This is a genomic window from Affinundibacterium flavidum (genome assembly GCF_014284175.1).
Taxonomy (GTDB): domain Bacteria; phylum Pseudomonadota; class Gammaproteobacteria; order Burkholderiales; family Burkholderiaceae_D; genus Undibacterium; species Undibacterium flavidum.
The window spans coordinates 1-57671 of sequence record NZ_JACOGA010000014.1 but is presented as its reverse complement, the minus strand read 5'-3'; the positions used below and the strand labels follow the sequence as shown (position 1 = coordinate 57671).

Here is a 57671-nt window from a genome sequence, read left to right as displayed (position 1 = left end):
TCGCCGTACCACGTGACTGCACCGCGTATAGTCCAATCAAAATGATGAGAGTTAAAGGCACAACGAAGGGCTTAAGTGCGGGCGTCGCCACCTTGATGCCTTCAATCGCAGACAAGACTGTCATCGCAGGGGTCACAACCCCATCTCCATAAAAAAGAGAGGCGCCGACAACACCTAGTATCACCAGAGGGAAATGCAGTTTTGAGCTCTTACCCACCGACTCCAAAGTCAATGCAGCGAGCGCCATAATCCCACCTTCGCCGCGATTACTAGCCCGCAAAACCAAAGTCACGTATTTGAGGGAAACGATAATAATTAAACCCCAAACAATAAGAGAAACAATTCCGAGAATATTTTCAGGGTTTAAAGCAAGACCATGCTTATGATCAAAAACTTCTTGCATGGTATAGAGAGGACTAGTGCCGATATCGCCATAAACAATACCGATTGCAGCTAATGTCAATGCAGACAAGCTGCTCTTAGTGTGATCGTGAGCCAATTGCATTCCTTGTTATTATTGGTGCATTGCACAATAGACGAAGCTCAAATGAATTTCAAGACACATTTACTGAAAAAAGACAGCCTACACGCAAAATAATTTTTATGTAAGGCTATTAGACGAGTTGTCCAATTGCTTACAGGCAAGGAAACAGATGAGTACGGCAAATAGCTCAGGCAATCTCCGACGCACGAACAGCCCGACTCGCCGTCATGTAATGCCGCCAAAACAGTCTCCGTTTTCTGCCATCGTAAGGCACCAGACTGTTACGCCTACAGCTCTACCTCCCAAAAAAATCTGTCCATTCCATTTTCTTCCACAATGAACAGGCTTAATTTACGGCACCAGCTAAACTTTGATGTCTAATTGCCAAATTTTTGCAAGACTCTTCTTTTGATCCCAAGATTACAGTCTTTACCAAAGCCATATCCCATGCCTGATAGTACTGATCTCTTAAGAAATGTTGCCTAACTGCTTTCGCTTCTCTTGGATTGATTTTTAAACTCCATGAAACATCGTTCCCTGCACCAAAAATACAAGCTCCCATAGCTATTCGCTGATAACGAATAAACATCAATGCTTCAGCAATTGTTGGCTCAAATTGTTGTAAGTCTATGGAATCCGCTAAAGCTGCGTGATCATCAATATCTTTGCGTGAATTTATTCGCGCGAAATAGATGGCTAGATTTTCGTGCGCTGTCGATTCATCATCACTGTCGTACAACCGCGCATTTAGATTGTCGCGAACTTTTTTCGAATATATATCACTCAATCTTCTGAGATTTTCATTCCACGGCATTCGAACTAGGAGATTAAGTAATTGAAGTTGCGAAATACTTGAATACTTTGGAAATGAATTATGATTTTTTTCCTCTACGTCCTGAAACATTTTAAGGGCAACTCCACCATTCGACATCATGGCAACATATTCATTCTCTTTTTGATGAAGTATGTGATAAGCGAGTATTAAATCCAATTCAGTTCGATCCACAATCGCAAATGAAAAAGGTAAATACTTCAAAGCCTTGGCAATCAAAATATCCACATGCTTAGCCGTAATGTGCTGTTTCCCAGCGTCTATTAATCTATAACTACTAAAAGCAAATGCGCCATATGTAGTACATACGACTAGCACTAAGAAACTAAATTTCCGCAAAGAAGAAGGCGCCAATAGCCTATTACTTTTCAAGATTTTCAACGCATTTAACCTCACTCGACACCTCCAAAGTAAGCCGATCTAAGACCTAATTAGCTCAGTTTTACCAAAAGCAAAAAAGCCATCAAAAAAATGGCGTCAGTTTTATATTCCAATAATCTCAATGCCAGGCTACGCTTATGCGCGATCGACAGCTCTCGCAAATTGCTATCTTGGAGTGTCGCTTGATGTTGTTTGATGAAATCCTCATCACATAACAATAGTTGATGTTTAGTTGCAAGCAAAGGTGAAGCCCGCCCTTGCAAAACAAATTCTTTAAAAGCCAGCCGTGCAGAATTACGTTGCGATCCAAACTACCCTAGCAACCAATCGGTATCAAGTCATTCTGGTGCAATAATATCCGCGATCACAAAAGGATAATTACTCCAAAGCCACTCCTCGGCCAAGTTGACCATCTTCGTTCGTACCGGGTTAAGTACCTCACAACGCGATAACTGCCGTGCCGACGATTAAAGCGTTGCGTATACAAACCGTTTCACTGTCGCATCCGCGTCGACAAATTTCCTTCGACGGTCTCGACTAACAAGTGACAATGATTCGTCATCTGATAATATGCATGCACCACCCAGTTAAAGCGGTCACACACCGAAGCCAACGCCGCCGACCACGGACACCTATCCCCACGCAAGGTCACGTGATACATCGCACTAGAAAATTCGAATCGTAAAAGTCTCACCGCTTCAAAAAATTAAGGTAAATTTTGAGAAAAATGTATGAATGCTAGCTCCCGCCTTTCACTGTTTTCCTCGCCTTGATGCCCCCACGCTGATGGTCTTTAAACTATGACGAACATCTTATTCGCTTAACTGAATAACTGAACGGCAATAAGCTCTAACTACCTCATAAATAATTCACATTAATTCGATAATTGCTGCTTACGCCAAGTGGGCTCTTCATTTGCACGAAGATGTGGCCTGTGCCCGCTGGGCAATTTGCAACCGGCATTAAGGTTAAGGTATGCATTGTGCCCTGCTTGACTGGCAAAAATGGTGCTATAGCAAAAGGTGCCATAACACTGGCTTCAAAAATGGAACCCGTTACGGTTATTGGATCTTGTAAAGTTAACGTTGTGCCAGTCGGCATGACATAGCCGTTTCTGTCACTCACCGTCAAATCAAAAGTCTGCGGCACGCAATTTGCCGCTGAAAAATTCACGCTCGCAGGAACACCGGAAATATTACCGCTCGAAGCACTATTAATAAACCAGGCAGATGTACTCAAGGAGGAACTGCCATCGGTGGTAGTCGCTACTATGGTGACGACTGGCTTAGCAGGTGTCTGGCTGCGCCACACTACTTGGCACTGACCATTTTGCGTCAGGCATCGGGCATTATCTGAGCTTCCATTGTCACCAATGATTGCACCACTATCCGTCGTAAACACCACCGGTGTACCATTCGCTACTACGCCGCCATTCGCATCAGCTAGCATGACTGAAATCACGTTACGCGTGCCTCCAAAATCAAAACCTTCGACAACATAGTTTTCCACATGAATACCAAAATGGGTTTGTGTCGGCAATCCGGTGGTGACTGTCACAGTATCGGATATGGCACTGATCGGCATGCCATCCACTGTGCCTACGATCCGTAACGTTGTTGGTTTGCTGCCAGAATGCACCACGGCGGTCACCATACCGGCACCATCCGTGATGCCAGAAGTGGCAACTAGGCTCACAGTCTCAGTACTTTGAATTGAGAAATTAAGCTTGGTATTAGCGATACCAACATTAGAGCTATCAACTACCTGAAACTTTAATAAAGCGATTTCAGTACGTCCATTCCCACCCGCCCCTTGAATCACAATGGAGTTATTTGATGGTGTTGCCACGATAAAATTGACCGCTGCAGGGATGGCGGATGCCGGAGCCCCAACCTGAAAACTCGCCTTGGCGCTAATAGGCTGAGAACCCACAATAGTTGCTGTAGCAGTAATTGACCCCGCACCACTACCTACTCCGGGTTTTAAACTAATCTGCGCGACTCCATTCGCGTCTGTGAGCGCAGTTCCTGATGTCGGAAGCAAACTGGCGATGCCAGAATCCAGTGTATAAGTGACTACGACGTTCGCAGCTGGAACACCCAATTGATTCACTAAGCTGGCACGTGCACTCAAACTATTAGTCGCAGAAATCAGATTAGATGGAGCACCGTTCAGATCAAGCAAACTTAGCTGAATTTTCCCTTCTGGCGAATTGTTATTGGTGTTAGGACTAACCGCAAAAGTGGCTTTTGTGCTGATTGAGACATTGCCAGTCACGTTTGCTGTTGCAAACAAGGTGCCCGCCCCTGGCCCCGTTCCTGCCGCTAAATTAACAATTGCTACGCCCTCCGCATTTGTCAATGCTGTAGCACTTGCGGGTTGTAAACTGACAATCGCTGTATCAACACTAAAATAGACAACCACATTAGGTGCAGGTAATCCTTTGTTATTTAATACCGTGGCGCGTGCGACTAGGGTATTCGTCCCTGAAAGTACATTCGTCTTGATACCATCTTTGTCGCTCAAAGCTAGTTGAATTTGCCCGTCGGTTAAAACCACACCTGTACCAGCAATCACGGCAAATGGCACTTCTGCCTTCACGGACTCGGCGGCGTTGGCAAGCTTAGCCTGTACGGCCAAGGTAGTTGCACCGACCTGACTTCCTGCCGTTAGTGTTATCTGCGCCTGGCCTGCTGCATCGGTTAATGCCGTGCCGCTCGCGGGATTGAATGTGGCAAAAGAATTTCGCAGAGCAAAGCTCACGACCACATTAGGCGCGGGCTTACCGTCCGTACCCGTCACTACCACTTTCGCGACGAAATTTTTGCCAATCTCAAAACTATTCCCGCTGCCGCCGTCGGCTCTCACCAAATTCAAACTAATGGCACCATTCGGGAGTTGCGTAGTGTCATTTTGCACTGCTGGCACACCGACGCCACCACCTCCACACGCTGTCAACAAAATCAACTGTAAGAGCAAGCATAAACGGCGAATTATTTGACTCACAGGTATTTTCCTTTTTATTTATTTCCAAAGCGATCAGGACTATCACGATACAAGACTTTTCTATCTTGTTAGTACCGACGACCTATCTAGGATTGATTATTCTCGATAAGGGAATGTCTTCTATACACAAAGTATCACACAGGCAAGGCTGTTTAATCAACCATTCCTAGTCAGGCCATTAATACAATCGTACGAAGAAAATCAGAAGAAACATTGATAGAAAAATAGAGAATGGCGTCAAAGGAAAATAGCGTCAGTTTTAACTTTCCAATTTCGACTATTCAATACCGATTGCCATTGCAAACAACGATCAAAGCGATTCGCAATTTAATTACTTTTGATGCAATCAAGTACGGGGACACAAGTACGGGATCCAACTATCACATTTCAACATTTGCAAATGGTGTGATCCAAGTTTCACCTACGGCAATGACATCCTCCACAGGTTGGCACAAAACACCAGAGGACTGCCTTAGCAATCGACTGATGCCGGGATTCTAAACAGTCCTAAAATACAGACCTAAAAAATAGTCCTAAAAAGTAGTCCTAATAAATAGCTCGATTAAGCAGGCTAATAATCCACTTTTTTGATTTTGTTTTATTTCACTACCAATTCCTTATTCTGCGCATCCAACCAGGCTTTCAATGGCGCAAAATAATCCAGCATGGCAGTCGCATCCAATTTATCCTCTCCTGCAACAGCATTCAAGGCTTCGTTCCAAGGCCGGCTTGTACCCATTTCTAACATTGCTTGAAATTTCTTGCCGGCAGCCTTGTTTTCATAGATAGAACAACGATTTAGAGGACCACTATAACCCGCTTCACGACACAATGCACGATGCAATTGGAACTGCAAAATCGTCGCTAAGAAATAACGTGAATAAGGAGTATCAGATGCCACGTGATATTTGGCACCCGCATCAAAACCATCGCCATTGCTGGCTGCAGGGCGTTTTACGCCTTGATATTTTTCGCGCAACTCCCACCATACTTTATCGTAATCTTGAGGTTTCACTTGCCCACTATAGACTTTCCAACGCCATTGATCGACCAGATAGGCAAACGGCAAGAATGCGACTTTTTGTAGTGCTCTGTCCATCAATACGCCAATGTCTTGTGAGGCATCAGGAACTTCACTCAACAGCCCCAATTTATTCAAATAGTTGGGAGTGACGGACAAAGCCACCGTATCACCAATCGCTTCATGGAATCCGTCATTTGCACCACCTTTAAACAAGGAAGACTGCTTGCGATACGCCAGGTCGTAATAGATATGGCCAAGTTCGTGGTGTATCACCAGAAAATCTTCAGCTGTCTGGTTAATACACATTTTAATGCGCACATCCTGATCACCATCGACATCCCAAGCAGAAGCGTGACACACCACCTCCCTATCACGTGGCTTGGTCAATTGTGACCGCTGATAAAATGAAGCAGGTAAAGCTTCCATTCCTAACGAAGTGTAGAAGCCTTCGGCAAATTTGGTCATGCCTTTGGCATCGATATTTTTTTGTTTGAGCGTATCGGAAATATCTAGGTTCGCAGAAAGACCTTGTGGCTTCACTATAGGGTACAAATTTTCCCAGGATTGACTCCACATATTGCCAAACAAGTGAGCAGGAATTGGGCCTTCTGTCGGCACCTCATTTTTACCGTAAGCTTGCTGCAACTTCAAACGTACATACTGATGCAAGGAATCGTATAAAGGCTTCACTTGTTGCCATAAACGCTCAGTCTCCGCCGCAAAAGCATCTGCTGGCATATCGTATTGTGAACGCCATAAAGCACCAGTATCAGCAAAGCCCATTTCACGTGCGCCCTTGTTCGATACTTCAACATATTGTGCATAACTGTCTTTATAGCTGCTAGCTTGTTGGTGCCAGCCTAACCAAGCTTCTTTCATTTCAGCCGGATTACGACTCTTTGCAAGCACCGCTTCCAACTGACCGAGATTCATGCAACTGCTTTCATCCCCGGGCGTCTTGCAGAATTTACCTTTACCATAGGCACCGCTCATTTGCGCCGACAAACGTGTGTAATCTGCGCGGTCTTGATCATCGCTCAAGCTTAAACTCAGTTGCAGCAATTTCAGCTTTCGTTTGTTGTCGACCGACAAAGCTAAATCATTATAACGACGCGCCTGAATTGCAATTTCACCGACTGCCGCAAGCGCCACTTCATTCGCTTGAGCAGCAATTGTTTCAGTATCATCCGTGATATTCGTCTCATACACCCAGACTGCACGCTGTGCCGCAATGCCCAGCTTATCCAAACGCGCTTCAGCATCTTTTAAAAACTTTTCAGCTTCAGCAACACTAGGTACACTTCGTTTTGGTGCTACTGATATTGCTGACGCTGTTGATGCAAGCTTTGGTGTTACTTTCAATACCGTGTTCGGCGCGGCATTTAGCGACGTCGCCGTACTCAATATCACTAACATCGACAAAGCGGTCGCGATTTTTGTTTTATGGAACATATTTCCCTCTATTTCTTCTAGTTAGCTAGTTTGCGCAAAAAAGACCGGAGTTTACACCCTAATCATCAAATTGATAATCAATTTACTATCAAAGTCGTGATGACGCTACAACATTTATTTGTAAAGTGCGGGGTGGGGAATATTATGTAATTAGAAGGGCGAATGAATACGCGAGAGTTCAGTTACGCTGAACTACAAAACACATCAAATACTAGCAAAGACGCAAAAAAGAAAAATGCCCGCTTAATTTTCATTAAGCGGGCACCAATTCTTTGGCGGAGACGGTGTCTGCTTAAAAACAATCTATTCTAAGCCAATCAATATATAAATACAAATATAAATCAATGACTTAAATAAAATCCACTTCCAAACCAGTTCAACCAAAGCTATTAAGAACCAATAAATAATGGCATACTACATGGCATACTGAATCCTCAATGTTTTTCCTAATTACCCAATAATGGCTACATTACCTGACGTCAAAGCACGCACAATTACCCTAGAATCAGGCACTCTTCCTCATGGTGGAGTAACTGGATTAGCACTACACCCCTCCAACACAAAAGGGTCAGGAAAGTGGGTCTTACGATTCGTCAGCCCAATTACGCATAAGCGCCGCAATGCTGGATTGGGCAGCTACCCCGAAGTTAGTATTGCTCAAGCAGCAAGAGTTGCGTTAGACATGCGATCCAAAATAGAGCGAGGTATTGACCCGTTAGAAGAAAAAGAGAAAGAAGCTAAAGTATTAGAAGTTCCCACATTCCAAGAAGCATCTAAACTACTTCACGCTGAACTACTACCAAGCTGGAAAAACGATAAGCACGGACAACAATGGATCAATACCCTTGAACAGTACGTGTTTCCATTAATCGGAAAATTACTGCTCAATCAAATCCAACCAAGACATATTGCCGATACTTTACGGCCTATTTGGCTTGAAATTCCAGAAACAGCTGGTAGGATCAAGCAACGTATTCATTCTGTCATGGCTTGGGGTTGGGCGCATGAATATTGTCCATCAAATCCTGTAGATGTTGTACAGCACCTACTCCCACCACAACCTAGTAAATCAATACGAACAAAACATCAACCAGCTATGCCTTGGGCGGACATTCCTCAGTTCATTAACACTCATTTCAAAAACGGCAACAAGTATGACGTCACACGAACAATGCTAGAATTTTTAATACTGACCTCTGCGCGCTCAGGCGAAGTCAGGGGTATGACATGGCCAGAAGTTGACTTTACAGAAGCCGTCTGGATAGTGCCTGCAAAACGCATGAAAGCAAAATTACTTCACCGTGTACCTCTTTCAAAACGTGCCATTGAAATTTTGCGGTCACAACAAGGTTTGCATAAAGAACTTGTATTTCCATCACCTCGCAAACAAAAAGAACTATCCGACATGGTGCTTACCTCGTTTTTAAGGCGGGTGAAGGCAAAAAGCGACACCCCTGGTCGGGTCGCGACGGCGCATGGCTTTCGATCTAGCTTCCGTGATTGGTGCAGCGAAAATGGTCATTCTCGTGATCTAGCAGAACGCTCGTTGGCACACCAAGTAGAAAATAAAGTTGAGGCAGCTTATCATAGGACTGACCTACTAGAGCAGCGCCGTCCTCTAATGCAAACTTGGGCAGACTTTCTTCAAAACTAAACCGCCTAGGGGCATTATGTAAACATCGCGCAGCGATTTCCCCCGGAGCGGCTGTGCCTTTGACTTTGCGTGGCTCTTGCCTGACTCACGGCATAGCGCGGTTGTGAGCGACTTGGGAGCGAACTTTGTTTTATCTGATTAGGCTTTGCTGCTTATCGAAGCCGCGAACATCGATCACGGTTAGCGCTAGCTTGGCGTACGCCTTGCCCCGTGCGCCTATCCAATATTCTGCGCGGCTTGCAAGGCGTGTGACAAGCGGATTAATACGTTTAGCTTCTTCTTTATCTGCCGAGTAACTCAACGGCTGGAATGGTGCAATAGATGAAGCCCATTGCACCTTACAAATTGCTTACGCCTGCCCCTAAGGACCTATAAAGACAACAGTACATTCGCAACGTTCTAGGCGTTGCGATCGATCAAATTCAAGAGTAATCTTTTCTTTTCGTCCCGTTAAAGACCACATATCCTTTTTCTCAAGAGTAATTGAAACTTCGAGCCGCCCCGTAGTGCCGGGTTCATCAACATCGATCACGTCCATTCCATCGGCCCATACGACATACTTCATGTTTGCTTCTCGAATCTTCACCAAAACCGAGCTATAAGCTTCGCCAAGTAAGAAATTGTTCATGACACTCTTCGCTTCTGGATCGCACAAGAGCGAATCGTTGACATTTTTTCTGCTCATGACAAATCCTAAAATGACAATTCCACTTACTAGAAACAAACCGAAGAAAATGAATTTCTTCTTCATTTGTTCTCTCCTTTTTCAGATTCGGTACGAACCGGTAGTTTCGTTTGACTCCCGACAGCAGTGGCAGCTGGAACGGGTCGTGGCAAGCCTAAAGTAGTAATTGCCTGTGCCGCAAAAGCATTACTATTCTGACTTGTTGGAATATACGGGATATTTGAAGCGTTCACTTGATTACTAAAATTCGTCAAGATAGTCGCTGCCTCGGTCACGCTCATCTTTATATCACCCACATACTGCTGAAATTTTTGATCCCCGGCGTCGGCACGTTTAGCTGCGTCTCCTACATCAGCTCTAAGATTTCCATATCCAGCTTGTTTATTTCGATCGGCAGTTCCAGTAGCATCACTAGAAACCCGAGTTGAAGACGGGGAATCTTTAGCACTTGGAGAAGGGCCTGCCCGCACATAAAACGGTTTCGCGCCGTCTCCAACCACTTTTATGAACATGTGATAGCCAAAAGTAGTCTTTCCTTCTGCAAGCGGTGTAAAAACCAAAAAAACTTGCGTCGGCTCACGCCCATCTGGATCCATATACTTATACGGATTGTTAAGCGCGTAGGTGTATCGATTGAAACTAGCCCCTGTGTTGTAGTCAGTGAGCACAGGATCTGTACTCAAGAACCGCCCCGCGACAGGATCATAGTAGCGCTGCTGCATATACGTCAAACCGGTATCAGCATCATTGACATGACCCGTGAATCCTATCGTCGGTGTCGCCGTTCCAGCCACTGCCATCCCATACGGTTCATACCTTGTCCGACTACCTGCAATTAAATTCCCATTCGCATCACTCTTCGCAACAGGACTACCTAGTCCATCCGTGTGAATGTAGGTCACACCAGCTACTGGCGCTGCCACAGTTTTCATGATATCTGTGCGACTAGCTAGAATAGTGCCAGCTGCGTTGACAACTGTCCAAGTACAGGTCGAGTCTTTCCAAACCCAGTTTGGATCCGCCGTGCCGCTCGCGCTACCTGACACACTCAAACTGGCACTTCCCGCAAATCCACCGGCCGGTGAAACACAGCTATATTTGGTGGCAACCGCCGTTGGCTCGGTACTGCTCCACACGACAGTAAAGGGTTGACCAGCAATCATCGTGCTCGGTGTGCGCGTGATGGTCAGAGAGCCAGTCTGTGCGTGACTGCTCATGCCTAAACTCATGGTCAACAGCAGCACTAGTAGCTGTAACATCGTCAGGATAGATTTGATGGATCGCTTGGTCTTCAACACCATAGTTTGCTTCATCGTATTAGTTCTCTTCAATTCGTTGATCGGTGTGAAATTGATTGGCGCTCTCAATTTTTCACCTCAGCGATTTGATGACGATCTAAATAGATATAACTCGTCTTGCCTGGGTTGGTACCACCGGTCTTTTGTGTGAACAAGATTTGTCCTGCTGGCGTATAGACGCTCACTTGTGTACTGCCATCTGTATTCGTCGTTTTAACACGGTGTCCCAAGCCATCGTAACTGTAGGTCGCTTTGCCCGTCGCACTGGTGAGGCGATTGCCTTTGTCGAACGCGTAAACTTGTGTGCCACGTTGGATGATGTTGCCTTGCGTGTCGTAGCTGTACACGAAGTTAAAGTTGCTATCATTGCTGCTGATGCTACTCAGAAGGTTCGTTGTCGCATTGTAGGTGTGAATGTTGCTGCGACTACCGACACTGCTGATTCTGAGGTTGTCTAAACCGTCGTAGATGTAGTTGGCATTGCCAAAGTAACCTGTGGCGGTTTTTAGACGATCTAAATTGTCATACGTTAAGTTGCGCGTATTGAGTCCTTCTTGATCATCCCTGATGCTTTCCACATTGGCGTTTTTATCGTAGATATAGAAGTCATTCAGAATGCCTGCATCGATCGATTTTTTCGGTAGTCCACGGATGTATTGTTCCATGGTGTGCACGATGCCATTGCCGTAAGTGAAACCAGAAACCGCACCGTTCGGGTAGTACTTGACGTTGCTGGCGTAGCTGCCGATCTTACTCGCTTCCCCCAAGGCATTCGGTGCAAAGTCGACACTGGCGATTGCGCTTTGTGCCGGGTAAGTCAGCGTCGATAAACTACCATTGGCGTCATAGGTTCTGACGATGTTGTAGGTGCCACCTTCAAAACTGAGGCTTTCTTTTTCGAGTAAGCGGCGGTTTTTGTAGGTGCTGGTCCACGTAGGCGTACCTGCACTATTACTGGATACCGTCAATGGCAGTCCATCATTGGTATAGGTGCGGGTGATATTGGGACTGCCATCGGCATAGCTGGTGGTGAACAGACGATTCAAGCTGTCGTACGTAAAACTGACTTTCGCTGCTGCAATAGCCGCATTGGCTTGATCACAGGCGGTGGTACTCGGTGAGCTGATACCTGTAGCACGCCATGTGACATTATTGGCTGCATCGTAGCTTTGGATGGTGGCATTGACTTCGGGTTCAATGGTTTTACATAGTCGCTGGTTGCTGTCGTAGACGTAAGAACGGGTGGCGGTCACGGTGCCTGCTCCACCGTCATTGCCACTGCGGGTGATGCTCTTGGTTTTACCAAATACATCACGCGTGATTTGGACCGTGATGCCTTCTGGTGCTGTGATCTTCGTCGGGGCAGATTCTACTGGTTCGTCAAACGTCTGGAATTCCGTTATCGTTGAGTGCCCCCTCGGATTGGTCACTTGTTTGCCGAAACCAGGTAAGTACGCAGTCGACGTGGTGAGTACGCCTAGTTCACTATTGGCTTCCGACTTTGTCTCGCGTCCCAGTGCATCGTAGGTCGTGGTGACGCCATTGACGACGCTGGCAACCGACGCGATATTGCGTTGCGGATAGGATTGGAACAGCGTTTTACCGTTGTGATCAAACTTACTCAGAACAGACTTTTCTGTATTCGCTTGATCTGCTGTATCGTAGGTTGAGGTGAGTACCGGGCGCCATAAGGCATCCAAATAAGTAATGCTTTGCCCATTACCTGTGCTCACAGTTTGACGCCAGTGACCTGCAGCGATGCCTTTTTCAGCGGATGCCACTGGTACAAAACTAATGGTCGTGTTGTTCCAAGTAATACCAGCATCTGTTGGGTAGGTAATGCTACTTAGACGCCCCATAGCATCGTAGCCTAAGGTCGTTGTGGTGCCCGCGCCATTAGTTAAGGAAGTGACTAAGCCTATGTTATTGACGATGGCACTTTCAGTACTGTTATTGGCATAGGTGACTAGTTGGGGAATGCCGCGTTTGTAGTTGCCAAACGTTGTCGTTTGATTGAGGCCATCTTTCTTCGTTGCCAGGGTGCCATCGGTATTGTAGGTCCGTGTTTCTTGGAGTAAGCCAAAGCGGCTGACAGTGAGTAAATTGGCATTCACCGGGTCATAGGTATTGTCTTGCATCACCAATCCAGTGTCATCATTGGTCACCAGACGGAGTTGACCTACCACCGTTTTATTGGTGTTATTAAAATAAACGCTCGTTTCACTGCGGCTACCACTTGGACCACTCTTCGTGACCTTCGTTGGTCGAGCATAGTCGTCGAATTGTGTTGCTGTCCAAGTGAAGGTTTGCTCTTGCTGAGTCGTGCGCTTTTGATTCACGGGCGTATAGCGCGTATTGATTTCTTGATCACCCCGACTTTGATCGCTGTAACCGGCAGGATCAGGATGCGTCCCCACACTAGGATTGAGATATTGCGTCACTACAGACCGTAATATGCTACCGTTCTGGGCGATCGTTTCTTCCTTTTGTACCTTCCCTTCATTCTCCTTAAAACGGTTACCAAATGTGTAACGTATGATGTCCCCTTTGGGATCCGTCACCTTCACCGTTTTGGTATCTAGACAGTTACCCGTACAGTCATCCCAGTTACCACTCCAATCAACGTTTTCGACACCATAGTTATATGTCCACGTCAGTGCAGAGGGTAGCCCTGGCCCCGTGATGTCCTTTTTGATCAATGAATACGTGGCGAAATACTTGGGGTATTGCGCATAAGTCTCTCCCATTTCTCCACCTATTAACACCGGCATGCAACTACGCGTCACATGTGCGCGGCCATGGGTCGTTGGTTTAATCGTGAATGTCCCGACGGCACCACTTGGGTGGGTCATCGTGCCATTGAGCGGCAAATCTGTCAGTGCCGCGGCTGTTTCGCAATCAAGCGACCCTGTGCTTGGTACATTGTAAGAGGCCAGGGCATCTACGCCAGCCAGTTGCCATGCCCTGCCATCCGGTAAGCTCACCTGATTTAAGCCTGCCGATGCCGTATAGGTATAGGTCCAGGTGCGGACACCATCCGTCACCGTTTGAACGTTACTGGTACCAGGCACGTAGGTCAACTCAATTTGCCGATCATCGCTGGCAAGAATTTTTGTCAACTTCCATTTATCCGTCGTGTCATAGGTATATTTCACCCAATTGCCATAGCGATCTGTGACTTGTGTTGGTAAAATCCATACCTCGCTTCTGACCAGGGAGTTCGTCGATGGAACGACACTTAGCTCTGGGGCATTTTTTAACGTCATATTCGACGTGAGTGCTGGTTTCTTCACCGCAGCCGCAGCCGGGCCCGATGACCCCTTCGACAACTCGCTTGACAATCGGCTGACCAACCAGTCAAACCGATACTGCGTACCATCGGGCGAAATCGCCAAAAACCCTTCCCCATTTTCAATATTCTTACTACTAACGCTTTGTAGCGTAATACAACTAAATGACCATAAGTCCCGTGTCACGATCGGATAATTGCCATTGGTAGGAACATTATTATTGGGTCGGCCAGGCGATGCCGTGGTATTACGCTTGAGCATTTCCTGATCCCCGAGACCAGGGACATACAAAAAATTACCATGCCAGAATTCAGACGCATGCCACGCGGAAAATCCACCAACACCAGATGCACTGGACGGAGCCCCAAAATTTGTACATCGTTGATTACTCTTGTCCAGTTTTGCATTCCAGCCATCTTTATACGAAAAGACACCATGCAAGTGCGGTATCTCCAAATCCCACCGACCAAACAGACCACCAGGATGACTGGAACCTGCAACAAGTCGTCGCCCAACGGAGACGGGCAGACCATGATTCCCTTTTAAACTGAGATCGGTCTGTGTGAACTCCAAACTACCGTTGTACAAATTGGCTTTATCCCCAAATAGATCTGCTCCCAACGTAGCAAATGCATGCGGTGACTTAATTAACTTTTGTTGTTCCGCATAAATATTGGTAGCATTTTGTGCCTGTGTCGCTTGGGCTAAGGTCAGTACACTTAACGCACACAAAAAATTCGCTACCACTACTTTAAATTTTGGCCTTTCGGATAAATGCATGACGGGAGATTCCTTAATTTAATGGACGAATAAGATAGGGGAAATTAATTTAAAGTATTTATTTTAAAACGACACAAATGCATCTTGGCTAACTTCACGGCAGAATCGGAGTTTTGTTGTATTTAAAAATCAACAATGCAATTAATACAATGCCATAGCATTTACTTAAAAGCAAGGAATTATTTTGCAATTTAGACTACGAATAGCCACTCTTTATGCAGCAGCAGAATTGACGGGGATAATGAAGAACGCTCCCAAAACTGTCCGTCAGAGAGCTGATGGATAGCCAGCACACCAGCACATCGGCTCGGAATTTAAGCATGATGGCAACGCTGTCATGCTGATCTTGCTTACCACCTGACGACTGACAAGGCACAACAGTGTAGGAGAGTCAGACATAATGTCCGTTATGCATGAGATGCGATAGCGTAACGACTGGGCAATTTCGCATAGTGTGCATTATGTGAAATCGCGCAGCGATTTCCCCCGCAACGGCTGTGCCTTTGATCTTGACTTTGACATTGCGTGGCGCTTTTCTGACTGCCGACGCAGTGCGGTTGTGAACGACGAAGGAGCGAACTTTGTTTCATCTGACTAGGCTTTGCTGCTTGTCGAAGCCGCGAACTTCACGCACGATTAACGCTAGCTTGGCGCACGCCTTGCCCCGTGCGCCTGGTCAATCATTCTGCACGGCCTGCAAGGCGTGTGACAAGCGGATTGATGGTATTCCCAAAGCTTTATTTTATCTGGCGAAATTCATATTCAATATCACACCACTTTCAGAAACCAAGTAATGTACTTCATCGCCAAACTGATTACCACCACCCCGAACCGTTGGAGTTCCAATTGGGTCGCGAGGAAGAAAAACAATTTCGTAATTTTTATTCTTAGGAACAATGAAGACCCGATAATTCTTGAGTTTATATTTCATTTTTTTGAAATCTTTCAATGCAATTGAGACTGCATTCAGCTCCGATCCCGACAGCTCCACTGTTCCTTTAGGAAAAATTATATCTTTGTCGCCATTATACGTTTCAGCTGTGCAAACTGAGGCTGTAGTCACAAAAAAGAATAACACGAATATTAGATATTTATTCATTTAATCACCTTATCTTGTCCAGTAGAAGGATCAAATTCTCGTATTTTTCCACTTGGCGTGCCCAAGTACCCTTTATATTCTGAGTTATTTCCAGAATCATTCCAGATCCCTGCTTTATCTTTGTCCGAAAAATTATCAGAATCCCTATTATCTCGTTTCGGGTCAGCAGTAACCGTAACTTCGCCTGTTTTCTTATCTTTTATTGAATATTCACCATGTGTATGAAAGTCCCCAACAGCTTTTGCATCCTTGGGAACATTAACTGCACTTGGTTGAAAGCCACCCTCTGCATGCGTGACTGGCTTAGTTGCTTTATATGAACCGTCTTTGTCTTTGTAAATTTTCCCTCCATACTCTTTGTTTTCTTTTTTTGACTGCGGATTTATTGTCTTTATAACATCTATAGCAGCGGCCCTAGCTGTCTTGAAAGGATCACCTGCATCACGTCCATCAGGATCAATGTATTTGTATGGGTTATTTAATGCGTAGGTATATCTGTTAAAGCTCGCCGCAGTATTCACATCCGTTAGTACAGGATCAGTAGACAAGAACCTCCCTGCAACTGGGTCGTAATACCGCTGCTGCATATATGTCAAACCAGTATCAGCATCATTGACATGAACAGCGATTTCCCCCGCAGCGGCTGTGCCTTTGATCTTGACTTTGCGTGACGCTTTTCTGAATCACGGCAACGCGCGGTGGTGAGCGACTTTGGAGCGAATTTTGTTTCACCTGATTAGGCTTCGCTGTTCGTCGAAGCCGCGAACATCGAGCACGTTTAGCACTAGCTTGGCGCATGCCTTGCCCCTTGCGCCTATCCAATATTCTGCGCGGCTTGCAAGGCGTGTGACAAGCGGATTGATACTTCTTTATCTGCTGAGTAACTCAACGGCTGGAATGGTGCAATAGATAAACCCCATTGCACCTTACCAATTACGCCCGACCGAATTATCTTGCATACTCCATTTTTATTATCACACCATTTTTAGAAACAAAATAATGTAACTCATCACCCAATTCAGTGCCCCCTCCAAACGAAGACTTCTCTCCCGGCCGCAAATTTGGCAAGAATATGATTTCATATTGATCTTTCTGACGAATAATAAAAATTCGATAGTTCTTTAAATCAAATTTGCTTTTCCTAAAATCCTCTAATGCTACTGAAACCACATTCAATTCGACGCCGGAAAGTTCAATAGAATTTTTGATGGAATATCTAGCTTTTTCATTCGCATTAGCCGTAACTGGAAAAATAAATACTAAAGCGCAAACGAACCTGATAAGAATTTGTAATTGTGTAGTCATATAATTACTTCTCCGTTTGGGGCGAATAAATTACCGTGTCTGGTTTCCCTTTGGATGGATCATATTCAAATATTTTCCCACCTGGCGTTCCCAGATAACCTATGAAATTAGGGTTCTGCTGACGTATAAAAACCTTGTCATTATCTAAAAATTTATCACTACCAACGTTGTCTCGTTTCGGGTCGGCTGTAGCGGTAATTTTGCCCGTGTCTTTATCTTTTAACGAATATTCTCCATGTGTATGGTAACCGCCGATAATAGTCGTATTTTTAGGAGCAGGACTTTTGAACGGATCTGAATGTTGTGTAGTACCCGCTTTTGGTTCAGTCGCCTTAAAACTCCCGTCTTTATCTTTATAAATAAGGCCAGCGTGTTCGATATTTTTCGACTTAGAAGTAGGATTAATTGACTTGATAACATCTATAGCAGCGGCTCTAGCTGTCTTAAAAGGATCGCCAGCATCCCTCCCATCTGGATCAATGTATTTGTAGGGATTGTTCAATGCGTAGGTGTACCGATTAAAACTCGCCGCAGTATTCACATCCGTTAAGACAGGATCGGTGCTGAGGAACCTCCCTGCAACTGGGTCGTAATACCGCTGCTGCATATACGTCAAACCCGTATCGGCATCATTGACATGCCCCGTGAACCCTATCGTCGGTGTCGCCGTTCCAGCTACCGCCATCCCATACGGTTCATACCTCGTCCGACTAGTCGCAATTAAATTCCCGTTTGCATCACTTTTGGCAACAGGACTACCCAAGCCATCGGTGTGAATATAGGTCACACCGTTCACAGGCGCTGGCACCGTTTTCATGATGTCTGTCCGACTAGCCAGAATAGTGCCAGCTGCGTTGACAACTGTCCAAGTACAGGTCGAGTCTTTCCAAACCCAGTTTGGATCTGCCGTACCGTTCGAACTACCTGACACACTTAAACTGGCACTTCCCGCAAATCCACCAGCCGGTGAAACACAGCTATACTTGGTGGCAACCGCCGTTGGCTCGGTACTGCTCCACGTGATAGTAAAGGGCTGACCAGCAATCATCGTACTCGGTGTACGCGTGATGGTCAGAGAGCCCGTTTGTGCGTGACTGCTCAAGCCTAAACTCACGGTTAACAGCAGCACCAGAAGCTGTAACATCGTCAGGATAGATTTGATGGATCGCTTGGTCTTCATCAACATAGATTGCTTCATCGTATTAGTCCTCGTCAATTCGTTGATCGGTGTGAAATTGAATAGCGTTCTCAATTTTTCACCTCAGCACCGTGGCTCTTTTCTGACTCGCGGCATGGCGCGATGGTGATCGATTTTGGAGCGAATTTTGTTTAACCTGATTAGGTTCTGCTGCTGGTCGAAGCCGCGAACACCAATCACGGTTGGCGCTAGCTTGGTGCACTCCTTGCCCCGTGCGCCTGATCAACTATTCTGCACGGCTTGCAAGGCGTGTGACAAGCGGATTACTACGCTTAGCTTCTTCTTTATCTGCCGAGTAATTCAACGGCTGGAATGGTCCAATAGATAAAACCCATTGCACCTTACAACTTCCTTACGCGTTACGGACTTCAAATGTGGCATGTCAAGACCCGACCCCATGTTTTCTACGGACTTATAACATTACGATTGATGCTTCACTAGTCTATACAGAATTACTGGATAAATAAGAACTATATAAACGCCATTGCAGATAGTAAGCCACTCCAAGATAGTCAAAGTTGCCGTACCGGAAAAGTATGCAATACCATACATCCCTAAAAACAAAATATTGAATCTCATCCAAAAGGAGAAGCTTGCTTTGGCATAAGTACGAAACAAATGATTCATTTTCATTTTCATTTTTTATCCTTCGGCTGTTGTTCTACATTGGTTGAGTTCGAAGCAATATCCCCCACACGATTGGCAACTGCTTGTCCTGCAGGAGCAGCGTAACTCAATGGTTTCCCTGTACTTGAGGTTGTAGTACGAATACCTTCAATTATATTGGCAGCCCCGACTTTAGTTGCTGTCCCAGGGATCGCACTTGTTTGCGCAAGACTCGGAACTCCGGTTGCTGCACCTGCCAAACCAGAGGCTGCTCCACCTTTCCAAGTAGCACTCAATACGTCACTAGTGGAAGCCTTATTTCCGTCAACCGCTGCACTGACATGAGCTCCTACAGCACTTATAGCAGCCCCTGAAACAACGTTCGCCCCCACCATTCCCGTCGTTGTAACAGCCGTTGATGATATCGCACCCGCGCCACCAGATAATGCACCAGCACCAGCAGCAACAAGGACTTGCTTAACGTTCACACGGCTCCAATCACCACCAGAACGAACCAACTGAGCGGTCAAATTAATACCCCCACCAATAGCTGCCCCCCAAGCCATTGGTGCCAAAAAGACAAGCCACCCATCAGGATCGATATACTTGTATGGATTGTTTTCTGCATACACATATCGATTGAAATGAGCTGCCGAGTTCTCATCCGTTAACACAGGATCAGTAGACAAGAACCTCCCTGCAACTGGGTCGTAATACCGCTGCTGCATATACGTCAAACCCGTATCGGCATCATTGACATACCCCGTGAACCCAATCGTCGGAGTCGCCGTGCCAGCCACCGCCATGCCATACGGCTCATATCTTGTCCGACTAGTCGCAATTAAATTCCCGTTCGCATCACTCTTGGCTACCGGACTACCCAATCCATCCGTGTGAATGTAGCTCACACCAGCTACTGGCGCTGGCACCGTTTTCATGATGTCTGTGCGACTAGCCAGAGTAGTGCCAGCTGCGTTGACAACTGTCCAAGTACAGGTCGAGTCTTTCCAAACCCAGTTTGGATCTGCCGTACCACTCGCACTACCTGACACACTCAAACTGGCACTTCCCGCAAATCCACCAGCCGGTGAAACACAGCTATACTTGGTGGCAACCGCCGTTGGCTCGGTACTGCTCCACACGACAGTAAAGGGTTGACCAGCAATCATCGTGCTCGGTGTGCGAGTGATTGTCAGATTGCCCGTTTGTGCGTGACTGCTCATGCCTAAACACATGGTCAACAGCAGCACTAGTAGCTGTAACATCGTCAAGACAAATTTGATGGATCGCTTGGTCTTCATCAACATAGTTTGCTTCATCGTATTAGTCCTCGTCAATTCGTTAATCGGTGTGAAATTGATTGGCGTTCTCAATTTTTCACCTCAGCGATTTGATGACGATCTAAATAGATATAACTAGTCTTACCCGGATTAGTTCCCCCTGTTTTGTTGGTGAAGAGGATCTGCCCTGCCGGTGTATAGATGCTGATCTGCGTACTGCCATCCGCATTCGTGGTTTTGACTCGGTGTCCCAATCCATCGTAACTATAGGTCGCTTTGCCCGTTGCACTGGTGAGGCGATTGCCTTTGTCGAACGCGTAAACTTGTGTGCCACGTTGGATGATGTTGCCTTGCGTGTCGTAGCTGTAAGCAAAGTTAAAATTGCTGTCGCTGCTGCTGATGTTACTCAGAAGGTTCGTTGTCGCATTGTAGGTGTGAATGTTGCTGCGGCTGCCGACAGTGCTCGCTTTAAGATTGTCTAAGCTGTCGTAGGTATAGCTGGCATTGCCAAAGTAACCCGTCGCTGTTTTTAGGCGATCTACATTGTCATACGTTAAGTTGCGCGTATTGAGTCCTTCTTGCACGTCCGTGATGCTTTGTACGTTAGCATTGGCGTCGTACACGTAGGCGTGATTGCACCACCAAGTGAAGCACAGTGTAACGACTGGGCAATTTCACATAGCGGGCATTATGTGAACATCGCGCAGCGACTTCCCCCGCAACGGCTGTGCCTTTGACCTTGCTCTTGCGTGGCTGTTTTCTGACTCACGGCAACGCGCGGTGGTGAGCAACTTTGGAGCGAACTTTGTTTCATCTGATTGGGCTTTGCTGCGTGTCGGAGCCGCGAACTTCACGCACGAATAGCACTAGCTTGGCGCACGCCTTGCCCCGTGCGCCTAGTCAATTACTCTGCGCGGCCTGCAAGGCGTGTGACAAGCGGATTGATGCATTTGCTCTTCCTCAGGGTGGCACAAGAGCGGTGCCCATCCTTGGCTTTCCGAATCACTGAAAGTCAATTATTTTTTTGAATGCCAAACTATCCCATTTTTTATATTCTCGCAAACTTCCTCAAGCACTGGATTCGCTGCTTGAATCGATTCTGCTCCTGCGAAAAATATATAGTTAATCTCACTATACAAAATTTTCCACTTCACATCTTCCCCTCCAGACATAATACTCAAACCGCATTTACTTTCGTTGGTTTTCATATTTTTTTTCAAATAGGATAAAAATTCTTCCTTTATTTTTCCTCCAACCAATATCTGACTATTTTTTCCACCAGGGAGCTGAATTTCTTCCTTACCATTTGGTACCAATAAATAATAATCCGAAGGAAGCTTAATTTTCGTATCAAAAATTAACACATTAAATTCCTCAATTTTTTTTGGCTCCCGAGCAGAAAAGTAGAATGTAATTGCACTAGTTAATCCAATGAGTATTACTAGCTTCGTAAGCTTCAAGAATAATTTTGTTTGTAGAATAGATTGAAGACGTTTATACATAATATTCCTCTTGTGACTTGTTACTTAAAAGCGGTTTCTAATTTCTTATTTTATCGGCTTTTCCGCTGCTTCAATAGCTTTCTTGGCTATTTCCTCTGCACCCTTTTTCGTTGATGGATCGGGTACCCCTGCAGCCGAAAGAACCTTTTCAACTACCACCATTCCGCTCAGTGTATTTGCTTTTTCATCTGCATGATTTTGACGAATTTGCCCAAGAATATATGGAGCACCCGTCTTGGGGTCAGTGCTAGTCACGGTTTCCCCCTTTGATTTATCAGGTTGATTATTCGCCTCTGCATAAGCACGACGATCCTCGACCTTTTGCATTTCCTGGCTGATTTCGCTTGTTTTATTTACTACGTTTTCAATTTTCTTAACTGGACTGAGTACTTTATTAACTTCTTTAGTAGCTTCGGACGCTGGTTTATAAATTTTATCTTTCACGTAGTTGTAGGTTTTTTTACACCATTCACACGGATCCCTCCCATCAGGATCGATGTACTTGTAAGGATTATTCAACGCATAGGTGTACCGATTAAAACTAGCCCCCGTGTTGTAGTCAGTGAGTACCGGATCAGTAGACAAGAACCGCCCCGCGACCGGATCATAGTACCGCTGCTGCATATACGTCAAACCCGTATCCGCATCATTGACATGACCCGTGAACCCTATCGTCGGTGTCGCCGTTCCAGCCACTGCCATCCCGTAAGGCTCATACCTTGTCCGACTACCTGCAATTAAATTCCCATTCGCATCACTCTTGGCAACAGGACTACCCAATCCATCCGTATGAATGTAGGTCACACCAGCTACTGGCGCTGGCACCGTTTTCATGATGTCTGTGCGACTAGCCAGAATAGTGCCAGCTGCGTTGACAACTGTCCAAGTACAGGTCGAGTCTTTCCAAACCCAGTTTGGATCTGCCGTACCGTTCGAATTACCTGACACACTCAAACTGGCACTTCCCGCAAATCCACCGGCCGGTGAAACACAGCTATACTTGGTGGCAACCGCCGTTGGCTCGGTACTGCTCCACGTGATAGTAAAGGGCTGACCAGCAATCATCGTACTCGGTGTACGCGTGATGGTCAGAGAGCCCGTTTGTGCGTGACTGCTCAAGCCTAAACTCACGGTTAACAGCAGCACCAGAAGCTGTAACATCGTCAGGATAGATTTGATGGATCGCTTGGTCTTCATCAACATAGATTGCTTCATCGTATTAGTCCTCGTCAATTCGTTGATCGGTGTGAAATTGAATAGCGTTCTCAATTTTTCACCTCAGCGATTTGATGACGATCTAAATAGATATAACTCGTCTTGCCCGGATTAGTTCCCCCTGTTTTGTTGGTGAAGAGGATTTGCCCTGCGGGCGTATAGACGCTCACTTGTGTACTGCCATCCGTGTTCGTCGTTTTAACACGGTGTCCCAATCCATCGTAACTATACGTCGCTTTGCCCGTCGCACTGGTGAGGCGATTGCCTTTGTCGAACGCGTAAACTTGTGTGCCACGTTGGATGATGTTGCCTTGCGTGTCGTAGCTGTAAGCAAAGTTAAAATTGCTGTCGCTGCTGCTGATGTTACTCAGAAGGTTCGTTGTCGTATTGTAGGTGTGAATGTTGCTGCGACTACCGACACTGCTGATTTTGAGGTTATCTAAACTGTCGTAGGTGTAGCTGGCATTGCCAAAGTAACCCGTGGCTGTTTTTAAGCGATCTACATTGTCATACGTTAAATTGCGCGTATTGAGTCCTTCTTGTACGTCCGTGATGCTTTGGACGTTAGCATTGGCGTCGTACACGTAGGTGTCATTCAGAATGCCGACATCGCGAGATTGTTGTGGCAAACCTCGGGTGTTTTGCGCCAGGGTATGCACGATACCATTGCCGTAAGTGAAACCGGAAACCGCACCATTTGGATAATACTTGACGTTGCTGGCGTAGCTGCCGATTTTGCTCGCTTCTCCTAAGGCATTGGGGGCATAGTCCACACTGGCAATCGCGCTTTGTGTTGGGTAGTTGAGGTTAGTTAATGCTCCATTACTGTTGTAGACACGTCCTACGTTGTAGGTATTACCTTCGAAGCTTAAACTTTCGTTGGTGAGCAGGCGACGGTTGTTGTAGGTGCTGGTCCACGTAGGCGTACCTGCATTATTACTGGATACCGTCAATGGCAGTCCATCATTGGTATAGGTGCGGGTGATATTGGGGCTGCCATCGGCATAGCTGGTAGTGAGCAGACGGTTCAAGCTGTCGTACGTAAAACTGACTTTCGCTGCTGCAATAGCAGCATTGGCTTGATCACAGGCGGTGGTACTCGGTGAGCTGATACCTGTAGCACGCCATGTGACATTATTGGCGGCGTCGTAACTTTGAATGGTGGCATTGACTTCGGGTTCAATAGTTTTGCATAGGCGCTGGTTGGCGTCGTACACATAGCTGCGCGTGGCGCTCACGGTACCTGTGCTGCCGTCATTGCCACTACGAGTAATGCTGATGGTCTTGCCGAACAGGTCGCGGTTAATTTGTACTGTTACCCCTTCTGGTGCTGTAATTGTCGTCGGGGCGGTTTCTACTGGTTCGTCAAAGGCTTGGAAAGCCGTTGTGGTTGATTGGTTTCGAGGATTGGTGACGCGCTTGGTAAATCCACTCAAATAGCTTGTCGTGGTGGTGAGTAAGCCTAATTCACTATTAGCATCCGACTGTGTCTCGCGCCCCAGCGCATCATAGGTAGTAGTGACGCCATTAACAACTGTGGCAACGGAGGCGATGCTGCGTTGTGGATAGGATTGAAAGGTCGTTTTTCCGTTGTGATCAAATTTGCTTAAGACAGACTTTTCTGTATTCGCTTGATCTGCTGTATCGTAGGTTGAGGTTAATACAGGTCGCCATAAAGCATCTAAATAGGTGATGCTTTGTCCATTACCCGTACTGACGGTTTGACGCCAGTGACCTGCAGCGATTCCTTTTTCAGCGGATGCCACTGGAACAAAATTAATGATCGTGTTGTTCCAAGTAATACCAGCGTCTGTTGGGTAAGTGACGCTACTCAGGCGACCCATGGCATCGTAACCCAAGGTCGTTGTGGTGCCTGCACCATTGGTGAATGACGTGACTAAACCGATGTTATCAACGACGGCGCTTTCGCTTGTGCTGTTGGCATAGGTGACTAACTGCGGTATGCCGCGTTTGTAGTTACTCAGCGTCGTGGTTTGATTTAAACCATCTTTCTTCGTCGCCAGCGTTCCGTCGCCGTTATACGTCATCGTTTCTTGTAGCAATCCAAATCGACTTGTTGTTAACAGAGTCGATGTCGTCGTATCGTAAGTATTTTGTTGCATCACCAAACCTGAGCCATCATCGGTAGCACTCTTGATTTGACCTAAAATCCATTTGCTAGTCAGATTGTCTTCATAGACCGTGGTTTCATTACGCGTACCGCTTGGGCCAGTCTTGGTAACTTTTTTCTGCCGCGCAAAATTGTCAAACTGATTTGCTGTCCAGCTAAATGTTTGCCCTTGTTGCGTTGTCACTCTTTGGTCTAACGGCTGATAACGGGCACCAATTTCCGCATCCCCGCGATCTTGATCGCTATATCCTGCAGGGTTGGGGTATTCTCCGGTGGAATAGCTTCGATAACGATTCGTCACTGTACGTAATGCACTTGCCCCATTCCAGCCAGACTCGACTTTGAGTAATTGCCCTTCTGAGGCACGGAAGCGGTTACCGAAGGTGTAGCGTGTAACGTCGCCTTTCGGATCTGTGACTTTAACAACTTTGGTATCTAGGCAGCTGGCTCCTGTGCAATCACTCCAAGAGGCGTTCCAGTCCGTGTTTTCTGTACCGTAATTGTAGAGCCACGACATATTGGTCAGACCTGGTCCGCTGATCGTTTTGTTCACTAACGAGAAGGACGCGAAATATTTGGGTTTGACGGCGTAGGTTCCGAGAAAGTTAAAACCATCATAAAGATTACGGCAGTTTTTTTCTACAAATGAACGCCCATGCACTGTCGGTCGAATAGTGAACGTCCCCACTGCACCAGAGGGATGTGTCATGCTGCCTACCATGTCATAGATACTCAACGTGCCTTTATTTTCACAATCTGGCTCGGAAACATACGAAATGTCCGTATACGCCAGCGTGTCGATACCACCTAACTGCCATGCGGAGCTGTCAGGTAAGGTAACTTGAGTTAAAGCATCGCCACCACTATAGGTATAAGTCCAGGTACGGGTGCCATCTGACGCGGTTTGAATTTTCCTGGTTCCGGCTACATAGGTAAACGTCACTTGGCGTCCGTCGCTCGCAGAAATACTTAATAACTTCCATTTGTCAGTGGTGTCGTAGACATAATCAACATAATTACCAAAGCGGTCTGTCACCCTCGTTGGTAAAATCCATACCTCATCCCGATACAGGGTATTACCATCTGCTGAGACCGCTACGATTGGTGGCAGTGAATTCACGCCCGGCGTTTTTGCAGCCGTGCGGCCAAACGTGGCGGGCGCCGCATTGCTTTTTGTCAGATTAGCCATCGGCCGTGTCGCTAGCCAGTCAAACCGGTATTGTGTCCCCTCGGGAGAAATGGCGAGAAAGCCTTCCCCATTTTCGTTGGCCTTGGCACTGACACTTTGTAAATTAATACAGGAGAAAGCCCAAGCGTCTTTCGTCACGATGTTATAGGTTCCTCCAGTTGGAACATTATTATTCACCGTACCGTTAAGGGTATTCCGGCGCAGCATTTCCTGATCACCGACACCAGGTATGTAAATAAAATTTCCACCCCAGAATTCTTTCGCTGCCCAGTCAGACTGTAAATTCGCACCGCGAGATTCTCTCGGCGCACCGAAATTGGTGCTACAACGCTGATTAGTGATAGCAGGGCTCGCACTTCCTGTAATGCTTGTCCAGCTATCTGCTCTAGCAAATACACCATGCAAATGGGGAATTTCCATATCCCATCGACCAAACAGCCCTGAGGGGCCACTACGGCCTATCGTTAATCGACGACCAACTGACACTGGTAAAGCGCTATTCCCTTTCAAATTGAAATCTGTCTGTGTAAATTCCAGTCCACCGTTATAGAGATTGACCTTATCGCCAAATAAATCTGCACCTAATCTGGAAACGGCATTTGGTGCCTTAATTAATTTTGATTGCTCACTGTAAATAGAGGGCGTCTGTGCTGAAGCGACATTGGCAGACATCAATAATGCGGTCAACACTAAGGTCAATCCACTGCTTCTTTTGGTTGCTATATTGAATGGCGAGGTGAATACTGAATTAAATGAAAGGGGCATAAAAATTTATCCTTTAAATTACTTAATTTTGAATATTTAATGCGTAATTTTTTAATAATTACTTTATTAAAAAAACATTATCTCAATAATACAATTATAATCACCAATAACGCACACAAGTCCACATATATTTTTATATGTAAGATTTTCACTTGATGTTTTTATTAATTTGTGATCTTTGACAACTTGGAATATCTAACAATCGTTATCAGAAATTCTTTAATCCAATATGCTGAAGATTTTGTGCACCGTATGGTATTCAGGGCGAAAAATAAATTCAAAGATACGAAGCAGTGTTCACACCTTTTATATACCTTCAAAAAGTTGCGCCAAACACCCAATCACGATAAGAACGTTTGTCTGCAAATTGAATAAACTCATCGTCAAAGTTACCGACCTTGATGGGTTGTGCATTGGATAGACTGTGTACCCCAATAATGCCGGTGCCATCAGGGCTTTTGATCAGTCCCCATGTATTGTCATCATTGATTGGATCGATATAGATTTTACGGAGATGGCGTTTCTTTTGCGTGTAGCGTGGATCAAGTAACAAGTCTTCCAGGCTTTTGGGATAACGATTGGCGCCGACGGGCGTTGCGATAGCATAGCTAATGAAAGCGTTTTTATATTCGCGACCTATCTCTAATAACTCTTGTTCAGCAGATCGACGTTGCATAATAAAACCTAAATGGATCGCTGCTACTGTTGTGATGCCCATTAATGCCAATAGGATGAGTAGGCCAATATACGTAAATCCGCCTGACGCCAAGTTTGTTGAAATGCGTCGTGTCATCCGGCGTTTTGCCATAGGTGATTGGGTTTCAGAAATTGGCATACTCTTTTCCCAAATGCGATTTTCCGCTCGCACTGGTTTTTACATCGTAGATATTGCCCTTGTAACCTTCTTGAGGCGCAATGACGATGAATGCCTTTTCTGTGACAGGGTCAATGGGTAATTCGCGTAAATATTTTCTTTCGACGAGCTCATTGAGTGAATCAGGATAACGTCCTGTATCACCATAAAACTTACTGATGACATCTCGTGTTATTTGAAGATTCTCTGCCAGAACACGGTCTTTGGCCATATCAATACTCTGGAAATACTTGGGTAAGGAAATCGATAAGAGCAGCGCGATAACAGCGAGGACGACCAGCAGCTCAATAAGAGTAAAACCGCTTGATTCCCGGTGGCGATGTGCACCGTAATTGGCTTTATGCATTACCATTTTTTATAAGCTTGTCCATTTAAACTGACTTTCTCTGAAGTCGAATAGATATCATAAACATCCACACCGTCTCGAGGATTTTGCGTATCGCTGTCATAACTCCGGAGCCCCCAGGTCGCCTGCTCTGATTGTTCGTTATCAAGCATGGGGTCGGCAGGGATTTTTCGTAGAAAATATAATTTGTGATGCAGGGGATCGCGCTGATTGGGCACACCATTGACTAAAATGTCCAGCGACGTGGGATAGCCTGAAAGAAGCGGCGAATTCATTATTTTCCCATCATCATAAGCGCGTTTGTAGGCGTCAATGGCGGTGCGAATTTCACGCAGCGCTAGTCGCAGCTCTTTCTCTTTGATACGTTGGTTCGCCACTTGCATGACCGGGACGCTGAGCGTTGCCAGCACACTGAGAATAGCCAGTGTGACGAGCAATTCGATTAGCGTGAATCCCGATAGTTTTACGTGCTTCAAGGCTTGCATCACTTTACAGAAATAGTAGATGCAGACGGCAACATAAGGGTCGCCACTTCACCGCTTTGTTTAATGCCAGTAGCTGAAATTATCGCAATTTTCGCATCGCTTATTTTTGTTAAGGCACGTAATGCAATAGTGGTGTTGATGCCTGCAGGTTTGATCGGGCTTTCATTGCTGCCCGACATAAATACATTAATCTGGCCATCCTTCTCTGCGACAAATCTCATGGTGGGCTGTTTAAGATTGGCGTTTGGTGCACGTCCGTCTTTGACTTCCACAATCTCAAACTGTTGCGGATCGATTTTCACGGAAAAAACCAACTGACTAAAATGGTCTTTTGCTTGCATGGCGATGTGGGCGTTGAAAACCTCTCCCGGAGTGACTTCTGCTGGTGCATAAATCTGTAACGGGCTATTTTGTGGTGTCGTCGGTTTAGCTGCTTCGGCATTATTGGACGAGGTGCCTTGTCCTGAAACTGCTGGTAAAGGATTCTTTTCAGGTCGAACACGGAAATTGGTATCGGTACCGGAAGTAAATTCGGCTAATTTCGCTTCCGGTGCTTTGATGTTGCGTATCAGTCTTGGCGTAATCGATAAAACAATTTCTGTTTTTTCAGTATTGTCCGCGGTATTGCCGAATAAGCGACCAATGACCGGAAAATCACCCAGCCCTGGCACCTTATTACCTGTACTGCGATCTTCATTATTAATGAGCCCCGCTAAAATTTGTGTTTCCCCATCTTTTAACCTGAGCGAGGTTGCAGCGTTACGGGTACCTAATTGATAAGTGGTCGCTCCATTTTTTGTTTGTGATTGACTCACCACATTGCTCACCTCCAATTTCACACGTATACCGACATCGTTATCGAGGAAGACACGAGGTTCGACTTCTAGTTTTAATCCCACGTCGGTATAAGTAGTTGATTCCGATACAAAGGTTGCTGTCGATGTTGTCGTTACATTTGGCACGCGCTCACCAATTTGTATCGTTGCAGTTTCATGATTACGTGCCCGTATGCGAGGATTGGCTAATATCTTGACGTCAGAATCTTGCGCCTTGGCGTTAATATTGACAGTTGGTATCGAAACCCCCGTTGTTCGACTATTCACGTTGTTGGTCAAATCTCTTAAAGTGAGCGGATTACCCGTTCCCGACGTGAGTGGTGTAAGAGACAGACTATCGGGCCACTTGATGCCAAGCTCTTGCAAGCGTGTCCGTTTAATTTCTAAGACTTCCACTTCAAGCATCACTTCTGGTTCAGGAATGTCGTATACCGCAATGAGTTTTTCGGCGATTCTGATCACATCGGGGCTATCACGTAAAGTGATGCCATTGCGTTTTTCATCGACCACCATATCTTTGGATTTAGTAATCGTCTGTAAAATCGTAATGATTTCTTTGGCGTTGGCGTTGGTCAGGAAAAAAGTCTTGACGACCATTTCCTGATACTCCTTGAGTTTGGTCTGCGTGTTCGGGAAGATCAGTACCGTATTCGTATCGATGACTTGTTGCGTTAATTGATTTGTTAATAGTGTCGTGTGCAGCGCTGATTCGACCGTACTATTTTTTAAAAAAATCGATGTGCGCTGATCTAGCCTCACTTCCCGATCAAACACAAAGTTTAAACCAGAAGTGCGTGAAATCACCTCAAAGACTTGTGTCAGGTTGGCGTCTTTGAATTCGATGGAAATCGGCTTTCTGAAACTTTCTGCGAGTGTTGGTTCCGAGACAGGTAAAGTGGATGTCACTGTGATGGAATCGAGTAGGGCTTTGGCTTCTTGATGACTTGGCATCTCGATGAGGATGGTGCGCAATGCATTGAGTGCAGCTTCCCGGTTATTTTGCGTCGCTGCCTGTTTGGCATTATTCATCAATTCTTGGAAACGCATTTCTTGATCGAGGGTTTGAATACCTTCGATTGCCTTGGGATGGTCGTGTTCGATTTTTAGTATTTGATTATATTGATCGCGAGCACCATTAACATTCTTTGCACGAAGTCGTCTTTCTGCCTCGTCGAGCATGGATCGCAATGCGACATCCTTCGTTTGCAAATATTTGCTACGATATGCTGCGTCGCCAGGTGCTGCCTCCACCGCATCATTAAGCCTTTTAAGTCCTTGTTCAATCTGTCCTTTTTCAATCAGGCTAACGCCGTCACGGTAGGCCATCTGCGCAGCGCAGCCTGCCAATGATAACAAAGCAAGGGTCGAAACCAGATAACTTGAAATCCGAAGAGATGGAAGCGCCAAAGCCTGCGTATTCATTTTAAAAATGTGCATGAAAATACCGTGATTAATTTGTGTTGCTAATTGTGTGTGCCAATTGCGTTGCCTATAATGAGCGTTTGAATTTCATTCAAAGGCAGGTAAATTAACTCCATCGTTGGTGGTTGAATTTTCCCGACTTTGTAATTGGCATCAATGGATTGACCTTCTTTAACAACTAGTGTTTTTTCTTGACGCGCTAAAAAAATGTTCAATTGGCCATCAATAATCGCTTTTCCAATAAACCGGAAGTCCAATGGTGGAGCGACGGCCTGTGGCGGTGCAATGGTAATGACAACTGGCGAGACTGGTGGCGGTGCTGGAATCCAGTTGGCGGCTTTAAACAAGTCGACTATGGTCTCTTTATTTGTTTGGCTCGCTATCAATTGACTGCGTGGAATGAGGTGGGGCAGTGCCATTGATCCGTTGATCTGGTCTGTCTTTTTTGCAGAAGTCTCGTCGTTCGACATTTTGATGTCGCTTGTATTGATCACTTTATTGGCCACTTTATCGGGAAAACTGGGTGTGGCAATAGCCGAAGGATTTTCGGTGACGAATGCGAACCAAGCAGTGATGGCCGTGATCGCTAATAATATTTTTAGGCGTAGTGTCATCGTCAATCGCCTTGGCGTGATTTCGCAACCGCATGCGTATTGAGATATAAGGTGAATTTCAATTTTGCATCGAGTTGCGGTGATTGGATGCTGTCGCGTTTGAGATTGATTTCAACTAAGGACGCAAAAGGGACTGCTGCTAAAAATTGTTCACAAAATTGACGAATTGCTAAATAAGTTCCTTTGACCGGAAACGTAATATCGTAGGCAATAAGGTTCGTTGCGGGAATAGAGCGATAGCGAAAACTACTTTGGGAAAGCGAGATACCTGTATCACGCCCTATGGATTGTAAAATTTTCAGCGGTTCTTCCAGGTGCGATACGTAACCCAGACCTTCATAAAAAAAACGCTTTTGATCCGTGTCTGAAATGCTTGATTTCGCCGAAGTCGGTACAGAAATTGGATTGCTTAATCGCGCAATAGTGGATAGTTGTGCTTGTTGGCGCTCGTTAAATTGACGAGCAAAAACCAGATAAATAATGAGTATAACGACGAGTAAGGATAGCCCCGCGAGTATCACTGGGTTGATACGACGTATGCCTTGCATTAACTTGAATAAAGAGATAGAGGTCATCATTTAGACGTCCCCACCCAGGTCACTTCAAAAGAAAAGCGTGTTGGCTTATTCGGATCTAATTCATTGACCTCATACTTACTTAGCACGGGATTTTTAAAGAGTGTGGATTTGTTTAAACTGCCCAGGTAATCGAGCATTTGTTCGGTAGTTTTACTTTCTGCCTGAATCCGGATCAGGTTCTTTTGAGTATTGGGATCGATAGAGAGGACGTGGATTCCTGAGGTGCCCGTTTCAAGCGCATCAAAAAAATCGGTCCATGGCGTATTCAGCTCCGTGATGATAGTACTTAATGTTTTCTGTTCGTCTGTTGACATGACGGCGACTGGTGGCAGTACTTTTTGATTGCTAGTCGCTTTTTGTTTTTGCTCCAGCACTTGTATTTTTGCAGCGTTACTATTTAAGAGTTTCTGCATGTGCACCAATTTAACAATTAATAAACCGCAGACGAACAAGCTACCGACTAAGAAGAGCCAAGTCATGACATCGATTTTGCGAATGACATGGATCGCAGAGTTGGGCGTAAAATCAATCAACATCGCCTGTTGCGCGCGCTGCTTCATACACTTTGCTCCGTAAGAATGGGTGTTGTACAGATATCCCTGCCTTTAATATTTTTTTTCTTCAGCTTGCCAGATTGGATAATCGCTGGTTGTTTGCAATCAATCCATTGCGCTTCCATGGCACCACAAAGTACTACCGTTTCAGGCAAGGGCAAGTCAAAACTGAGTGCCTCTCTTTTCAGGATTTCGGTTAGGTTTTCAGTGGGGGTGTTCGTTTGTACTTGTCTGGCGATGACTCTGACTGACACCAATCCAGTGTGATCTAACATCCCCAAAACCAAATGTGTTCCTTCATTGAGCAATAACCATTGTCGCGCGCTTAAATGGTGGTGCAGGCAATTCCAGGCAAAAACGAATTGCGGCGTTATCGCATCAATTTGAAATGAAGAATGTTGCGCACACTGTTGGAGTTGTTGTAGCAGCTTCTTTGGTACGGCACAGGCCAAGAAGCGTTGATCGATCGACCAATGTCCCTGAATATCCCATTCTTTTAGATCATCTTTACCATATAGTTGTTGAAACCGGTGCGTCGCGGCATCGATACTATCCTGCAGATGACGCGCATTACTAAATGGTTGAACTAAAAAATAGCGTACCAGATCAGCACCAAGTACGATGCTGGTACCCCGCTTTTGCCAAGACGGTTGGGAAAACAATTGCTGTAAAAACGCATCGACTTCTGCATAAAATAGCTCACTCTGTGCACCTGCGTGATGGGTAAAGTAGTGAACGGCAACGTGCGACTTGGACGACTTGGCGTGTTGTTGTGCGGTGATGGTGGAACCCGTCAGTGTGATCGTGACGGAGCTTGGCCAAAACAAACGACTAATGGCATTCAACTGATTTTTTAAACCTCCATTAAACATGCAAAATCACCTTACGAATTTCCTCTAGAGTGGTTTCGCCTTGCATGACCAAGGACAGTGCCGTATCTCTCAGCGAGAGCGTACCATGGTGTGCGGCAGCATCCTTAATGTGGCGTATCGAACTTCGATTAATAATCAGTTCGCGAATTTCGTCATTCAGGATCAAGATTTCGGCGATAGCTTTACGCCCTTTAAAGCCCGTCCCCCGGCAATCTCCACAGCCTTCGCCCTTCATAAATTTAAATTCCGGTACCTGATCTGGCGTGAGTGCAGCGAGTCGAATTTCTTGTGTAGTAGGTGTATAAGGTTTTGCGCAGTGGGTGCAATTTTTACGTATCAGTCGTTGTGCCACAATCCCATTTAAGGAAGAGACAAACGCATACAGATCAATGCCCATATGGGTAAAACGACCAAATACATCAAACACACTATTCGCGTGTACCGTGGTAAAGACTAAATGACCGGTTAAGGCAGATTGCACCGCAATTTCAGCCGTATCTTTATCGCGTATCTCACCCACCATGATGATGTCGGGGTCATGCCGCAAAATCGACCGTAAGCCTTTAGCAAAGGTCAGGCCTTTTCTTTCATTCACGGGAATTTGTAAGATGCCGGGCAGTTGGTACTCCACTGGATCTTCAATCGTGATGATCTTTTCTTTACCGGTATGAATTTCTGTCAGCGCCGCGTACAAAGTGGTAGTTTTTCCTGAACCGGTGGGGCCAGTGACCAATAACATCCCATAGGCCTGGCTGGCGAGCTGCCGAATCTGTTCAAGCGATCTTTCACTAAATCCCAGTGATGGCAAATTTAGCGCGCCATGCGCCGCGATCATGGCACGTTTATCCAGGATACGAATCACAATGTCTTCGCCATGAATGCTGGGCATCACAGAAATGCGCAAATCAATTTCTCTGTCATTCATCATCACACTCAGACTGCCATCCTGCGGGATGCGTCGTTCTGCAATATCCAATTCGGCCAGTACTTTGATGCGTGAAATAACTTGTTCCGCTAAGTCAGTCCCTTCCATCGCAGTGATTTGATCCAGCACACCGTCAATGCGATATTTGACATTCAGACCAGTGCCGGTCGTTTCAATATGGATATCGGAGGCGCTGCTTTTTAAAGCATCGTATAAGGTGGAATTAACGAATTTAACTGCCGCATTATTTTCATTGGTGATCGCTGCGTAAGAGAGGTCAATCACCACCTCTTTTTTTACGCTACCGTGTTGTTGCACAATCTGCTCGACCGTACGTGCCTTGGCTTCCTGACGTGAAATATACGCCATGATGTCAGAATGCAGCGCAAAGCACAGCGTCACGGGCTCTAAAATTTTGGCGCGCAAGCCATCGATCACATCTGAATTGAAGGGATCAGGCAGTGCCGCTAACAGATGACCGCCTTCATCGCGCAATAGCAAGACTTGTCGTTGTATGAGTTGTTCTAAATTGAGTACGTCAAAGGCAGGTTGCAACTGCTCAATGTCGCTCATACTCAAATAGCGAAGATGCGCAATTGTGGCCACAGCAGGTGCTAATTCGCGTTGATCGTGGCCTGTGCTTTCAGCTAGTACTTCGGTGAAGGGAATACGCGTCTGGGCGACTTGTTTGCGCGCGAGGCGAATGTCTTCTTCCGTTAAGGCTGGCATGAGTTTAGTCACCGTCATCATTGAATGCTACCTGCCAGATCAAAAATCGGCATATACAGCAACACCACAATCGTGCCCACCAATAAGCCAATAAATGCCATCAGGCAGGGTTCGAAGGCTTTGCTAAATCGTTCCATCCAAATGGTGATTTCAGATTCATGATATTTCCCTGCTTCAACCAGCATCGTGCCCAGTTGTCCTGACTTCTCTCCCGTACGTAAAAGTCGTAAGGAAACCGGTGTGGTGAGTCCATGTGCATCGAAAGCGGTTGACATGGCATTACCTTGCAAGATCAGAGTCGAGGCCAGCGCCAGCTTGGGCCTAGTGAAGTCAGACAAGGATTCTCCAATGATATTCAGTGCTTCAGTGATGACAATGCCGCCTTCTAAGAGCATGCCTAAAGTGAGATACAAGCGCGAGAGTTCCATCAAATGGAGCTTGGCTTGAATCATCGGAATTTTTCGAATCAATTGGACGAGCGGGGCGGTGCCTGAGCGCAGGAATAAGACAAGTAAAGCGATCAGTAAGGCACATACGGTGACGAGCATCAGCTTGGTGTTCTGTGAAAAAAATTGACCCCAGCTGAGTAAGACTTGGGATAACCAGGGCAGTGCCCGTCCGCTACCTTTGTAGACTTCTGAAAATCGGGGAACCACATAGGTCATCAGAAATAAAACAACCACCGACCCAACCACTAATAAGATACCCGGATAAATGATGGCGTTAATAATCTTGCGACGCAAGGTATCGCCACGTTCTGTATAAGCAGCATAACGGCTTAAGGCATTTTGCAAATGACTGGTTTCTTCCGAGGCTTTGATAATCCCAATATATAGCTTCGGAAAATAGTGTGGTTGCTCGGCAAGCGCAACAGAGAAGCGCTTGCCATGACGAATCGCCGTAATCAATTTAGTGAGCATGGTCAGGCGCGGCGCATGCGTTTCTTTTTCGATTAAGGTTTCAAGCGCTTCAATTAATGATAATCCCGCTTGTAGCAATGCCAGTAATTCAGTATTAAAGCCATTGAGCAGCTCACGATTGTGGACATTTCGCCCTGTGGCGCTTGTCCATGCCAGAGAAAAACGTTCAGCGTGAATACGTAAAAGGGTATGTCCCTCGCGCTCGACTTGAGCACGGGCATCCACTTCATTTTCTGCATCGATGCAAAGTTCAATGACTTGATGCTGGCTGTTAATTGCCCTAGCGCTAAACTTCATTGTTAATGGCTAACTTGAAAAGGAGATGATTCACAATGTGGCCGCTGGATTTGTCATTAATTCGTAATGTCAGCAGCTTCACCTTCGCCACCTACTTGGCCATCTTTTCCATAAGAGAGAATGTCAAAATCTCTATTTTGGCCCGGTGATCGATAAGCATAGGCATTTCCCCAAGGATCAAGTGGGATCTGTTTTTTTAGGTAGGGGCCATTCCATTTATTCATGCCATTCGGTTGGACGAGCATGGCATTGAGGCCCTCTTCAGTGGTCGGAAAACGACCAACATCCAGGCGCAAGGTATCTAAAGCTTTGTCAAAGGCCTCGATCTGTGTTTTTGCGACAGCAATTTCAGATTTCCCTAACTGTGAAAAGTACTTTGGACCAACGTACGCAGCCAACATTCCGATAATGACGATGACGATCAATAATTCTAGCAAGGTAAAACCGTGTGCTTGTTTTTTTTGTTCTGAAGTTAAAGTCATGACACAGCAGGAAAGGGAATTAAAATTTAGTGCATGCAAAACGACGCACATAAAAAATCAGTATAAAGTGATAAGTAGTATTAAGTCAATTTAACCTGCTCCCAGGTAATGCCTCAGCTTAAATTTATTATTATTTACACATGCAATTTGCTGCATAAAAGGAAATGCATCTTAACCCACATATTGAACTTCGGCTGAATAACGCCGAATAGCGTGGTATTAGCATTCTGTGCCGCAAACCTTTGGTACGTATCGAATATCATCAGGTCAACTAAGAAATTGTGTTCAAGTGATAAAATGTTGGCAATAGCATAATTCTGCAATTTCCTTACCGTATCTGCCAGTCAGCTTTTTTTTGATTTATTACCTATATAGCAAGTGCAATCTTATTGGGTAAAGTTGGCTTTCTCATTTCTTATCAAATTTGTTTGTGAAGCACGTAAAGCGGCACAGGCACGCATGCATTAACTCTATGTAGATATAGAAACGTGTTTTGATTGTACGTGGCAAATGTCTTTATTTTATTCGCTAGGTAATTAAAATGCTGTTGGTTTATGAATAAACCAAACAAATAGCAATAGTGCAAAGAGAATAAATTCTCTTTGCACTTACGCCCTACCTCACCACTCAAAATTATTTCAAACATATATCACTACTTTGGATTGGCAATTGAAATTCAATTGCCGTTCTTGGTTTGCATCAAGCGCAAACCAATTACACAAAAAATTCACCAAGGATTTGATATGCAAAACACAAACGACTCACCTTCGTTCGACAACAACAATGAACCAATAAGCTGTCCTTGTTGCAAATCGCGACGACTCAAGAAACTCAATTACGGAAAAAGAACTGGTGGAACTATCGGCACCATTGCTGGTGCAGTTGCCGGTGGTGCCAGCTTGATTGGCGGTGCTGAACTTGGTGCCACAGTTGGCCTAGTATCAGGCCCCTTCGGAATCGTCATCGGCGGTTTTGCTGGAGCACTCATGGGTGCTCTATTAGGTGGTGCGACAGGTTGCTCAGTTGGGTCAAAATTAGGCGCCGTCATTGATGATCGCATACTCGACAACTTTCAATGCTTAGACTGCAAATACACGTTTAGCCAGTAATCGTTTTCGTCTTGTTTCTAACTTCTCTCCGCACGCCCTCCTCCGCACTATTCATTTCACTAATCAATCGCAAGCAATGTCAAGCAGTCTATTGGCAGCGGCATTCTTACGTCTAAATTTAAAGGATTTCAAATGGCACACCTCGTAGAATCTATGGCATACACCAACCAAACTCCTTGGCATGGCCTAGGGAATCAACTCCCCAAGAAACAATCAATTGAAGTTTGGGCGCAACAAGCCGGTATGGCTTTTGACATTAAAGAGTCACCGGTACGTTTCATGACCGAAAGCGCTGGCAGTCTTGGCGCGATTATGACTTTCCCAGAACAAAAAGTTCTTTATCGTTCCGATACCAAAGCAGCATTGTCGGTGGTCTCTAACAAATATCAAGTAGTTCAGCCACGCGAAATATTGGAATTCTATCGCGATCTCTCAGAGGTATCAGGTTTTGAACTGGAAACAGCTGGTGTGCTCAAAGCGGGACGTAAAGTGTGGGCATTGGCTAAGACAAATCAGACCGCTACACTCAAAGGCAATGACGTCGTCAATGCCTATCTTTTACTAGCCACGGCATGTGATGGCAGTTTGGCGACGACCGCACAATTTACGAGCATTCGGGTCGTTTGTAACAACACACTTGCTGTGGCGCTCAACAATAGCAGCAACGCCGTTAAGGTACCGCACAACACCAACTTTGATGCCCAAGCCGTGAAGCGTCAGCTCGGCATTTCTGTCACCTCTTGGGATGCGTTTATGTATCGAATGAAGACCTTGTCTGAACGTAAGGTGAAATCCCATGAAGCCATGAATTATTTCTTACGTGTATTCACTGATCCAAGCACGACTGCCACCGGGCTATCCAACGAACGTGCGATGAAAAAAGTGCAGGAGTTATATGACGGTCGAGGCAAAGGTGCTGAACTCGCCTCATCGAAAGACACTGCATTTGGTTTGCTCAACTCTGTCACCGAATATGTCGATCACGAAAAGCGTGCGCGAACAGTCGATCATCGTTTGGAATCGGCATGGTTTGGTCAGGGTGCATCACTCAAGCAAAAAGCCTTAGATCAAGCTTTATTGATGATTGCTTAATCGCTGAATCAATCGGTCTGTCGTTCTATAACAATTCGTGTCTTTCGGCATTATGGGCACAAGAAACTGAAAATGCCATTTACCTGCCCGGTCGAGTTAACGCTCACCGGGCTTTTTATTTCTTCCAACAAAGGGGACGCACATGCATATCGTTCAAAACGTAGAGACACCCAAATCGACTCGCCCTGCATTACGGCTAGTTAGAACCAGAGAATTGAGTCGCGATGAATGGCTAGAAGTTCGTAAGCGTGGAATTGGTAGTAGTGATGCAGGTACTGCCGTTGGACTTAACCCTTATCAATCACAATTGGAGTTATGGCTAATCAAGACTGGGCGAGATGGCAACTTACCCAAAGTCGATCCGAATGATGAGACAAGTCCCATGTATTGGGGCAGCCTATTGGAGCCTATCGTAGCAGCGCATTACACACGTCGCACAGGCAATCGCGTTCGTAAAATCAATTCAGTGTTACAGCATCCTGACGCTGATAAATCATGGATGCTGGCAAACATTGACCGTGAGGTGACGGGTGCCCATGACGTCCAGATTCTTGAGTGTAAGACTGCTGGCGAGTTTGGTGCACGACTATGGCGCGATGGCGTCCCTGAATACATAGTCTGCCAAGTCCAACACCAACTAGCGGTAACAGGAAAAGCGGCGGCAGATGTCTGCGTTTTGATTTGTGGTCAGGAGATACGGATTTATCGTATCGAGCGTGATGATGAGTTAATTGCGCGCTTAATTGCATTAGAACGGCAATTTTGGCATTACGTGGAAACAGATACTCCTCCACCTGCAGATGGTTCAGAGTCAGCAGAATTGGCATTGCGTTGCTTGTATCCACAAGACAGCGGTAACACTCTGAATTTGGTCGATGATACAAAAATGTCTGCCACCTTCGCTGATCTGGTCAACCTACGTGCTGACATTGCCAATCGTACTGAGTTGGAATCCTTACTCAAGCAACAGATACAGCAGCGTATGGGCGATGCGACTACTGCACTATTTGAAACTGGCAAGGTGAGTTGGAAACGCGCTAAGGATAGTCATGCAATCGATATGACGACACTGCTCTGCGATCAACCTGATCTGACGGAACGCTATCCACTCATTAAGCCTGGAAGTCGACGGTTTCTAATCACCTCCAATTGAATACTGCAAAACACACTACATTGGAATCACTTGTTAAACATCAGCCGCCCTCATGATTGAAGGCGGCTTTCTTTTTTTGGAGCACAACATGATTAAAGGACTTGCGATCACACCACCAATCTTAGGGCGTATATCAATTGGCAGTATCGTAGAAAAAAATGGTAAGCGCCTGCCAATCAAAGAAGACTTTTTTACGATTACGTCTCAAGTACAAGGCAAAGATGGTTGGATTAAACACCCAATCTATGATGAATTACAGAAAGCATCTGGCACAGATAAATTGCGCTCAATTCCAGTGCGTTTGCTATTTAATGAGCCGGACTTAAATCTACGTGCCGAGTACAGTATGTTTGATCGCCAAACTGGGCGGCCTTTATGCGTAGGGAATGGTGAAACCTGCCGTCGCTATACTGAAGGTGGCGTACAAAGCTTGCCCTGTCCATCGCCTGATTTATGCGAACTGGCGAAAGGCGGTGCTTGCAAGCCATTTGGACGACTCAATGTGCAGATTGGTGGCGAGGATGAGTTGGGGACATTTATCTTTAGAACCACCGGCTTTAACTCGATCCGCAGTCTGGTAGCAAGGCTTTCTTACTATCAGGCTATTTCGAATAATTTATTGGCATGCTTACCGCTGGAATTGCGCTTGCGCGGAAAAAGCACAACCATGAGTCATCGTTCGGCAATTTACTATGTTGACCTAACGGTTCGCGACGGCATGTCTTTAGAAGATGCAATTACCCAAGCAATTGCAACTGATTTAAAACGTCAGTCTGCGGGTTATAACCAAGTGGCACTAGATACTGCTGCACGTGCTGGTTTCAAGAATGGTGCATTTGAAGAAGATGCAGAAGAAATCGCTGCTGTCGTTGAAGAGTTTTTCCCAAACAACGAGATGGAGGAAAAGAAAATTCTGGGAACAGATGATTTAGCTACTTCAATTTTTCCTGAACCTAGAGACAGTTTACTAGATAAATTGGATCAAAAGCTAAAGAATCAATCTTCTCAAAAATCGAAGTTATTAATTGTCGAATAGGTGATTTAAACTTCGTCTCATAGCACTTCAGAGAAAAACTTCTCAATCACTTTTCTTTCTTTTATGTTCAATTTTTCCATCGCGCTCGCAATCTTACCTATCAATTGCGTCAATATCAGCCGTTGATCTTCATTTAAATTCGCCATTCTCTTTGCCAATGAGCGCGCATGATCCGTCACTTGTGGTGGATCAACTTGAAGAAAGTCGCAAATTTCACAATCCAAAAATTTAGCGAATTGCGCCAACCGCACGAGCGTTGGAGAAATAACGCCTGTTTCTATACGACTGACTGTCTCTTTTTCTAAATTCATGTATTCAGCCAATTGCGCTTGCGTGATACCTCTGCTTTTTCTTTGTGCAGCGATAAGTAATCCAACCTCACGAGCTATATCGTTCTCCGCGCTGCCACCGTTCTTTGCCATAACACAATCCGTCATTCGCAATAAACGCAAAGTGTCATATTTTTACGTCAACCATGGAATGGCGCAATACGTTATCATTTAAAATGACTTATTACATCATTTTAAAAATTATTTGATGGTTACCTTAGTTTGTAAATCTGCAAAATTTAACCCTTTAACCATTGGAGGAAAATCAAACTTCACCTCAAAAAGAAAACTTCAATTCAATTGATCAGTGCCATAACGAATGAAGTGAAATACAGACTGTCTCTGAAAAGAGAATTTCAATACCACACAAATCTTTAGGAACATCATGAACGTAAAAAATTTACTCATTAAAAATGCTTTAATATGCTTCGCTATCTTTAGCGCAATTACTCTCCTCGTAGTGTTCTCGTCCAAGGTGCATCTAGGCTTTTTCGGTAATGTCGCACTATTACTTTCAGGAGCTTTTTTCACAACAGTCGGTGTCGTTATTGGCGATGCTATCCGCCATTTCGTTATGCCTGATGCATTCATCTCAAGTAGTGCGACGGAAACTTTCAAAACAAAAATATTTTGGATGATTGGTCCGCAGGTAATTGGTTGGATTATCGGATATATAGCAGCCAATGGTTTCATGAAAAACGTCTTGGGTTATGCACTTTAACGCTAATCAATTTACAACAATTATCATGGAAAAAATAATCAAAACGCCGTAGCTTGCTACCTTAGTGGACGATAGTATTATTACCGAATACTTCGTGGCGCTAAAGTAACAAATCTAGCTATTGGGTATCAAAAGTATGGACGATTATCCCGAATTCGATAATCGTCCTTTCAATTTAAATTTGAGTACTAATTTTTTTTGCATTAAAACTGCATGAGAGGCAAGCAAGATGATGCAAATTAAAATTTATAATTTAAAAAAATAAAAATATTAACGATGTATAATTATTATTTAAGTAGTATTAATGATAATGGAAACTACTGGCATAAAAAACTTCTCTCGTAAAAAAATCGATAAATTAGTCGAAGAAAAGAAAAAAGATTTTGATTTCGTGAAATGGATTTCACTCATTATAACGATGTCGGGAATTTTGTTTTGGATGGCTGGAACTGCCTACGAATCGGGATATTGGCACCTACTCGGCGCAGATGGATCGTTCATCCCACGAACATTCCAAAGAACTGCACTAAGTGGCTTTATTGGTCCATTTGAAGTATGGCTCTATGGTGCGGTGATTTTGCTTGGATATGCGCTACTGCTATTTTTTGCAGTACTAATTTCTTCTTCCATCCACCGCCCCAAAGTGCTTCCGAAAATTTTCATTCAAATCGAAAGCTGGTTTGATAAGAAAAAAACTGTCGATGCGGCCACACTTAAGTTTCCAATTATCTTGATTACCATTTTTATGGCAATTATCGTTGCTATTATTCCTTGTCTTGTTATCGTCGGCCTTGCATACAAGGAAGGTGCAACACAAATGAATCAGGAAATTTGCAATGCACGAACAGTTAAAGAGTTTGCAACTAGCATTAATCTTTTTGACGGAACAAAAGTTCAAGGCAAATTTATAGGTAGATCGGAAAAACTCAGTGTTCTTCTAAACAACAAAGCAATTTCTGTCATTACTATCAGTGACAAACCTCAAGTGATTGACACGACAAACGTTCTTGAGGTTTTGTGTAAAAGGAAAAAATGAAGCGATTATTTAGATAGTCGTCTATCAAATACGATTATTGAAGCCATTTAAATCCTCATATCACTTATGTCCGAATAACGCGGTCACAAAATAGCGAACTTTAAATTCTCACTAGCTTCTATTTTTAGGAAATAAATCCATGGTCAACGTTTTAGCAATTTCGGAATCAGACGATTTCAAATACGATCCAAGCAATTTACTCGATGCGCTAATTAAAATACTGTGCATCAAAAATGATGCCGCGCTTTCCCGTGTTTTAGAAGTTGCACCGCCAGTCATCAGTAAAATACGCCACAAAAATTTACCTATTGGACCTAATTTACTCATCAGGATGCATGAGGAATCTGGCCTAAGCATTCGAGAGATTCGGGCTTTGATGGGAGATCGTAGAAAGAAGTTCTAGATTGCAGATCAATCGACGTAACCTGGCGATAAGTTGAGTCATTTAACTTTTAAGTGAGTTTCAATGCGGTGCCCACTATACAGGTCGGCCGATTCAATCTCCCGCATTTGTTAAGATTGAACGAAAAATTGAAATCAGGCTTTCATTGAGCTGTCGCAAATCAAAGAAGTGGCAAACATCTATGCCAGGCGGTCTGCGATTTTGACGTTTTTGTCTGACGTCATTGCAACTGTGCGTATGAATATTACGATTGACGATAAACCTTGTTTACCAAAAAAACACTTTTAATCAAGTCAAACGAATATCAATTATATTCGTTTCGATTTGATCTAACAGTCATCTGGTCTAAAATGCTGAATTGTCAGGCCGCACCAAAATTGTTAGGCAAAACGGTAGAATTTATTCTGCACGACCGTACGATCTATATTTCCCACTACGACCATCAATAATAAACTGAAAATGTAAATCTTTTTCAAACAAGTAATATATTCCGCTTAAAAGGTTTTGTGTCTTTTCAGGTTCGTCTTTGCAAAGAATTCCAATACCACCCTTTCGTTCCTCTACGATGCCTTTCGCGCAGTCGAAATACTCACTTTGATTTTTGGTAATTTGCTCCACCCAATATTGACCGATCTTTTCAACCGAGATGCAATCATCAGTAACTTCAATAGTTGAAACAAAAAAAACACAATGAAAATAGAACCCTTTTAACGGTGAATATTCTAGTTTCCAAATATATCCAACGATAGATTCAAACAATTTATTGTGACGCCAATTCCTAAAGAACTTTCCCAGGTAAGACTGGGCTTGCTTCAAGACTGGCTTTGATTGACTGCCGATCTCTGACGCAAATAGATCAATACGAAATACTCTGACTGTGTCATGTGTCGCCAATATTTTTTTCACATAAGTCTCAGTACTCCTAAAGTTATTCGCCACTTTCCTCGTTCGTGCATAAAACAATGATCGAAATTCTTCTCCCTTTAACTCAGTACGAACTATTTCCACAAAATCGATGAAAAATTCAAAGTAATTATCAATGTTTTCACGATAGGGCTTTTGATCATGGACTGTCGAAAAACGATTAGCCTGAAGCTTAATCAGTCTAAAAAATAACTCAACTTGTTCGCTATAGTGAAAAGTCCTGTCATCAATTTTTCGAAGTGCAAACAAAAGCAGCTCATGCAACGAAATACTTAATTTGTTTGAATCGTATTTCAGCGGATATCCATCACGTTGAATTTTAATGAATCCAGGATCACTACACTGCGCGACATTTAAGACAAACTGATGAATCGAACAAATTACATTTAGATCACAATTTTTAGAAGGTTCATCTCGAAGTGCCCAAATACCGTCAACATCTGACAACCAAGAAAAAAGATCTTTTTCAATAGTTGAATAGATAGTCGAAGGTGTTTGAAATTTATTCGCACTTGATGATTTTTTTTTGACCATAACTAAAATATGTTTTCCTTTTCACAGCACTACCGACGATCCAATAATAGCGATACCTCAACACACCTATCACTCAAGAAGATATTTTTCGTGGTCGCCCTAGCTTAACATCACGCTTCTTGGGAAATAACATTTTACGAATCATTTTGCGATAGGGGTCAACTGGAGATTTCACCGACTGACGCTCTTTGCAGATATAGTGAACAACGATGCTCAGCAAATTTTCCCGAAGTCCCTTATCTGACCAATGTATTAAACCAAGTCCACAATTGCCTAAACGTTGGAAGTTCTTAATTTGGTCATTGCAATTCCAATAGACACCCTTCCCCATTGTTATCACATTCTTCCAATATTCACCGATCTGCTGTGTATGAAAAATATGACTAGCGCCTCTACGTTCAGATCCATTAAAGAAAAAAATAGCATGGATATGCATTCCTTTTTCCACACCATATTCAACCTTAAAGATATAGCCTGCCATATCATCAAAAATCGCATTATTTGTCATGTTCATGGTCAGATGATCCAAATCATTCAAAACACCAGTAAGACTTGAAAAGCTCGAATACGCCTTGGTATATGCTAGATCAACACGCAAAACAATTAAGCGATCATTGTTGCCAAACAAGGCATCTACGTAGTCACAGCAGGTTTTAAACCGTTCTCCTATTGCTCTCTTGGTCTGTGCTCTTAAGTAGCGATAGCGCTCTGAGCTTCCCGTCTCCACTAGCAGATCAACAAAACGCAAATAGTCTTTCCAATTTATTTCTGTTATCGAAACACGATATAACGATGGATTGCCATATTGATTGGCGTTGACTGAAGAGATCCCGCTCATCCAGCCTATCTGCGCACAGCATTCAATAAAGAGGTTAATACTATTGGTATATTGATACTGTACTGGCAATAACCCTATCGCATTAAGATAAGCACCCATTAAACAATAGTGATCATGAAAACTGATTGGCCTCTGATTATATAAAGATTCACAGTGCAATTCAGGTATTGAACGCTCATGCAATTTTCCACTTACGATTTCAGAAACAAAACATTCGAGACTCTTGATAGCGTCTGCTGGACTAAGTGATGCATGTTGCGCAATGTGGCTTGACCAGATTGGGTTAGCTTGACCAGCGTAAATCGATGACTGATTTAGCATCGGACTAGTCAATTGATTAGTTTGATTTGTGTTCATTAATTTTCCTTATTGCAAAATTATCCATGTCATTTCAAAGCAGACAAAGTGATTCCTCATCAAAGGCTAAGATGCGTTGATAGGAGATGCATTTAATTGATTTATTAAACAGAGATTGACACATACTGATACTTATATTAATAACTTATAATCTATTAAATTAAATAATATATTATTCCGTAAAGCATGTGATCTACATTCTCAAGGGAGAAGTACCAATATAGAAATAGAATGGCTTTATTGACAGCATTTACGACTCCAAAGCGTATATGGAGATGGCACATTACTACGTGTTGCAGCAATCCCTACCAGCAACAGAATAATTAGTTGTTATCAGCTCGTGCAACAACTCTCGACTCCATCCAAGCACTGATTTCACTAGCGAGCCATGCCACACTTCCCTTTCCAGTTGCAGATAAGGAAATCGATTTAGGAAAGCTAGGATCAAAATACTTTGATGATGGATTCAAACGATTGTAGACGCTACTACGTTTTAGACCAGTTATCTCTTCAAGTTCAGGAAGACGTAAAAACTTATTTTGTATAGATGGATTCATTTATTGACCTCTTAAGCGATTTAATTAACGAGTGCAGAGACGATGTTATTTCTGCACACAATAGCCCAAGGCAATAATTTTTTACTTACCTACTTCTGTAGATATTCGCTCCAAAACGCCTAAATTAAAATAGTGCAGATACCTATACTATCTAAAATTGGTCATTCAGAATTAGTTTACTAGATCAATAATTATCGCAGTACAATCTATAATAACCAATGAAATAATTCTCAAATAGTCTCTACGAATACTTCTTATTAGCATTAACTACGTACATAAATATTTTTAATAATTTACCAATAAAAAACCAATAAATTAATTAGTTTTTTATTGGAAAATAAAAAAAAATTTAGTGCAAATATTAGATTAAAATTAGATTTTTTATAGAGTTTTATAAGAATTTTATTGATATCTTATTGGAATAAAACCAATCAATAAATATCAATAAAAATATTTATTTTAATATTTTTTAGATTGTTATTTTAAGATGAAAAAAGAGCAAATTAATGATGAAGCCAAATTCCTCGAAATTGTCGATTCAGGAAAACCAAAAACTAGCCTAGGCAATGGACTTTATTTTTTGAAAACAAAGTTAAATGACCAGTTCTTTGAATTTCGAAAAACCATCGAAGGCCAAGAAATTACTAAGTTAATTGGAAAATACCCATCAATGCCGCTTAGAGAAGCAAGGGTAGAAGCTGATAAGCTTTTAGCTGAGGTAGGGGCCAGTAAAACCGAAAAGGATGATCGTGAATTTAGTGCAAAAATAAAAAAAATTTATTCAAGCATTAAAGCAATTAATCCTCGCAAAGAAAAGGAAAAAATACCTTGCTTTAGAGACATTGATGATGCGAACGAATTCATCAATGCATTAAACAGCAAAGTCCCATTCAAGGTCATTCGGGACGAACGGACTCCATCACTCCCCAATGGAATAGAAACTGAGATTTACGCAGCTATTTGGCTTCTTTTACTTACGCCTTTAAGCATTGAAGACTTTATTTCTGCGAATTGGGATAATGTGCGCCCAAGCAGGTTCAACAACACAGCGACTTGTCTCTGGACACTCTCATCACAAGACAACAAAATTCGCTACCTAACATTACCCAACAAAGCTTCGATAGCAGTTGAGTACTTAAACGACAACTTCTCAGGTCGTTTTACTGGAAAAGTCTTCCCACATCTAAGCACTTGCACGGAAAAGGAGATAAACACTAAATTGATTGCGACAATAAAAGAAATTTGGCCGCAATACAAAATTGACCCAACACAGTTCCGCCATTTTTTTATACATATAGCCAGCGAATATAGTGCCTTTAAGCCAGAGTTCATCAAGTCATATGCTCTGACAAACAACTTCCACAATTTATGTCACGTTTCACAACATGCACTCGCAGATTGGTGGGACTACCAACTCATTAATAACAACTGCGCATTCGAGTCCGTCTATGGCACTCTAGGTAGACTTTGAAGAAAACTGCACAGGAATATTGACAATCCAATGCCATCCATCTTGAGCCAAGCATAAATGGCATACTAGATGGCATACCACCGGAAGCAGAAAAAGAAAAAGCCCTTGAAAATCAAGGGCTTAATCAGTATTACTGGCGGAGACGGTGAGATTCGAACTCACGATCCAGGTTACCCCAGATGCTTCCTTAGCAGGGAAGTGCCTTCGGCCACTCGGCCACGTCTCCACACTTTCACAACGCGTTGCTTACGCAAGGCATTGCGAACAAGACCGTGATCATAGCGGGTAGTTCATCTTTGGTCAACTACCTGCCATGAAAATAATACTATGCAGCTTCCAAACCAAATGCTTTATGCAAAGCACGTACTGCCAATTCCATATATTTTTCATCAATCAAAACAGAAATTTTGATTTCAGAAGTGGAAATCATTTGGATATTAATGCCTTCATCCGACAGCGTACGGAACATCTGCGAAGCAATACCTACATGGCTACGCATGCCAACACCGACCACGGATACTTTTGACACCTTGGAATCACCAATGATATTGCCGGCACCAATATGCTCCTTGACACTCGCATTCAGTACATCCATGGCCTTGTTGTAGTCACCACGTGGTACAGTAAATGTGAAATCTGTCTTACCATCGACTGATTGATTTTGAATAATCATATCGACTTCAATATTCGCGTCAGCGATAGGGCCAAGAATTTGATATGCAATACCTGGCTTGTCTGGTACACCAAACACAGTGAGTTTTGCTTCGTCGCGATTAAATGCGATGCCAGTAATAGTGGCTTGTTCCATATTTGTATCTTCCTCAAACGAAATCAGGGTGCCGGAAATAATTTCTTCGGCTAAAGGCATTAATGGGTCCGTCAACGATGACAATACGCGGGTCGGCATGCGGTAATTGCCAGCGAATTCCACAGAACGTATCTGCAAAACTTTGGAGCCCAGCGATGCCATTTCCAACATCTCTTCAAAAGTCACGGTATTCAACTTGCGCGCTTCAGACACAACCCGGGGATCGGTCGTATATACACCATCAACGTCGGTGTATATCAAACATTCTTGCGCCTTCAATGCTGCAGCAATCGCTACCGCAGAAGTATCCGAACCACCGCGACCTAAAGTAGTGATATTTCCCAGCTCATCAACACCTTGGAAGCCGGTAATAATGACGATCTTACCCTCAGCCAGATCTGCCTTCACTTTCGCATCGTCGATCGAAGCGATACGCGCTTTTGTATGAGAAGAATCCGTCTTAATCGGCACTTGCCAACCAGCATAAGAGACCGCTTGCTTGCCTAAAGCTTGCAAAGCAATCGCTAACAAACCAACTGATACTTGCTCGCCCGTGGAGGCAATCATATCAAGCTCACGCGGATCTGGGTCGACCATGATTTCTTTAGCCAAGCCAATAATTCGATTCGTTTCGCCTGACATTGCAGACGGCACAACTACGATTTGATAACCTGCATCATGCCATTTGGCGACGCGCTTAGCGACGTTCTTGATGCGATCCGTAGACCCCATCGAAGTACCGCCGTATTTGTGGACAATTAAAGCCATAACATTTCAAAAAGAGTGACGAAAAAGGGAGTAAAGCGAGAAAAAGAACGCATGACTTTACATGCTGCTCTGCAAAATAACAAGGCGCACATGCCTGTTTTTTAGGCGCAAGAAGTCTAGGGAAAGTAGAAACAAAGGAAAATCTTAGAAAAACCGATGAAAACTTGCAATGGTTCTGTAAGAAAAGACAGGTTGCAAGAACTGGAAAAATCAAAGCTACTAAACAACAAGATCAAAGCATTGGTGAAATTTAATGACAATTGAATGACAGTAGCCCGATTTTATACTCACTCCATAATAAAACGAATATCAAACAAATTAAATTTCGATGCGATATTTATCAGCAGCCGAACTTCATTTCGAAGTGCATTCAATCGAAAAAAAGAAATTCACACATAACCAAAACAAATATCGATATAAGGAAAGAATCGCTGGCGTGCATCTTTAATAGTGTTTATGTGCTGCATCAATAAAAGCGGAGAAAGACACGATTGCCCTTCCCCTGCTTTCACGCACACAAATAGCTCAAATAAAAAGCTTCTTCCAGGCATCGTGACCCAATGCGCGCAGCGTCTGCATATTTTTTTCGTAAATCTGCTCTGCCTCAGGAAAAGCTTCAACGGCCTTATCAATACTCTCTTCGCGCAGCAAATGCAGCGTAGGAAATGGCGAACGATTCGTATAATTGTCGATATCGTCCGGTGCGGCATCTTCAAATTGATATTGCGGATGGAAACTCGCCACTTGCAAAATTCCGTCTAAATCCAACTCTTCCAAAGTCGCATCCGCTACCTCCAAGAAATCGTTATAGTCGAGAAACTCTTGCATCACGAAAGGATGAATCAGCAGCGTAGTATCGATTTTTTCTGGATTTGCTTCTGCCAACACTTCCAATTCCGCCATCAAATCTTTGATTAACTCTTCTGCGGTTGTCGCATGGCTGACGAAGTAGCGGATTTGATCTTTAATATGCACGCCTTTTGCAAACGGGCAAAGATTTAAGCCTATGACGGCTTTCTCTAACCACAACTTCGTTTGTGCGATGACTGCGTCATCTTTAATTTGTACATCGACCATCTGCTTACTCCTAAATTACTACCAAAACTATTAAAGTTACTAAATTTAAAACTGCAAAGTCTTGACGCCATCTTCAGTGCCGAGCAGACAAACATTCGCGCCTTGCGCAGCAAATAATCCAACAGTCACTACGCCAACGATATTATTAATCTGCGCCTCTAAAGCAATCGGATCAGCGATTTGCAGTCCATGAATATCGACAATAATATTGCCGTTATCAGTCAATAAGGCTGCCCCGTCTTTCATACGTAATTTGGCATCACCACCAATCGCATTCAATGCACGTATCACGGATTGACGCGCCATAGGAATGACTTCGACTGGCAAAGGGAACTTACCTAGTAAATTAACCAACTTAGATCCGTCGGCGATACAAACAAAGGATTTCGCCACCGATGCAACGATTTTTTCACGCGTCAAGGCAGCGCCGCCGCCCTTGATCATTGCACCACTTGCTGTGATCTCGTCAGCACCATCGATATAGACCGACATAGAACTAACATCATTCAAATCATATACCGCAATACCATGACCACGTAGGCGACTTGCCGTTGCTTCCGAGGACGCGACTGCGCCTTTGATTTTGTGCTTAATTTTCGCCAATTCATCGATAAAAAAATTCGCGGTTGAACCTGTGCCAACACCAATAATTTCATCTTCAACTACGTAAGCAATCGCGGCTTGCGCGACTGCGAGTTTTAATTCATCTTGTGTCATAGTTATCACATAAAAGAAAATAATCAGAATGGCGTCATTGTAAACGATGGGGGCTTGTAAAACATAGGTATCTACACAAGCCGGAGCGGAACTAAAAGTCCCCTCCCTTTCAAGGGGAGGGCTAGGGTGGGGATGGGTTATAGTGACGCAACCTGCAATTTCTATAGCCGGGCTAAATCCGAGCCAGCCATAACAACCTATCAGACCCGCAGTGGCGCTTCGTCCATCAATGCAATTTGTTCACGCATTTCTAAAATCCTATCCTGCCAGTAGCGCTGCGTATTAAACCAAGGAAACGCTTGCTTAAAAGCAGGATCACCCCAACGCTGTGCCAGCCACGCTGAATAATGTAATAAGCGCAAGCTACGCAAGGCTTCGATCAAATGCAGTTCAGCGGGATTAAAGCTATGAAAATCTTCGTAGCCCATCAAAATATCGCATAGCTGCGCCTGCATTTCTTGGCGCGAACCAGATAACAGCATCCATAAATCCTGCATAGCTGGCCCCATGCGACTATCATCAAAATCCACAAAATGGGGCCCCGTATGCGCTCCCAGATGTGCTCCAACTTCGGTCCACAATACATTTCCCATATGGCAGTCGCCATGCAAGCGTAAGCTTTGCACCTCACCAGCTTGCTGATACGCATTACGAACTGCGTCCAACATCATACGTGCGGTGGCCTCATAGGCATTCAAAATATCCGAGGGAATAAAGTCATGCTGAAGAAGATACTCTAACGATGCATCACCATAGGTCTGTTGGTTTATCTTCGGCCGATGTTGATAAGATTCCCGCGCACCTACCGCATGAATTCGCCCTAAAAAACGCCCTATCCACTCTAGAGTACCAGCACGGTCTAATTCAGGAGCGCGTCCGCCTTGCCTTGCAAATACCGCAAACCGAAAACCCGAAAATTCACGCAAACTATTGCCATTCGCATCGAGTAAAGCAGGCACAACAGGTATCTCTGCCGCCTCAAGCTCCGTCACAAATTGATGTTCTTCTTTAATCTGCGCATCGCTCCAACGCAATGGTCGATAAAATTTCACGACCAAGGGTGATGCATCGTCCATCCCTAATTGATAAACCCGATTTTCATAGCTATTCAAAGCCAATAGTCGTCCATCGCAATGAAAGCCCTGCGCGTGCATGGCATCAAATACGCAATCAGGACTTAAGTTTGAAAAATCAACAGGATTTGACTGGCGATCCGAGTCATCCTCTGACTGGTTTTCAATGTAGTTTTCAGGCAAATGATCGCCGGGGATTAGAATATTTGAGCTCATAGCCCGCATTGTACGTGCTTTCTCACCACGAACGAGGAACAAAGCGCTACACTTCCGTTATTAAAATCAGCGTTAAGATCGGCGTACAAAATACGCAGCGATTACATCCGAAAACCACCTTTAAACGAGCAAGCATCATGCATCTGGATGAACCCCTCAGCGACAAAGAGTTTAACGAACTCGATAAATTTTTGATGTCAGACGCCGTTGGCGATGACGGCATGACCATGGACGCCCTGCACGGCTATCTGACGGCGATTGCACTTGGACCTGAAGTGATTGCCATGACTGAATGGCTACCTCTGGTGTGGGGACTGCCCGATGATGGAGAACCGAAATTTAAGAATCCCAAAGAAATGCAGCGGATCACGAATTTGATCGCTCGCTTCATGAATGAGATTCAAATCACCTTCGAAGTTGCACCTCAAGAATTCGAGCCCTTATTTTGCGTGATGGAAGAAAACGGCAAAGAATTAATCGATGGCGAAACTTGGGCTTGGGGCTTTTGGGAAGGTATGCAATTGCGCGCAGAAGCTTGGGAGGCCGCATGGGAATCACCGACTATTGCACCATTGCTAGAACCAATTTACCTGCTAGGTGCAGAAGAGATTGAAGAGGAAGAAACAAAGCTAGTGGATACGCCAGAAAAGTGCCATCAATTAGCATTAAAATTAGAAGCCTCAATTGGGGAGATTCGACGCTTTTGGGCGCCATTGCGTAAATCTGGCGTCGCCACTGTGAAACGCGATGCACCGAAAGTCGGCAGAAACGACCCCTGCCCTTGCGGTAGCGGCAAGAAATACAAAGTGTGTTGCGGTGCAGAGCCGACCATACATTAACTGAATCACCTTAACCACTACACGAAAACGCCAGAAGTCTCTGGCGTTTTTTATTACCAGCCTCCACAGCACGCAAAAGCGTTTTTCAGTTTGAGGAAATCTTCTATAGGAAGGAACATGACTGTTAAGCTAGAATGCAAAAGCAGAGCAATATCAAATGATATTAAAAATCACACTTAAGTTTCCAGCACTTCCACCCCTTTCCAGCATCAGGAGATCTTATGAGCCTCGTCGACCAATTTAATCAAGCTCAGGCTGATTCCAAAAATTTACCGGAACGTCCTGACAATATGACTTTATTGAAGATTTATGCCCTCTTCAAACAAGCTAGCACAGGCGATGCCAGCGGCGAACGTCCGGGCATGACCGACTTCGTTGCGCGTGCCAAGTTTGATGCTTGGGCAGAATTAAAAGGCACATCAAAAGACGCGGCGATGCAGGAATATATTGATTTGATCGAATCTTTAAAAGACTAAAAATTTTTAAGATTCATTAAGTGAAAAAAAGCAGGCGCCACGCTGTCAATGAGCAGAAATGTTGGCGCCTGTTTCATTTTGGCTGTACGACATTACATTTCAAGTACATCACGGTTGAGTAAGTCTGGCGGCACCTCGCCACGTACGGCCGCAATCACATTCGTGATCGCGCGATTGACCATCGCCCTGCGGGTTCGCTCTGATGCGCTAGCGATATGCGGTGTTAACACGACATTTTTCAAGTCTAAGAAATCAGGGTGAAAACGTGGCTCATTTTCAAAAACGTCCAATCCGGCGCCTGCAATTTGTCGATTTCGCAAAGCAGCAATTAAAGCGACATCATCCACAATCCCACCACGTGCAATGTTGATTAAAGTCGCGCTAGGCTTCATTTGAGCAAGCTCCGCGGCGGCAATACTATGATGCGATTCGGGCGAATAAGGTAAAGCCAAAATCAAATGATCAGATTCACGTAATAAGCTTTCTTTATCGACATAACGCGCATGATGCGCGACCGTTTCTTGTTCGGCGCTAAGTCGACTTCGATTGTGATAAATCACGTCCATACCGAAACCGGCAGCACGGCGTGCAATTGCTTGACCGATGCGTCCCATCCCTAAAATCCCCAGACGAGATCCGTGGATATCCGCACCAACGAAAAAATCGACGCCCCACTTTTGCCACTCTCCATTGCGCAAAAAATGCTCTGCTTCAGTCACCCTGCGTGCAGTTGCCATCATTAAAGCCCAGGCGAAATCTGCAGTGGTTTCATTCAACACATCGGGCGCATTAGTCGCCATTACCTGATGCTGCGTACAGGCCTGTAAGTCAAAATTGTCATAACCAACCGCAATCGTGGAAATAATTTTCAATTCCGGCAGCTTTGCCAGCAAGTCTTGATTAATCTTGGCGCTTGAGGTGCAGATCATGCCAAACTTGCCTTGCAAGCGCTCAGTTAGCTCGTCGGGAGAAAAGATGCGGTCTTCTTGATTTAGCTCAAGTTCAAAATAGTCATTCAAGCGAGCCAGCGCATCTGGAAACATTGCACGGGCAACCAATAGTGTTGGCTTAGTAGGATTCATAGATTTTTGCAGCAAAAAGGCAGAAATTAAGAGATAAAGCGATTATACGGTAGCCAACAGCACTCGCCCTACATCACTTTCAAGATGTAGAAAGCACATCGTCAGATGGAAGCGATTGCCAGAAACTACATTTACTTATGCTAATTTTATCTAAGCCGCAATTGTGAGTTGGGACGATTTGCCTTAAAATACAAGGCTTTGCAGCTACAGCGACATTTCTGGTAGCGCTTCACCCCGATTTTTTTATTGATAGGCCTGTTATGACCCACGTTGTGACCGAATCCTGCATCCGCTGCCGTTACACTGACTGCGTTGATGTTTGCCCAGTGGACTGCTTCCGTGCAGGTCCAAATTTTCTCGTGATTGACCCAGATGAATGTATCGATTGCGCAGTCTGCGTTGCCGAATGCCCAGTCAATGCGATTTATGCCGAAGAAGACGTGCCACAAGATCAAATGCCGTTCATCAAAATCAATGCTGATTTGATTCGTAGCTGGCCATCGATCACCAAAACGACGACGCCGTTAGCGGACGCTGATGATTGGAAAGATGTGAAAGACAAATTGCAATATCTCGAACGTTAATCTAATTTATTTCGATTACTCGAATTTTGCATGACCTGCACAGCGGTTCCTATGAACCGATTTGCCCAATTTTTTAAAGAATATAGAGTCGTATGGACAACAAACAAAACTCAGTAACTGCAGGAGCATCAGGCGTGATTGAGGCCGATGCCGTCATCATTGGCGCCGGTCCAGTTGGTCTGTTCCAGGTCTTTGAACTCGGCTTGCTCGAAATCAAAGCACACGTGATTGATTCTCTGCCAGTCGTTGGCGGTCAATGCGTGGAATTGTATCCAGACAAACCTATCTACGATATTCCTGCGGTGCCTGTGTGTACAGGTCAAGAATTGACAGACAATTTGCTCAAGCAAATTGAGCCGTTTGAACCGACCTTTCACTTAAATCAAGAAGTCACATTGGTTCAACGTCGTACTGATGGTCGCTTTGATCTCGAAACATCTTTGGGAACAAAATTCATTACCAAAACGATTTTCATCGCAGCTGGTGTTGGCTCATTCCAGCCACGCACTTTAAAAGTGGAAGGCATTGAGGCATTTGAAGGTTCACAAGTTTTCTATCGTGTCAAAGATCCTAGCCGTTTTGAAGGCCGTAATCTGGTGATCTGTGGTGGTGGTGACTCTGCCTTGGATTGGGCTTTGGCATTGGCAGGTAAAGCAGAATCCGTCATCGTATTGCACCGTCGTGATGACTTCCGCGCTGCACCAGCATCTGTCGCCAAAATGAAAGAAATGTGCGACAACTACGAAATGCAATTGATCATCGGTCAAGTCACAGGTATAGAAACCAAAGACGACAAATTATCTGAGATCAAAGTGACAGGCGCAGATGGCGTAACGCGTCGCTTGCCGCTGGATGATTTGTTGGTGTTCTTCGGATTGTCACCAAAACTCGGCCCTATCGCTGATTGGGGTCTAGAGATCGAACGCAAACAATTGAAAGTCATGGACACTGAGAAGTTTGAAACCAACGTACCGGGCATTTTCGCGGTTGGTGATATCAATACTTATCCAGGCAAGAAAAAATTGATTTTGTCAGGTTTCCACGAAGCGGCATTAGCTGCATTTGGCGCGGCGCCGTATATTTTCCCTGAAAAGAAAATCCACATGCAATACACGACGACCTCACCAAAATTGCACAAAATCCTGGGTGTCGAATCACCAGTATTTGATTAGGCAAATTCGTAAGCAACTTCTTAAGCAAGTTCGGTTATCAATAAAAAAAGCGCAGAGATTACTGAACTGAACCCCAATAGTTGGACACCAACTATTGGGGTTTTTTAATGACTAAAAATACAGATGAATTCAAATACCAAGTAGTGCAAGAGTACTTGGATGGGCCGCTGGGATACAGTGGATTGGGCG

Annotated in this window: 50 protein-coding genes and 1 tRNA gene (1 of these 51 running past the window's edge); 13 read left to right on the top strand and 38 right to left on the bottom strand. The window is 44.5% G+C overall.

All coding sequences use genetic code 11. The features are described 5' to 3' along the window. From H8K55_RS15105 to H8K55_RS15090, 4 genes are all read right to left on the bottom strand, one after another. Positions 1–505: the start of a potassium transporter Kup gene (locus H8K55_RS15105; RefSeq protein ID WP_186942901.1), read on the bottom strand. Its footprint begins 1379 nt before the window's first position; 505 of the gene's 1884 nt are visible here — the first part of the coding sequence; it begins with the start codon at positions 503–505; the stop codon falls past the left edge of the window. 325 nt (positions 506–830) lie between these two features. Then, entirely contained in the window at positions 831–1712 is an 882-nt protein-coding gene (locus H8K55_RS15100) for a hypothetical protein (protein WP_186942900.1), read from the bottom strand. A gap of 843 nt (positions 1713–2555) precedes the next feature. After that, entirely contained in the window at positions 2556–4703 is a 2148-nt protein-coding gene (locus H8K55_RS15095; protein ID WP_186942899.1) for an Ig-like domain-containing protein, read from the bottom strand. A 598-nt stretch (positions 4704–5301) separates the two neighbouring features. Then, positions 5302–7179 (bottom strand): M2 family metallopeptidase, encoded by a 1878-nt coding sequence (locus tag H8K55_RS15090; protein ID WP_230408647.1) that lies wholly within the window; start codon positions 7177–7179, stop codon positions 5302–5304. Positions 7180–7639: 460 nt separating this feature from the next. On the opposite strand from H8K55_RS15090, the gene H8K55_RS15085 reads away from it, so the two are divergent. After that, a complete protein-coding gene (locus tag H8K55_RS15085) occupies positions 7640–8833 on the top strand; it encodes a tyrosine-type recombinase/integrase (protein WP_186942898.1) in 1194 nt (397 codons plus the stop codon). Positions 8834–8963: 130 nt separating this feature from the next. On the opposite strand, the gene H8K55_RS15080 is transcribed toward H8K55_RS15085, so the two are convergent. The 24 genes from H8K55_RS15080 to gspG form a co-directional block, all read right to left on the bottom strand. After that, positions 8964–9170, bottom strand: coding sequence for a hypothetical protein (locus H8K55_RS15080; RefSeq protein WP_186942897.1), 207 nt, complete (start codon positions 9168–9170; stop codon positions 8964–8966). Positions 9171–9194: 24 nt separating this feature from the next. Continuing rightward, entirely contained in the window at positions 9195–9584 is a 390-nt protein-coding gene (locus tag H8K55_RS15075; RefSeq protein ID WP_186942896.1) for a hypothetical protein, read from the bottom strand. Beyond that, positions 9581–10831, bottom strand: coding sequence for an RHS repeat-associated core domain-containing protein (locus H8K55_RS15070; protein ID WP_222612492.1), 1251 nt, complete (start codon positions 10829–10831; stop codon positions 9581–9583). Before H8K55_RS15070 ends, H8K55_RS15075 begins: the two co-directional genes overlap by 4 nt. 50 nt (positions 10832–10881) lie before the next feature. Continuing rightward, positions 10882–14886, bottom strand: coding sequence for an RHS repeat domain-containing protein (locus tag H8K55_RS15065; protein ID WP_186942895.1), 4005 nt, complete (start codon positions 14884–14886; stop codon positions 10882–10884). A gap of 742 nt (positions 14887–15628) precedes the next feature. After that, positions 15629–15985 (bottom strand): hypothetical protein, encoded by a 357-nt coding sequence (locus H8K55_RS15060; protein ID WP_186942894.1) that lies wholly within the window; start codon positions 15983–15985, stop codon positions 15629–15631. Then, positions 15982–16614: a DUF4329 domain-containing protein gene (locus H8K55_RS15055; RefSeq protein ID WP_329605051.1), complete on the bottom strand. Its 633-nt coding sequence runs from the start codon at positions 16612–16614 to the stop codon at positions 15982–15984. The genes H8K55_RS15060 and H8K55_RS15055 overlap by 4 nt, the downstream gene beginning before the upstream one ends. A 319-nt stretch (positions 16615–16933) precedes the next feature. Continuing rightward, positions 16934–17290 (bottom strand): hypothetical protein, encoded by a 357-nt coding sequence (locus tag H8K55_RS15050; RefSeq protein ID WP_186942892.1) that lies wholly within the window; start codon positions 17288–17290, stop codon positions 16934–16936. A gap of 4 nt (positions 17291–17294) precedes the next feature. Then, complete coding sequence (locus H8K55_RS15045; RefSeq protein WP_186942891.1) at positions 17295–18488, bottom strand: RHS repeat-associated core domain-containing protein; 1194 nt, start codon at positions 18486–18488, stop codon at positions 17295–17297. A 635-nt stretch (positions 18489–19123) separates the two neighbouring features. After that, positions 19124–20413, bottom strand: coding sequence for an RHS repeat-associated core domain-containing protein (locus tag H8K55_RS15040; RefSeq protein WP_222612490.1), 1290 nt, complete (start codon positions 20411–20413; stop codon positions 19124–19126). Positions 20414–20463: 50 nt separating this feature from the next. Next, positions 20464–20997 carry a hypothetical protein gene (locus H8K55_RS22200; RefSeq protein WP_186942890.1) on the bottom strand — a complete coding sequence of 178 codons (534 nt, stop codon included), beginning with the start codon at positions 20995–20997 and terminating at the stop codon, positions 20464–20466. Between the two features lie 393 nt (positions 20998–21390). Next, on the bottom strand, positions 21391–21876 hold the full coding sequence (locus H8K55_RS15030) for a hypothetical protein (protein ID WP_186942889.1): 486 nt from the start codon (positions 21874–21876) through the stop codon (positions 21391–21393). Positions 21877–21921: 45 nt separating this feature from the next. Next, complete coding sequence (locus H8K55_RS15025; RefSeq protein WP_222612489.1) at positions 21922–23091, bottom strand: RHS repeat-associated core domain-containing protein; 1170 nt, start codon at positions 23089–23091, stop codon at positions 21922–21924. A 50-nt stretch (positions 23092–23141) separates the two neighbouring features. Beyond that, positions 23142–27176 (bottom strand): RHS repeat domain-containing protein, encoded by a 4035-nt coding sequence (locus H8K55_RS15020; RefSeq protein ID WP_186942888.1) that lies wholly within the window; start codon positions 27174–27176, stop codon positions 23142–23144. 316 nt (positions 27177–27492) lie between these two features. Next, positions 27493–28011, bottom strand: coding sequence for a type II secretion system protein (locus tag H8K55_RS15015; RefSeq protein WP_230408646.1), 519 nt, complete (start codon positions 28009–28011; stop codon positions 27493–27495). After that, positions 27998–28396 (bottom strand): type II secretion system protein, encoded by a 399-nt coding sequence (locus H8K55_RS15010; protein WP_230408645.1) that lies wholly within the window; start codon positions 28394–28396, stop codon positions 27998–28000. The genes H8K55_RS15015 and H8K55_RS15010 overlap by 14 nt, the downstream gene beginning before the upstream one ends. Next, positions 28396–28881 (bottom strand): type II secretion system protein, encoded by a 486-nt coding sequence (locus tag H8K55_RS15005; protein WP_186942886.1) that lies wholly within the window; start codon positions 28879–28881, stop codon positions 28396–28398. Before H8K55_RS15005 ends, H8K55_RS15010 begins: the two co-directional genes overlap by 1 nt. Beyond that, positions 28881–31154: a secretin N-terminal domain-containing protein gene (locus H8K55_RS15000; protein ID WP_186942885.1), complete on the bottom strand. Its 2274-nt coding sequence runs from the start codon at positions 31152–31154 to the stop codon at positions 28881–28883. The genes H8K55_RS15005 and H8K55_RS15000 overlap by 1 nt, the downstream gene beginning before the upstream one ends. A 26-nt stretch (positions 31155–31180) precedes the next feature. Next, positions 31181–31753 (bottom strand): hypothetical protein, encoded by a 573-nt coding sequence (locus H8K55_RS14995; RefSeq protein WP_186942884.1) that lies wholly within the window; start codon positions 31751–31753, stop codon positions 31181–31183. A gap of 2 nt (positions 31754–31755) precedes the next feature. Further along, a complete protein-coding gene (locus H8K55_RS14990; RefSeq protein WP_186942883.1) occupies positions 31756–32331 on the bottom strand; it encodes a hypothetical protein in 576 nt (191 codons plus the stop codon). Beyond that, positions 32328–32891: a hypothetical protein gene (locus tag H8K55_RS14985; RefSeq protein WP_186942882.1), complete on the bottom strand. Its 564-nt coding sequence runs from the start codon at positions 32889–32891 to the stop codon at positions 32328–32330. The genes H8K55_RS14990 and H8K55_RS14985 overlap by 4 nt, the downstream gene beginning before the upstream one ends. Next, on the bottom strand, positions 32888–33757 hold the full coding sequence (locus H8K55_RS14980) for a hypothetical protein (RefSeq protein ID WP_186942881.1): 870 nt from the start codon (positions 33755–33757) through the stop codon (positions 32888–32890). The genes H8K55_RS14985 and H8K55_RS14980 overlap by 4 nt, the downstream gene beginning before the upstream one ends. Beyond that, the gene (locus H8K55_RS14975) at positions 33750–35429 is read right to left on the bottom strand and encodes a GspE/PulE family protein (protein WP_230408644.1); all 1680 of its coding nucleotides are present in this window, start codon (positions 35427–35429) and stop codon (positions 33750–33752) included. The genes H8K55_RS14980 and H8K55_RS14975 overlap by 8 nt, the downstream gene beginning before the upstream one ends. Continuing rightward, positions 35429–36628, bottom strand: coding sequence for a type II secretion system F family protein (locus H8K55_RS14970; RefSeq protein ID WP_186942880.1), 1200 nt, complete (start codon positions 36626–36628; stop codon positions 35429–35431). The genes H8K55_RS14975 and H8K55_RS14970 overlap by 1 nt, the downstream gene beginning before the upstream one ends. Positions 36629–36684: 56 nt before the next feature. Further along, positions 36685–37110 (bottom strand): type II secretion system major pseudopilin GspG, encoded by a 426-nt coding sequence (gspG, locus tag H8K55_RS14965; protein ID WP_186942879.1) that lies wholly within the window; start codon positions 37108–37110, stop codon positions 36685–36687. A gap of 743 nt (positions 37111–37853) precedes the next feature. On the opposite strand from gspG, the gene H8K55_RS14960 reads away from it, so the two are divergent. The 4 genes from H8K55_RS14960 to H8K55_RS14945 all read left to right on the top strand — a co-directional run bounded on the left by H8K55_RS14960 (position 37854) and on the right by H8K55_RS14945 (position 41500). Continuing rightward, positions 37854–38219 carry a hypothetical protein gene (locus H8K55_RS14960; protein WP_186942878.1) on the top strand — a complete coding sequence of 122 codons (366 nt, stop codon included), beginning with the start codon at positions 37854–37856 and terminating at the stop codon, positions 38217–38219. Positions 38220–38351: 132 nt separating this feature from the next. Continuing rightward, positions 38352–39311: a DUF932 domain-containing protein gene (locus H8K55_RS14955; RefSeq protein WP_186942877.1), complete on the top strand. Its 960-nt coding sequence runs from the start codon at positions 38352–38354 to the stop codon at positions 39309–39311. 142 nt (positions 39312–39453) lie between these two features. Further along, the gene (locus H8K55_RS14950; protein ID WP_186942876.1) at positions 39454–40464 is read left to right on the top strand and encodes a YqaJ viral recombinase family nuclease; all 1011 of its coding nucleotides are present in this window, start codon (positions 39454–39456) and stop codon (positions 40462–40464) included. A gap of 88 nt (positions 40465–40552) precedes the next feature. Beyond that, a complete protein-coding gene (locus H8K55_RS14945) occupies positions 40553–41500 on the top strand; it encodes a recombination directionality factor (RefSeq protein ID WP_186942875.1) in 948 nt (315 codons plus the stop codon). A 17-nt stretch (positions 41501–41517) separates the two neighbouring features. Here the strand turns inward: H8K55_RS14945 and H8K55_RS14940 are convergent, their stop codons facing one another. Beyond that, a complete protein-coding gene (locus H8K55_RS14940; protein WP_186942874.1) occupies positions 41518–41922 on the bottom strand; it encodes a helix-turn-helix domain-containing protein in 405 nt (134 codons plus the stop codon). Between the two features lie 292 nt (positions 41923–42214). On the opposite strand from H8K55_RS14940, the gene H8K55_RS14935 reads away from it, so the two are divergent. The 3 genes from H8K55_RS14935 to H8K55_RS14925 all read left to right on the top strand — a co-directional run bounded on the left by H8K55_RS14935 (position 42215) and on the right by H8K55_RS14925 (position 43989). Beyond that, positions 42215–42550, top strand: coding sequence for a hypothetical protein (locus H8K55_RS14935; protein WP_186942873.1), 336 nt, complete (start codon positions 42215–42217; stop codon positions 42548–42550). Positions 42551–42860: 310 nt separating this feature from the next. Beyond that, positions 42861–43586, top strand: coding sequence for a hypothetical protein (locus H8K55_RS14930; RefSeq protein ID WP_186942872.1), 726 nt, complete (start codon positions 42861–42863; stop codon positions 43584–43586). A 139-nt stretch (positions 43587–43725) separates the two neighbouring features. Then, entirely contained in the window at positions 43726–43989 is a 264-nt protein-coding gene (locus H8K55_RS14925) for a hypothetical protein (RefSeq protein ID WP_186942871.1), read from the top strand. Between the two features lie 399 nt (positions 43990–44388). Here H8K55_RS14925 and H8K55_RS14920 read toward each other — a convergent pair whose 3' ends face one another. From H8K55_RS14920 to H8K55_RS14910, 3 genes are all read right to left on the bottom strand, one after another. After that, positions 44389–45447, bottom strand: coding sequence for a YagK/YfjJ domain-containing protein (locus H8K55_RS14920; protein WP_186942870.1), 1059 nt, complete (start codon positions 45445–45447; stop codon positions 44389–44391). 73 nt (positions 45448–45520) lie between these two features. Continuing rightward, positions 45521–46642: a YagK/YfjJ domain-containing protein gene (locus tag H8K55_RS14915; RefSeq protein WP_186942869.1), complete on the bottom strand. Its 1122-nt coding sequence runs from the start codon at positions 46640–46642 to the stop codon at positions 45521–45523. Between the two features lie 323 nt (positions 46643–46965). Next, positions 46966–47199, bottom strand: coding sequence for a helix-turn-helix transcriptional regulator (locus H8K55_RS14910; protein ID WP_186942868.1), 234 nt, complete (start codon positions 47197–47199; stop codon positions 46966–46968). Positions 47200–47686: 487 nt separating this feature from the next. Between H8K55_RS14910 and H8K55_RS14905 the strand changes: the two genes are divergently transcribed. Next, positions 47687–48670 carry an Arm DNA-binding domain-containing protein gene (locus tag H8K55_RS14905; RefSeq protein WP_186942867.1) on the top strand — a complete coding sequence of 328 codons (984 nt, stop codon included), beginning with the start codon at positions 47687–47689 and terminating at the stop codon, positions 48668–48670. Between the two features lie 134 nt (positions 48671–48804). On the opposite strand, the gene H8K55_RS14900 is transcribed toward H8K55_RS14905, so the two are convergent. The 5 genes from H8K55_RS14900 to H8K55_RS14880 form a co-directional block, all read right to left on the bottom strand. Beyond that, positions 48805–48896 (bottom strand) — tRNA-Ser (locus H8K55_RS14900). 99 nt (positions 48897–48995) lie between these two features. After that, positions 48996–50246, bottom strand: coding sequence for an aspartate kinase (locus tag H8K55_RS14895; protein WP_186942866.1), 1251 nt, complete (start codon positions 50244–50246; stop codon positions 48996–48998). A gap of 525 nt (positions 50247–50771) precedes the next feature. Next, entirely contained in the window at positions 50772–51323 is a 552-nt protein-coding gene (locus H8K55_RS14890; protein ID WP_186942865.1) for a DUF1415 domain-containing protein, read from the bottom strand. Between the two features lie 45 nt (positions 51324–51368). Next, positions 51369–52040 (bottom strand): ribose-5-phosphate isomerase RpiA, encoded by a 672-nt coding sequence (gene rpiA, locus H8K55_RS14885; protein ID WP_186942864.1) that lies wholly within the window; start codon positions 52038–52040, stop codon positions 51369–51371. A 200-nt stretch (positions 52041–52240) separates the two neighbouring features. Beyond that, a complete protein-coding gene (locus tag H8K55_RS14880; RefSeq protein WP_186942863.1) occupies positions 52241–53329 on the bottom strand; it encodes a serine/threonine protein kinase in 1089 nt (362 codons plus the stop codon). A 137-nt stretch (positions 53330–53466) separates the two neighbouring features. On the opposite strand from H8K55_RS14880, the gene H8K55_RS14875 reads away from it, so the two are divergent. Both H8K55_RS14875 and H8K55_RS14870 read left to right on the top strand, forming a co-directional pair. After that, the gene (locus H8K55_RS14875) at positions 53467–54168 is read left to right on the top strand and encodes a UPF0149 family protein (RefSeq protein WP_186889287.1); all 702 of its coding nucleotides are present in this window, start codon (positions 53467–53469) and stop codon (positions 54166–54168) included. 221 nt (positions 54169–54389) lie between these two features. Next, positions 54390–54644: an acyl-CoA-binding protein gene (locus H8K55_RS14870; RefSeq protein ID WP_186942862.1), complete on the top strand. Its 255-nt coding sequence runs from the start codon at positions 54390–54392 to the stop codon at positions 54642–54644. Between the two features lie 92 nt (positions 54645–54736). Here the strand turns inward: H8K55_RS14870 and H8K55_RS14865 are convergent, their stop codons facing one another. Further along, positions 54737–55726 (bottom strand): 2-hydroxyacid dehydrogenase, encoded by a 990-nt coding sequence (locus H8K55_RS14865; protein ID WP_186942861.1) that lies wholly within the window; start codon positions 55724–55726, stop codon positions 54737–54739. 260 nt (positions 55727–55986) lie between these two features. On the opposite strand from H8K55_RS14865, the gene fdxA reads away from it, so the two are divergent. Beyond that, positions 55987–56310: a ferredoxin FdxA gene (gene fdxA / locus H8K55_RS14860; RefSeq protein ID WP_186942860.1), complete on the top strand. Its 324-nt coding sequence runs from the start codon at positions 55987–55989 to the stop codon at positions 56308–56310. Between the two features lie 92 nt (positions 56311–56402). Continuing rightward, positions 56403–57482, top strand: a complete 1080-nt coding sequence (locus H8K55_RS14855) for an NAD(P)/FAD-dependent oxidoreductase (protein WP_186942859.1) — start codon at positions 56403–56405, stop codon at positions 57480–57482. The last annotated feature ends 189 nt before the right edge of the window (positions 57483–57671 follow it).

Excerpts from the sequence above, each read along its gene's own strand:
- H8K55_RS14870 (WP_186942862.1), top strand. The coding sequence starts at position 54,390 with ATGAGCCTCGTCGACCAATTTAATCAAGCTCAGGCTGATTCCAAAAAT.
- H8K55_RS14980 (WP_186942881.1), bottom strand. The coding sequence starts at position 33,757 with ATGTTTAATGGAGGTTTAAAAAATCAGTTGAATGCCATTAGTCGTTTG.
- H8K55_RS15045 (WP_186942891.1), bottom strand. The coding sequence starts at position 18,488 with ATGAAGCAATCTATGTTGATGAAGACCAAGCGATCCATCAAATCTATC.
- H8K55_RS15005 (WP_186942886.1), bottom strand. The coding sequence starts at position 28,881 with ATGCAAGCCTTGAAGCACGTAAAACTATCGGGATTCACGCTAATCGAA.
- H8K55_RS15070 (WP_222612492.1), bottom strand. The coding sequence starts at position 10,831 with ATGAAGCAAACTATGGTGTTGAAGACCAAGCGATCCATCAAATCTATC.
- H8K55_RS15030 (WP_186942889.1), bottom strand. The coding sequence starts at position 21,876 with ATGTATAAACGTCTTCAATCTATTCTACAAACAAAATTATTCTTGAAG.
- H8K55_RS14945 (WP_186942875.1), top strand. The coding sequence starts at position 40,553 with ATGATTAAAGGACTTGCGATCACACCACCAATCTTAGGGCGTATATCA.
- H8K55_RS14950 (WP_186942876.1), top strand. The coding sequence starts at position 39,454 with ATGCATATCGTTCAAAACGTAGAGACACCCAAATCGACTCGCCCTGCA.
- H8K55_RS14880 (WP_186942863.1), bottom strand. The coding sequence starts at position 53,329 with ATGAGCTCAAATATTCTAATCCCCGGCGATCATTTGCCTGAAAACTAC.
- H8K55_RS14930 (WP_186942872.1), top strand. The coding sequence starts at position 42,861 with ATGGAAACTACTGGCATAAAAAACTTCTCTCGTAAAAAAATCGATAAA.
- H8K55_RS15020 (WP_186942888.1), bottom strand. The coding sequence starts at position 27,176 with ATGCCCCTTTCATTTAATTCAGTATTCACCTCGCCATTCAATATAGCA.
- H8K55_RS14955 (WP_186942877.1), top strand. The coding sequence starts at position 38,352 with ATGGCACACCTCGTAGAATCTATGGCATACACCAACCAAACTCCTTGG.
- H8K55_RS14915 (WP_186942869.1), bottom strand. The coding sequence starts at position 46,642 with ATGAACACAAATCAAACTAATCAATTGACTAGTCCGATGCTAAATCAG.
- H8K55_RS14990 (WP_186942883.1), bottom strand. The coding sequence starts at position 32,331 with ATGATGACCTCTATCTCTTTATTCAAGTTAATGCAAGGCATACGTCGT.
- H8K55_RS14935 (WP_186942873.1), top strand. The coding sequence starts at position 42,215 with ATGAACGTAAAAAATTTACTCATTAAAAATGCTTTAATATGCTTCGCT.
- H8K55_RS15075 (WP_186942896.1), bottom strand. The coding sequence starts at position 9,584 with ATGAAGAAGAAATTCATTTTCTTCGGTTTGTTTCTAGTAAGTGGAATT.
- fdxA (WP_186942860.1), top strand. The coding sequence starts at position 55,987 with ATGACCCACGTTGTGACCGAATCCTGCATCCGCTGCCGTTACACTGAC.
- H8K55_RS14975 (WP_230408644.1), bottom strand. The coding sequence starts at position 35,429 with ATGACGGTGACTAAACTCATGCCAGCCTTAACGGAAGAAGACATTCGC.
- H8K55_RS14940 (WP_186942874.1), bottom strand. The coding sequence starts at position 41,922 with ATGGCAAAGAACGGTGGCAGCGCGGAGAACGATATAGCTCGTGAGGTT.
- H8K55_RS15040 (WP_222612490.1), bottom strand. The coding sequence starts at position 20,413 with ATGAAGCAAACTATGTTGATGAAGACCAAGCGATCCATCAAATTTGTC.
- H8K55_RS15060 (WP_186942894.1), bottom strand. The coding sequence starts at position 15,985 with ATGAATAAATATCTAATATTCGTGTTATTCTTTTTTGTGACTACAGCC.
- H8K55_RS14995 (WP_186942884.1), bottom strand. The coding sequence starts at position 31,753 with ATGACACTACGCCTAAAAATATTATTAGCGATCACGGCCATCACTGCT.
- H8K55_RS15015 (WP_230408646.1), bottom strand. The coding sequence starts at position 28,011 with ATGCCAATTTCTGAAACCCAATCACCTATGGCAAAACGCCGGATGACA.
- rpiA (WP_186942864.1), bottom strand. The coding sequence starts at position 52,040 with ATGACACAAGATGAATTAAAACTCGCAGTCGCGCAAGCCGCGATTGCT.
- H8K55_RS15050 (WP_186942892.1), bottom strand. The coding sequence starts at position 17,290 with ATGACTACACAATTACAAATTCTTATCAGGTTCGTTTGCGCTTTAGTA.
- H8K55_RS14960 (WP_186942878.1), top strand. The coding sequence starts at position 37,854 with ATGCAAAACACAAACGACTCACCTTCGTTCGACAACAACAATGAACCA.
- H8K55_RS15065 (WP_186942895.1), bottom strand. The coding sequence starts at position 14,886 with ATGCATTTATCCGAAAGGCCAAAATTTAAAGTAGTGGTAGCGAATTTT.
- H8K55_RS14920 (WP_186942870.1), bottom strand. The coding sequence starts at position 45,447 with ATGGTCAAAAAAAAATCATCAAGTGCGAATAAATTTCAAACACCTTCG.
- H8K55_RS15010 (WP_230408645.1), bottom strand. The coding sequence starts at position 28,396 with ATGCATAAAGCCAATTACGGTGCACATCGCCACCGGGAATCAAGCGGT.
- H8K55_RS14890 (WP_186942865.1), bottom strand. The coding sequence starts at position 51,323 with ATGGTCGATGTACAAATTAAAGATGACGCAGTCATCGCACAAACGAAG.
- H8K55_RS15000 (WP_186942885.1), bottom strand. The coding sequence starts at position 31,154 with ATGCACATTTTTAAAATGAATACGCAGGCTTTGGCGCTTCCATCTCTT.
- H8K55_RS14925 (WP_186942871.1), top strand. The coding sequence starts at position 43,726 with ATGGTCAACGTTTTAGCAATTTCGGAATCAGACGATTTCAAATACGAT.
- H8K55_RS14985 (WP_186942882.1), bottom strand. The coding sequence starts at position 32,891 with ATGAAGCAGCGCGCGCAACAGGCGATGTTGATTGATTTTACGCCCAAC.
- H8K55_RS15085 (WP_186942898.1), top strand. The coding sequence starts at position 7,640 with ATGGCTACATTACCTGACGTCAAAGCACGCACAATTACCCTAGAATCA.
- H8K55_RS14855 (WP_186942859.1), top strand. The coding sequence starts at position 56,403 with ATGGACAACAAACAAAACTCAGTAACTGCAGGAGCATCAGGCGTGATT.
- H8K55_RS15025 (WP_222612489.1), bottom strand. The coding sequence starts at position 23,091 with ATGAAGCAATCTATGTTGATGAAGACCAAGCGATCCATCAAATCTATC.
- gspG (WP_186942879.1), bottom strand. The coding sequence starts at position 37,110 with ATGACTTTAACTTCAGAACAAAAAAAACAAGCACACGGTTTTACCTTG.
- H8K55_RS14875 (WP_186889287.1), top strand. The coding sequence starts at position 53,467 with ATGCATCTGGATGAACCCCTCAGCGACAAAGAGTTTAACGAACTCGAT.
- H8K55_RS14865 (WP_186942861.1), bottom strand. The coding sequence starts at position 55,726 with ATGAATCCTACTAAGCCAACACTATTGGTTGCCCGTGCAATGTTTCCA.
- H8K55_RS14910 (WP_186942868.1), bottom strand. The coding sequence starts at position 47,199 with ATGAATCCATCTATACAAAATAAGTTTTTACGTCTTCCTGAACTTGAA.
- H8K55_RS14895 (WP_186942866.1), bottom strand. The coding sequence starts at position 50,246 with ATGGCTTTAATTGTCCACAAATACGGCGGTACTTCGATGGGGTCTACG.
- H8K55_RS14970 (WP_186942880.1), bottom strand. The coding sequence starts at position 36,628 with ATGAAGTTTAGCGCTAGGGCAATTAACAGCCAGCATCAAGTCATTGAA.
- H8K55_RS15090 (WP_230408647.1), bottom strand. The coding sequence starts at position 7,179 with ATGTTCCATAAAACAAAAATCGCGACCGCTTTGTCGATGTTAGTGATA.
- H8K55_RS14905 (WP_186942867.1), top strand. The coding sequence starts at position 47,687 with ATGAAAAAAGAGCAAATTAATGATGAAGCCAAATTCCTCGAAATTGTC.